This window comes from Adlercreutzia sp. DFI.6.23 (assembly GCF_024462535.1).
Taxonomy (GTDB): Bacteria; Actinomycetota; Coriobacteriia; order Coriobacteriales; family Eggerthellaceae; genus Adlercreutzia; species Adlercreutzia rubneri.
Genome location: NZ_JANGBP010000005.1, coordinates 171,446 through 228,897 on the forward strand (window position 1 = coordinate 171,446; position 57,452 = coordinate 228,897).

50 protein-coding genes and 4 tRNA genes (1 of these 54 cut by a window edge) are annotated in these 57,452 nt (G+C 64.5%); 43 read left to right on the forward strand and 11 right to left on the reverse strand.

Translation table 11 applies throughout. The features are described from left to right. Positions 1-249 precede the first annotated feature (249 nt). Complete coding sequence (locus NE591_RS06660) at positions 250-1,644, forward strand: ATP-binding protein (protein WP_157012254.1); 1,395 nt, start codon at positions 250-252, stop codon at positions 1,642-1,644. Between the two features lie 24 nt (positions 1,645-1,668). On the opposite strand, the gene NE591_RS06665 is transcribed toward NE591_RS06660, so the two are convergent. Next, complete coding sequence (locus tag NE591_RS06665; protein WP_157012252.1) at positions 1,669-2,382, reverse strand: ferric reductase-like transmembrane domain-containing protein; 714 nt, start codon at positions 2,380-2,382, stop codon at positions 1,669-1,671. A gap of 371 nt (positions 2,383-2,753) precedes the next feature. Here NE591_RS06665 and NE591_RS06670 point away from each other — a divergent pair, with 371 nt between their 5' ends. The 6 genes from NE591_RS06670 (at position 2,754) to NE591_RS06695 (ending at position 9,387) form a co-directional block, all read left to right on the forward strand. After that, entirely contained in the window at positions 2,754-5,408 is a 2,655-nt protein-coding gene (locus tag NE591_RS06670; protein ID WP_173112389.1) for a molybdopterin-dependent oxidoreductase, read from the forward strand. A gap of 10 nt (positions 5,409-5,418) precedes the next feature. Further along, positions 5,419-6,045, forward strand: a complete 627-nt coding sequence (locus tag NE591_RS06675; protein WP_157012248.1) for a 4Fe-4S dicluster domain-containing protein — start codon at positions 5,419-5,421, stop codon at positions 6,043-6,045. Positions 6,046-6,279: 234 nt separating this feature from the next. Beyond that, complete coding sequence (locus NE591_RS06680; protein WP_157012246.1) at positions 6,280-7,044, forward strand: molecular chaperone; 765 nt, start codon at positions 6,280-6,282, stop codon at positions 7,042-7,044. 27 nt (positions 7,045-7,071) lie between these two features. After that, positions 7,072-7,950, forward strand: a complete 879-nt coding sequence (gene nrfD / locus NE591_RS06685; protein WP_157012245.1) for an NrfD/PsrC family molybdoenzyme membrane anchor subunit — start codon at positions 7,072-7,074, stop codon at positions 7,948-7,950. 68 nt (positions 7,951-8,018) lie between these two features. Next, complete coding sequence (locus tag NE591_RS06690; RefSeq protein ID WP_157012244.1) at positions 8,019-8,405, forward strand: GntR family transcriptional regulator; 387 nt, start codon at positions 8,019-8,021, stop codon at positions 8,403-8,405. A 22-nt stretch (positions 8,406-8,427) separates the two neighbouring features. Continuing rightward, the gene (locus NE591_RS06695; protein WP_157012243.1) at positions 8,428-9,387 is read left to right on the forward strand and encodes a slipin family protein; all 960 of its coding nucleotides are present in this window, start codon (positions 8,428-8,430) and stop codon (positions 9,385-9,387) included. A gap of 145 nt (positions 9,388-9,532) precedes the next feature. Here NE591_RS06695 and asnB read toward each other — a convergent pair whose 3' ends face one another. From asnB to NE591_RS06720, 5 genes are all read right to left on the reverse strand, one after another. Further along, positions 9,533-11,413, reverse strand: coding sequence for an asparagine synthase (glutamine-hydrolyzing) (gene asnB, locus NE591_RS06700; protein WP_173112392.1), 1,881 nt, complete (start codon positions 11,411-11,413; stop codon positions 9,533-9,535). 93 nt (positions 11,414-11,506) lie between these two features. Continuing rightward, positions 11,507-12,238 carry an aspartate/glutamate racemase family protein gene (locus NE591_RS06705; RefSeq protein ID WP_173112395.1) on the reverse strand — a complete coding sequence of 244 codons (732 nt, stop codon included), beginning with the start codon at positions 12,236-12,238 and terminating at the stop codon, positions 11,507-11,509. Then, entirely contained in the window at positions 12,235-12,666 is a 432-nt protein-coding gene (locus tag NE591_RS06710) for a hypothetical protein (RefSeq protein ID WP_256156508.1), read from the reverse strand. Before NE591_RS06710 ends, NE591_RS06705 begins: the two co-directional genes overlap by 4 nt. A 3-nt stretch (positions 12,667-12,669) precedes the next feature. Next, positions 12,670-13,635, reverse strand: a complete 966-nt coding sequence (locus NE591_RS06715; RefSeq protein ID WP_256156510.1) for a carboxylate--amine ligase — start codon at positions 13,633-13,635, stop codon at positions 12,670-12,672. A gap of 282 nt (positions 13,636-13,917) precedes the next feature. Then, entirely contained in the window at positions 13,918-15,207 is a 1,290-nt protein-coding gene (locus NE591_RS06720) for an aminotransferase class I/II-fold pyridoxal phosphate-dependent enzyme (RefSeq protein WP_114539938.1), read from the reverse strand. 242 nt (positions 15,208-15,449) lie between these two features. Between NE591_RS06720 and putP the strand changes: the two genes are divergently transcribed. Both putP and NE591_RS06730 read left to right on the forward strand, forming a co-directional pair. Next, a complete protein-coding gene (putP, locus tag NE591_RS06725) occupies positions 15,450-17,012 on the forward strand; it encodes a sodium/proline symporter PutP (protein WP_173112401.1) in 1,563 nt (520 codons plus the stop codon). 108 nt (positions 17,013-17,120) lie between these two features. After that, entirely contained in the window at positions 17,121-18,311 is a 1,191-nt protein-coding gene (locus tag NE591_RS06730; RefSeq protein WP_173112404.1) for an FprA family A-type flavoprotein, read from the forward strand. A 67-nt stretch (positions 18,312-18,378) separates the two neighbouring features. Here NE591_RS06730 and NE591_RS06735 read toward each other — a convergent pair whose 3' ends face one another. Then, on the reverse strand, positions 18,379-19,548 hold the full coding sequence (locus tag NE591_RS06735) for a C40 family peptidase (RefSeq protein WP_114539935.1): 1,170 nt from the start codon (positions 19,546-19,548) through the stop codon (positions 18,379-18,381). 433 nt (positions 19,549-19,981) lie between these two features. On the opposite strand from NE591_RS06735, the gene NE591_RS06740 reads away from it, so the two are divergent. The 10 genes from NE591_RS06740 to rplA all read left to right on the forward strand — a co-directional run bounded on the left by NE591_RS06740 (position 19,982) and on the right by rplA (position 24,263). Next, positions 19,982-20,066 (forward strand) — tRNA-Tyr (locus tag NE591_RS06740). Between the two features lie 5 nt (positions 20,067-20,071). Then, a tRNA-Thr gene (locus NE591_RS06745) sits at positions 20,072-20,147 on the forward strand. 3 nt (positions 20,148-20,150) lie between these two features. Then, a tRNA-Met gene (locus NE591_RS06750) sits at positions 20,151-20,227 on the forward strand. An 80-nt stretch (positions 20,228-20,307) separates the two neighbouring features. Next, positions 20,308-21,510: an elongation factor Tu gene (gene tuf, locus NE591_RS06755; protein ID WP_114539934.1), complete on the forward strand. Its 1,203-nt coding sequence runs from the start codon at positions 20,308-20,310 to the stop codon at positions 21,508-21,510. Between the two features lie 115 nt (positions 21,511-21,625). Further along, on the forward strand, positions 21,626-21,775 hold the full coding sequence (rpmG, locus tag NE591_RS06760; protein ID WP_022740305.1) for a 50S ribosomal protein L33: 150 nt from the start codon (positions 21,626-21,628) through the stop codon (positions 21,773-21,775). A 23-nt stretch (positions 21,776-21,798) separates the two neighbouring features. Continuing rightward, a tRNA-Trp gene (locus NE591_RS06765) sits at positions 21,799-21,875 on the forward strand. A gap of 71 nt (positions 21,876-21,946) precedes the next feature. Next, positions 21,947-22,348 carry a preprotein translocase subunit SecE gene (secE, locus tag NE591_RS06770; RefSeq protein ID WP_173112406.1) on the forward strand — a complete coding sequence of 134 codons (402 nt, stop codon included), beginning with the start codon at positions 21,947-21,949 and terminating at the stop codon, positions 22,346-22,348. Between the two features lie 3 nt (positions 22,349-22,351). Next, positions 22,352-22,882, forward strand: coding sequence for a transcription termination/antitermination protein NusG (gene nusG, locus NE591_RS06775; protein ID WP_041714608.1), 531 nt, complete (start codon positions 22,352-22,354; stop codon positions 22,880-22,882). 114 nt (positions 22,883-22,996) lie between these two features. Further along, positions 22,997-23,494, forward strand: a complete 498-nt coding sequence (gene rplK / locus NE591_RS06780; protein WP_022740302.1) for a 50S ribosomal protein L11 — start codon at positions 22,997-22,999, stop codon at positions 23,492-23,494. Between the two features lie 58 nt (positions 23,495-23,552). Further along, complete coding sequence (gene rplA, locus NE591_RS06785) at positions 23,553-24,263, forward strand: 50S ribosomal protein L1 (RefSeq protein ID WP_022740301.1); 711 nt, start codon at positions 23,553-23,555, stop codon at positions 24,261-24,263. Positions 24,264-24,319: 56 nt separating this feature from the next. Here the strand turns inward: rplA and NE591_RS06790 are convergent, their stop codons facing one another. Further along, entirely contained in the window at positions 24,320-25,348 is a 1,029-nt protein-coding gene (locus NE591_RS06790) for an NAD(+)/NADH kinase (RefSeq protein WP_173112409.1), read from the reverse strand. Positions 25,349-25,414: 66 nt separating this feature from the next. Between NE591_RS06790 and murJ the strand changes: the two genes are divergently transcribed. Both murJ and map read left to right on the forward strand, forming a co-directional pair. Continuing rightward, positions 25,415-27,346 carry a murein biosynthesis integral membrane protein MurJ gene (gene murJ, locus NE591_RS06795; protein ID WP_173112412.1) on the forward strand — a complete coding sequence of 644 codons (1,932 nt, stop codon included), beginning with the start codon at positions 25,415-25,417 and terminating at the stop codon, positions 27,344-27,346. Between the two features lie 86 nt (positions 27,347-27,432). Continuing rightward, on the forward strand, positions 27,433-28,206 hold the full coding sequence (gene map, locus NE591_RS06800) for a type I methionyl aminopeptidase (RefSeq protein WP_173112415.1): 774 nt from the start codon (positions 27,433-27,435) through the stop codon (positions 28,204-28,206). Positions 28,207-28,209: 3 nt separating this feature from the next. On the opposite strand, the gene NE591_RS06805 is transcribed toward map, so the two are convergent. Then, positions 28,210-29,823 (reverse strand): CTP synthase, encoded by a 1,614-nt coding sequence (locus NE591_RS06805; RefSeq protein WP_256156512.1) that lies wholly within the window; start codon positions 29,821-29,823, stop codon positions 28,210-28,212. Between the two features lie 345 nt (positions 29,824-30,168). Between NE591_RS06805 and NE591_RS06810 the strand changes: the two genes are divergently transcribed. Then, positions 30,169-30,657: a DUF1269 domain-containing protein gene (locus NE591_RS06810; protein ID WP_022740296.1), complete on the forward strand. Its 489-nt coding sequence runs from the start codon at positions 30,169-30,171 to the stop codon at positions 30,655-30,657. A gap of 176 nt (positions 30,658-30,833) precedes the next feature. Here the strand turns inward: NE591_RS06810 and NE591_RS06815 are convergent, their stop codons facing one another. Further along, the gene (locus NE591_RS06815; RefSeq protein WP_114539990.1) at positions 30,834-32,525 is read right to left on the reverse strand and encodes an FAD-dependent oxidoreductase; all 1,692 of its coding nucleotides are present in this window, start codon (positions 32,523-32,525) and stop codon (positions 30,834-30,836) included. 205 nt (positions 32,526-32,730) lie between these two features. Between NE591_RS06815 and NE591_RS06820 the strand changes: the two genes are divergently transcribed. From NE591_RS06820 to NE591_RS06845, 6 genes are all read left to right on the forward strand, one after another. Next, positions 32,731-34,263: a helix-turn-helix domain-containing protein gene (locus NE591_RS06820; protein WP_173112424.1), complete on the forward strand. Its 1,533-nt coding sequence runs from the start codon at positions 32,731-32,733 to the stop codon at positions 34,261-34,263. A gap of 121 nt (positions 34,264-34,384) precedes the next feature. After that, positions 34,385-34,642 (forward strand): type II toxin-antitoxin system HicA family toxin, encoded by a 258-nt coding sequence (locus tag NE591_RS06825; RefSeq protein WP_114539928.1) that lies wholly within the window; start codon positions 34,385-34,387, stop codon positions 34,640-34,642. After that, positions 34,639-34,968, forward strand: coding sequence for a type II toxin-antitoxin system HicB family antitoxin (locus NE591_RS06830; protein ID WP_114539927.1), 330 nt, complete (start codon positions 34,639-34,641; stop codon positions 34,966-34,968). Before NE591_RS06825 ends, NE591_RS06830 begins: the two co-directional genes overlap by 4 nt. Positions 34,969-35,112: 144 nt before the next feature. Continuing rightward, a complete protein-coding gene (locus NE591_RS06835; RefSeq protein ID WP_114539926.1) occupies positions 35,113-36,594 on the forward strand; it encodes a DUF1846 domain-containing protein in 1,482 nt (493 codons plus the stop codon). A 3-nt stretch (positions 36,595-36,597) separates the two neighbouring features. Further along, on the forward strand, positions 36,598-37,365 hold the full coding sequence (locus NE591_RS06840; protein ID WP_022740292.1) for a trimeric intracellular cation channel family protein: 768 nt from the start codon (positions 36,598-36,600) through the stop codon (positions 37,363-37,365). A gap of 3 nt (positions 37,366-37,368) precedes the next feature. Then, positions 37,369-38,397 (forward strand): asparaginase, encoded by a 1,029-nt coding sequence (locus tag NE591_RS06845; protein ID WP_227070465.1) that lies wholly within the window; start codon positions 37,369-37,371, stop codon positions 38,395-38,397. Here NE591_RS06845 and NE591_RS06850 read toward each other — a convergent pair. Beyond that, positions 38,394-39,317: a site-specific tyrosine recombinase gene (locus tag NE591_RS06850; protein ID WP_227070464.1), complete on the reverse strand. Its 924-nt coding sequence runs from the start codon at positions 39,315-39,317 to the stop codon at positions 38,394-38,396. The genes NE591_RS06845 and NE591_RS06850 overlap by 4 nt on opposite strands. Positions 39,318-39,768: 451 nt before the next feature. Between NE591_RS06850 and NE591_RS06855 the strand changes: the two genes are divergently transcribed. The 15 genes from NE591_RS06855 to NE591_RS06925 form a co-directional block, all read left to right on the forward strand. Then, a complete protein-coding gene (locus NE591_RS06855) occupies positions 39,769-40,245 on the forward strand; it encodes a division/cell wall cluster transcriptional repressor MraZ (RefSeq protein ID WP_022740289.1) in 477 nt (158 codons plus the stop codon). A gap of 18 nt (positions 40,246-40,263) precedes the next feature. Beyond that, on the forward strand, positions 40,264-41,220 hold the full coding sequence (gene rsmH, locus NE591_RS06860) for a 16S rRNA (cytosine(1402)-N(4))-methyltransferase RsmH (RefSeq protein ID WP_114539922.1): 957 nt from the start codon (positions 40,264-40,266) through the stop codon (positions 41,218-41,220). Positions 41,221-41,325: 105 nt separating this feature from the next. Then, positions 41,326-41,886 carry a cell division protein FtsL gene (locus NE591_RS06865; RefSeq protein WP_114539921.1) on the forward strand — a complete coding sequence of 187 codons (561 nt, stop codon included), beginning with the start codon at positions 41,326-41,328 and terminating at the stop codon, positions 41,884-41,886. A gap of 4 nt (positions 41,887-41,890) precedes the next feature. Further along, entirely contained in the window at positions 41,891-43,798 is a 1,908-nt protein-coding gene (locus tag NE591_RS06870; protein WP_227070463.1) for a penicillin-binding protein 2, read from the forward strand. Between the two features lie 15 nt (positions 43,799-43,813). After that, positions 43,814-45,304 (forward strand): UDP-N-acetylmuramoyl-L-alanyl-D-glutamate--2,6-diaminopimelate ligase, encoded by a 1,491-nt coding sequence (locus NE591_RS06875; protein ID WP_114539920.1) that lies wholly within the window; start codon positions 43,814-43,816, stop codon positions 45,302-45,304. Positions 45,305-45,319: 15 nt separating this feature from the next. After that, on the forward strand, positions 45,320-46,822 hold the full coding sequence (murF, locus tag NE591_RS06880) for a UDP-N-acetylmuramoyl-tripeptide--D-alanyl-D-alanine ligase (protein WP_114539919.1): 1,503 nt from the start codon (positions 45,320-45,322) through the stop codon (positions 46,820-46,822). Beyond that, complete coding sequence (mraY, locus tag NE591_RS06885; RefSeq protein ID WP_114549109.1) at positions 46,822-47,868, forward strand: phospho-N-acetylmuramoyl-pentapeptide-transferase; 1,047 nt, start codon at positions 46,822-46,824, stop codon at positions 47,866-47,868. The genes murF and mraY overlap by 1 nt, the downstream gene beginning before the upstream one ends. Positions 47,869-47,888: 20 nt before the next feature. Continuing rightward, positions 47,889-49,355, forward strand: a complete 1,467-nt coding sequence (gene murD, locus NE591_RS06890) for a UDP-N-acetylmuramoyl-L-alanine--D-glutamate ligase (RefSeq protein WP_227070462.1) — start codon at positions 47,889-47,891, stop codon at positions 49,353-49,355. A 4-nt stretch (positions 49,356-49,359) separates the two neighbouring features. Next, a complete protein-coding gene (locus NE591_RS06895; protein ID WP_227070461.1) occupies positions 49,360-50,709 on the forward strand; it encodes an FtsW/RodA/SpoVE family cell cycle protein in 1,350 nt (449 codons plus the stop codon). Between the two features lie 4 nt (positions 50,710-50,713). Next, on the forward strand, positions 50,714-51,814 hold the full coding sequence (murG, locus tag NE591_RS06900) for an undecaprenyldiphospho-muramoylpentapeptide beta-N-acetylglucosaminyltransferase (RefSeq protein ID WP_227070460.1): 1,101 nt from the start codon (positions 50,714-50,716) through the stop codon (positions 51,812-51,814). Between the two features lie 46 nt (positions 51,815-51,860). Beyond that, positions 51,861-53,249: a UDP-N-acetylmuramate--L-alanine ligase gene (gene murC, locus NE591_RS06905; RefSeq protein ID WP_114549111.1), complete on the forward strand. Its 1,389-nt coding sequence runs from the start codon at positions 51,861-51,863 to the stop codon at positions 53,247-53,249. A 9-nt stretch (positions 53,250-53,258) separates the two neighbouring features. Continuing rightward, positions 53,259-54,413, forward strand: a complete 1,155-nt coding sequence (murB, locus tag NE591_RS06910; RefSeq protein WP_227070459.1) for a UDP-N-acetylmuramate dehydrogenase — start codon at positions 53,259-53,261, stop codon at positions 54,411-54,413. Further along, entirely contained in the window at positions 54,406-55,506 is a 1,101-nt protein-coding gene (locus NE591_RS06915; protein WP_227070458.1) for an FtsQ-type POTRA domain-containing protein, read from the forward strand. The genes murB and NE591_RS06915 overlap by 8 nt, the downstream gene beginning before the upstream one ends. Positions 55,507-56,221: 715 nt before the next feature. Continuing rightward, positions 56,222-57,343 (forward strand): cell division protein FtsZ, encoded by a 1,122-nt coding sequence (gene ftsZ, locus NE591_RS06920; RefSeq protein WP_227070457.1) that lies wholly within the window; start codon positions 56,222-56,224, stop codon positions 57,341-57,343. Positions 57,344-57,367: 24 nt separating this feature from the next. Continuing rightward, on the forward strand, positions 57,368-57,452 hold the beginning of the coding sequence (locus tag NE591_RS06925; protein WP_227070456.1) for a polyphenol oxidase family protein. Its footprint extends 743 nt past the window's final position; the window shows 85 of its 828 coding nt (coding positions 1-85); its start codon is at positions 57,368-57,370; its stop codon lies beyond the right edge, outside the window.

A 57,452-nucleotide genomic window follows, 5' to 3' on the forward strand; every position in this document is an offset into this window, starting at 1 on the left:
TTGTTTGGCGCACGGGGCACGGCAGCGCTATAGGAGTCATGAGAAAAACCGTCAAATAGGGGACTGTTGCGCCGCGACCGGCTCTGGCTCGGGCTTGGCGGCAGGGAGGGGTCGTCTCGGCAGCGTGGTTGCGCAGAAATGCCGCACCAGAGACACAGTTTCTCTGCGCTAGACACAATTTCGGCTGAAATCCTTCCGTATTAGCTACATAGAACGTGGTATTCTTTCTGTGTTGGAAACAGTTACCTGATGAAAGCGGTGTTTTCCATGGCTGCAATTCGACGTAAAATGCTTCAGGTACTTGAACGCTGGAACGAAAGCAAGGCAAAGAAGGCCTTTCTGCTCGTGGGAGCGCGACAGACGGGAAAAACTTATATCGTGAGAGAATTTGCTCGCGAACACTTCGCTCATCTTGCCGAAGTGAACTTTCTGGAGGACGAGAAGGCCATTCGGGTTCTTTCGGAAGCACAGGATGCGGAAGACTTCGTCTCGCGTCTCTCTCTGATTTGCGGCATGCCTGTAATTCCTGGAGAGACGCTTGTCTTTCTCGATGAGATACAGGAGGCACCCGATCTTATTACCGCTGTGAAGTTCCTCGTCGAGGATGGCCGTCATCGGGTGGTGATCTCCGGATCGATGCTGGGTACCGAAATGAAGGGCTTTCGCTCTTTCCCGGTAGGCTATGTGCAGATCGAGCGCATGTTCCCTCTCGATTTCGAGGAGTTCTGCTGGTCGCAAAACGTGCCACAGGCGATCATCGACGACATCAGAGAGGCGTTTGATGCTCGAAAGGGGCTGGATGCAGGACTTCACGAGAGGCTTTCCGGCTTGTTCAGGTACTTTGTAGCTATTGGTGGAATGCCTGAGGCGGTGAGTGCGTATCTCGACTCCTCCTACGACATGATGGCGGTGCGCGCTGTTGCTTCGCAGATCGTGGAGCAGTATCGGTTCGATATCGCGAAATATGCCCAAGGTCGCGCACCGCAGATTCGGCGGGTATTCGATGCCGTCCCCTCGCAACTCGATAAGGTGAACAAGCGCTTTCGCATGGACGCTTTGAAAAGCGGGGCCGTGTACGATCGCTACGCCAACGATTTCGCGTGGCTCATCGATGCGGCGGTTGTGCTGCCGACTTATCAAGTGAGCGAACCGAAACGCCCGCTTAGGCGAACGGCCCAAGAGAACAAGTTCAAGCTTTACGAGGCCGACACGGGGCTCTTGCTATCGCAGTACGCGCCCCAGACAATGCTGGATGTCATCGCCGACGCACCCTCGGTGAACTTCGGCTCGGTCTACGAAAATGCCGTCGCCCAGGCGCTCAGTAACGAGAACCCCGATCTGTTCTATTTCTGCAGCAGCCGAAAGGGCGAGGTGGATTTCATCGCGCAGCGCAACGACGGCGCTCTTGTGCCCATTGAGGTCAAGTCGGGGAAGGACTACAAGCTGCATACGGCTCTCAACAATTTGTTGGGCACGCACGACTTCGAGATAGGGGAGGCCTGCGTGCTCTCCTCGGCGAATGTGGAGCGGCGTGAGCGCGAGGGTAAGCCCATATGGTATCTGCCTCTTTACATGGCGTTCTGCATTGCCGAGCAAACAAGTGGCACCTTCGGCTCCATGCATCTGGCTCCTCCGACGTTTTAGAAGGCCCACGACGTTCTGAAGCGTTTACGCCGGGGCGGCTTCCAGGTCGAGGTCGGAGGCTGCGGCGGCTGGTTCGGCCAGACGGTCGGCAGCGGCCTTGCGCAGGCGCAGGACCACATAGGCGCCCATGACAACCGAGTACACGGCGATGGAAAGCACGGCCACCTCGTTGCCGGCCACAGCACTGGGCATGAGCAGCAGCGCCAGATGCACGTAGGTGAGCACGTAGAAGGGATAGGCGAGCCGCTGCACGCGCTTCCAGCTGGCCGCCTTCATGGCGTGCTTCACGCGCTGGGCCGAGGTGACCCACAGCACCACCATGAGCGCGGTGATGAGCGCCGCGAGCCCCAGGGAGAAGGCCAAGTTGCCGGAGAAGGCGCTCGCCAGGCGCGGCAGGTAGGAGGCGCCGTAGAAGGCGATGTGCCCGCAGGCGAAGATGCAGGCGAGGATGGACAGCTGCCGGCGGATGGGCATGAGGTGGGTGCGCAGCGGGTTCCCCTCGCCGAGCACGCCCACGAACATGACCACGGTGAACAACAGGAAGGCCAAAGCGCAGCGCTGCATGAGCGGCTGGAAGTAGGACCAGGCCTCGCCGCGCACGCCGGCGGACACGCCCCAGAAGTACAGGGCCACGAGCGCCACAGCGCAGACATAGAACGGGACGGGGTGCTTCTTCAAGGGTTTCGCACAGGCCCAGACAAGGGCAAAGGACACAACGAGGGCTACGATAAATCGCATGATGACTCCTTCAATTCAGATAGACCGATTGCAACGACTATCTCCCTCTGCTCGATAAGGTACCACAGGAGGAATTATCCGGCAACGAGAATTGTTTGAGCGGTCTTAGTCTTGAGAAATACGCTTGGAAATCTAGAATACACCAATAGGACACTATTACAGCAGAGAGAAGATGCGAAAGAGAGAGTAATTACTTGCAATATTGGGCATCAATAGTAGTTGACTGTCCTAGATTTGCATGATAGTATGGGCGCTGTAACCGTCATACAAGTTTAGGACGGTTGCACCTATGCATGGGTCGTACTGGAGAAAAGAGGGGAAACGACCTTGCCGAGGGAGCTTTCCCTGCGATCGGAAGAGGAGGGTCATGTATGAGTAATGAACTGACTCGACGCAGCTTCGTCAAGTGGGGCACTGCCACTGCGGGCGCCACGGCGCTGGCAGGGCTTACCTCCTGCGCTCCCGCAAAGGAAGAGGAGCTTTCGGAGACGGGCGGCACAACCCAGGATTTCGGTTATCCCGGCGAGAAGGGCAACGGGCAGTGGCTCACGGGGGCCTGCATGAACAACTGCAGCTGCGAGCACTCGCGCTGCCTTCTGCGGGTGTACGTGGAGGACGGCGTTCCACTGCGTATCCGTACCGACGAGGAGGAAGACTCCATTGAGGTTCCCCAGCGCCGAGCCTGCCCGCGCGGCCGCGCCCAGATCAGCAACATGACCTCCCCGGCGCGCATCAAGTATCCCATGAAGCGCAAGGGTTGGAGCCCCGACGCCCCCAATGGCGAGATGCGCGGTCGTGATGAGTGGGAGCGCATCAGTTGGGACGAAGCGCTCGACTATATTGCCGCGGAGATGCAGAAGGCCTACGATAATTGGGGCCCGAAATCGATCCTCGCTGCCGCCTATAGTGATATCGGCGAGGAATACTTCGATCCCATTGTGTGCCTGCTGAACGCCAAGGGTGGCGCGGTACATCATGACTTGGGCACGGTGTCGCTGGGCTCGTGGCCCTGTGTGGAGCTGTTCATGACTGGCAGCATCTTCGAGGCTCCTGATGCCTTGAGCCTCGCCGAAAGCCAGCTGCACTTCCATTTCGGCAACAACTGGGCGGCGAACAAGGCCGGCAACACATCGCTTCAACTGAATTACGCCAAGGAACAGGGCGGCAGGCTTGTCATCATCGACCCGTGGCTCAACCAGACGGCTGCCGCCATCGCCGATGAGTGGGTGCCCATTCTGCCCGGTACCGATACGGCGTTCTGCCTCGGTATGATGTACCACCAGGTGGAGAACAACCTGCAAAACCAGGAGTTTCTGGACACCTACTGCGTGGGGTTCGATGCCGAGCATATGCCCGAGGGGGCGGACCCCAAGGAGAACTTCAAGGACTACCTGCTGGGCACCTACGACGGTGAGCCGAAGACGCCGGAATGGGCCGAGGCTATCTGCGGTGTACCTGCGGCCACTACGCGCCGTCTCGCCGAGGAGATCGCTAAAACCGAGAAGGTCGATTTCTTCGCTGGTCAGTCCACCACCAAGATTCCCGCTGGCGAGATGTTCGGTCAGGCTTTCTACACCTTGGCCTTCATGCACGGCGTGGGAACCCCGGGCAACTATGTGGGATGGCTCGGTATGCACGAGCACGGCTATTCCACTACACCCTACTGCTTCGCGGGGGATGCCTCCAACGGTGCCGGCAAGAACCCTGTCAACCCGCTGGCTCCCCCGGTCATCGTGCTTGTGCCCAATTGGGCTGAAATTACCGACAAAGACTCCTGGGAAAAGGTGGACTACACCGAGTGCTGGCAGTCCATTCTCGACGGGGCCTACGGACGCGACACCTGGCCCGGCGGCAAGAAGCCCCTTGACATCCACGTCATCTACACGGGCGGCTACGAGAACAGTCTGAACTCGCTGCCCAACGCGAATGCCGGCATCAAGGTCTTCCGCAAAGTCGATTTCGTGTGGGGCGCCGCGCCCTTCTTCGATGCCTCGCGCCAATACTGCGACATTGTGCTGCCCGTGGCAACGTGGTGGGAGAAGGGCAACATAGCCTGGAGCGTGAATGCCGAGACGGTGTACTGGGCCGACCGCATTATGGAGCCGCTGTACGAGGCGCGCCCTGAGACCGAGATCGCCGAAGAGCTGGCGAGCCGCCTCGGCCTCGATCCGAAGGCCGTAAACACCATGACCGACGCCGAGCGCACCTACTATTCCTTCGCCGGCGCCATCAAGATGACCGACCAGGCAACGGCAGCATACGAGCCGCTGTTCACCATCACCCAGGAAGACATTAACGCCCTGGGCGTGGAGGGCGAACCGCAACAAGGCAGCATCACCATCGCCGAGTTCAAGGAAAAGGGCTGCTATAAGACCCAGCGATCCAAGGGGGACGCGCTCACCTATCGGCCGTTCGAGGCATTCATCGCTGATCCGGTAGCCAATCCCGCTGCCACGGCATCGGGCAAGTTCGAGATTTACAGCGCGACGCTCTCGGCAGTTGTAAGTTCGCTGGGCTATTCCGCCATTCCGCCCGTCGCGAAGTGGCAGATCGGCGACCCCGAGCAGGGTGCTGGTACTCAGACCGACGCCTATCCGCTGCTGCTGTGGACGCCGCACTCCCTGCGTCGCTCCCATACGGTGAACGACAACGTTGTCTCGCTGCGCGAGGCATTCCCCCAAGAGTGCTTCATGAGTACCGTGGATGCCGAGGCCCGGGGCATCAAGAGTGGGGACACAGTGTTGATGACGAGCCCCTACGGCAAAGTGCTGCGCCCGGCCAAGGTGCTGCCCACCATTGTGCCCGGTGCCGTGGCGCTGCAGGACGGCGCCTGGATTCGCATCGACGAGGAGACGGGCATCGATTTGGGTGGCGATCCGAATATTCTTCAGGCGCCGAAGGCGTCGGGGCAAGCCTCCCAGTCGTGGACGGGCACGCTCGTGCAGGTGGAGAAATACGATGGGCCGCTGACACTTAAGCCCGACAAGGACATGCCTATAGTTATGCCTGTAGGCATTGAGGAATAGGGGGCGCATCATGACTCAATACGCATTTCATTTGGATGGTGGCAAGTGCACTGGTTGTAAGACGTGCCAGGTTGCATGCAAGGAAACGTATAAGTTGCCAGTGAGCAACCTCTACCGCAAGGTGTACAACTACCAAGGTGGCTCATGGAAACCCACTGAAGCTGGCCACTATGTACCCGACGGTGTGTTCGGTTATTTTGTGTCTCTGGCCTGCAACCACTGCTCGAGCCCGGCCTGCGTGGCGAACTGCCCCACCGGTGCCATGCAGAAGGACGAGGAGACCGGCATCGTTTGGACCGATCACGACGTGTGCATCGGCTGCAAGACCTGCGAGACCGCTTGCCCCTATGGCGCGCCGACCTACGGCGAGGAAGAGGGCTACATGTTGAAATGCGACATGTGCCGCGGCGAAGTGGCCGCGGGCGGCAAGCCTATCTGCGTAACCGGCTGTCCCATGCGCGCGCTGGACTTCGGCACTCGCGAGGAGATGATCGAGAAGTACGGCGAGGGAGATGTTGAGGTGGAGCCGCTGCCTGCCGACACCACGGGCCCCAACCTGATCCTGACGCCTCATCGCGACGCTCAGAAGTCGGGATCGGGCACTGGCTCAGTGGTCAATCTCGAGGAAGAGCTGTAGCGGTTTCCGGGAAGATACTCGCTCGGTGCGAGAGGACTGCGAGGGGCGCAGATCGCTGCGCGAAGCAGTAACCGTTGCGGCAGGATCTGTGCCCCTTTCATGAACCTTTCCAATACCGAGAAGAATGCTTTCCAACCCTGTATAATCCCACGTTAAGGCGGGCACCGGACAGATTCACCCCCCTCCCTCCCGATTTGCCCGGTGCCCCGCCCTTTCTTTTTTCCGAGGTGCCCCATGAACACTCCTTTTGATTCCGATACGCTGGCTGCGGCCGAGGTCTGCTTTGCTGTCGCCTCGCAGTTGCTGTACCTTGAGCCGGAGATCGCGCCGGTGGCCGAGCAGGTCGCAAGCCGTCAGTTCGCGAGCGCTCCCTTTGGCGAAGGTAACGACGATGAGCGGCAGGGCCTGCATCTTCTTGACGGGTGGTGTGCAGTCGCCCTGAACGCATCCGAGGTGCCCGAGGAGGCAAGCGCCGACGAAGCGGCCGCGCGTCTCGTGGAAAGCCCCGCATTCGCCGAAGCCGTGGCTGAATTGCGCCGCGAATGGCTGCGCCTGTTTGTCGGCCTGGGCACGCCCGAGGCGTCGTGCTTAGAGTCGTTCTACGTGGAGCCCAACAGCCATATGTTCGGTAAGAACGTCATCGCCGTGCGCGAGGCCTATCGCCGCCATGGCCTTGAGATTGAGCGACTGCACCGCGAGCCTGATGACCATCTAGGCCTCATGCTGGGCTTTCTCTCGCGCCTGATGGCCGAGGAGCGCGAGGCCGTCGAGGCCGGCGATATGCAGCAGGGCGCTGCACTCGCTGACGAGCAGGACGCGTTCCTGACCGAGCATGTCCTTCCCTGGCTGGCTCCGTGGCGCTATGCTGTCGAGAAATACGCGCGCACCGATTACTACCGTGGTGTCGGAGCGTTCGTTTTCGGCCTGATTGCCTGTTATGCCGAGCGTTTCGGCATTCGCTTCGACGGAAAGGCCAGCGCGTTCAAGCGGAGGAAGTAGCGTCGGTGCCTTTGAGGGGAGGCGCGTATGTTGGGGACGTTCGTGGTGCTGTACCTGTTTCTAGGCGGATGCGGGGCTGCCGCGCTGTTCGTGACGGCTGTATGGTCGCTGCTGTTCCATCGCACGGAAACGCGCACCTTCCAGCAGAGCCGCGCCTTCTGGGATCTGGCGGGGAAGCTTTACCTCGCTAGTTTCGGGCTTCTGGCTCTTTCGGCATTCTGCCTGCTTCTTGATCTTGGTAGCCCCCACCGCTTCTTCCTGTTGTTCCTGCGCCCGACGGCATCGCTGCTGTCGGCGGGCTCGTTCGTGCTGTTGGCGGCACTGCTCGCCTCAGGCTGCTTGGCAGCGGTTCATGCTCTCGGCTGGCCTGCGCCCTCATGGGCGCGCAAGGGGTTGGAAGCGCTTTGTGCGGTGCTGGCGACGGTGCTGATGGTATATACCGGCCTGTACCTGGCGTGGATGGAAGCCGTGCCCCTTTGGAGCAATGGGGCGCTCCCGGCTTTGTTCGCGCTCTCGTCGCTCTCTTCGGGAATGGCTGCAGTGCTTCTCGCGGCGCCTTTTGTGCGCGATTGGGCACTTTTGTCCGGCTGGATAGGCGGCTTGCACCGGGCGCATCTGGTGGTCCTGGGACTCGAGTTTCTGGCGCTTGTCGTCTTTCTCGCCCTGGCCGCGATAAACCCATTCGCCGGTCCGGGCCTCGCGCAGCTTGTTTCGCCCGATGGCCAAGCCCCCTGGTTCTTCGCGGGGTTCGTACTGGGCGGCATCATCGTTCCCTTCGCCGCTGAAACGCTGCGCCCCTTCACGGGCCGTGTCGCGCCCGTGGCCGCATCCGAGGTGCTCTGCCTCTTCGGAGGACTGATTCTACGGTTCTGCCTGGTGCTGGCCGGAAGTCACTGGCTCGGGTGATACAATGCGAGCCGATGTGAAACCGACGCGCCCGATGGGCGCGCAAGCAGGAAGGCACAGGAGAGCCCATGGCCCTGTTCGAGATAGACGAATCAAGCGGACTACCCGTTTGGGTGCAGCTGCGCAACCGGTTCGTGTATCTCATCAAGACGGGCCACTACCAGCCGGGCGACCAGCTGCCCAGCGTGCGCACCCTGGCCGCCGAGGCCGCCATCAACTACAACACCGTGAGCAAGGTGTACGTCAATTTGGAAAGCGACGGCTACGTCGAGTCCGTGCGCGGCCGGGGCGTGTTCGTGCGCGACATCGGCGGGAAGGCCGATGACGTGCGTTCCATCGCCGACACCGAGATCGAGGGCTGCATCCGGCGCTGTCTGGCCCTGGGAATGACCATAGACGAGGTCACCCTGCGCATGATGGACGTGGCCCACCGTTTGAAGGACGAAAAGTCCTGATCCTCGAAGAGGGGAGAGTTCCATGCTAAACCGCACTGCGAAGACCGAGCGCGAGGGCCGCACCCGTCGCGCCGCCGGCATCGAGAAATACAATTCTAACGTCGACCGTCGCACCTCCCAAAACGGGCCGCTTATTTTCTCGGCCTTCATCGCTGTGGTGGTGTTCTCCTGCGTGTTCGTGGGCGGGTTCGCGCTGATGGGGGAATTCAACGTCTGGTGGCTTTTGGGCGCGCTGGTAGTGGCCTGGGCTGCCACCATGTGCGTGCACATCGCCATGCAGTGGGAGAAGGTGGTCATCTTCCGCTTCGGCAAGTTCGACCGCATGGCGGGGCCTGGGTTGTATTTCACCATTCCCTTCATTGAACAGACGGCGCTCAAGGCCGATCAGCGCATCATGGTCACCGGCTTCGGCGCCGAGGAGACCTTGACGAGCGATCTTGTGCCCATCAATGTGGACGCCGTGCTGTTCTGGATGGTGTGGGACGCGAAGAAGGCGTGCCTGGAGGTGGAGAACTACTACAACTCCGTGTCGCTGGCGGCCCAGACGGCCCTGCGCGATGCCATCGGACGAGCGAGCGTGTCGGAGGTGGCTATCCGCCGCAACCAGCTCGACCAGGAGCTGCAGGAGGTCATCGAAGAGCGCACGAGCGTGTGGGGCATCACCGTCATGTCCGTGGAGATTCGCGACATCGTTATCCCGCAGGAGCTGCAGGAGGCCATGTCCGCCGAGGCCCAGGCCGAGCGCGAGAAGAACGCCCGCATGGTGTTGGCCGAGGTTGAGAAGGACATCTCCTCGATGCTGGTGGACGCCGCCAATGTGTACGACGAGAACGAGTTGGCGGTGCGGCTGCGTACCATGCACCTGCTGTACGAGTCGGTGAAGAACTCCGGCGGCACGGTGGTCATTCCGAGCGCCTATTCCGAGGGCTTCGCCGACGCCGGCCTCGACCGCGCTCCGGACAGTCTGAAGAGCGGAAAATAGAACGTTCGAAACCGGCTGTCTCCCGCGGTCGGGAGGGCAGACCAAGGTCTGCCCCTACGGGGTGTTGTGATAGGTTGTTCTGCGTTGCGCGAGCCTTCTATCCGTAGGGGCGGACCTTGGTCCGCCCTTGAAGCGTGGGAGGCATTCAGCCGAAGTACTGCTCGTGCCAGATGAGGAAGCAGTAGGCTGACCAGATCTTCTTCATGTGGGAGCAAGCGCTGCGCTGGTGCTCGTCGAGCAGGGCATTCAAACGTTCGGTGTGGAAGAGGCGACGGGCGCGCTCGCTGCTCAGCACCTCGCGGACCTGGGCGTTCCACGGCTCTTCCCTCAGCCACTGGGCGAGCGGGGTGATGAAGCCCTGCTTGGGCATGGCGGCCGTGGCTTGCGGCAGCATGCGGGCCGCGGCGGCGCGCAGGGCGATCTTCGTCTCGTGGCGGCCGACGCGCTGGGCGGCGGGAAGCGTGCTCGCCAGGGCGAACACCTCGCGGTCGAGGAAGGGAACGCGCAGCTCCAGCGACGACGCCATGGACATCTTGTCCGCCTTCAGGAGGATGTCCTGCTGAAGCCAGGTGAGAATGTCGGCGGTCTGCATGGCCGTGACCTCGTCGGGCGCATCCCCACACGCTTTCCCGCTGCCTACGATTTCCGCGAACAGGGGCGCTGTGAGCTCCCAGGGTGCCGGGGCCGCCGCGCATCGGGCGCCCACCTCCGGCGCCAAGAGCCCCAGCGCTTCGGCCCAGGCGAAATTGTACTCCAATCGGATATAGCGCTCGGGTAGCCCATGGGCCCCGCGCAAAAGGAAGCGCCGCCCGTGGGTGCCCTCGGGCAGATGCCGCGCGGCGGCGCTCGCGGCCCGGCGCACGGGTACGGGCACGGCCATGTAGGGCGCAAAGGCGAGGCACTCCTGGTAGTAGGGATAGCCGCCGAACAGCTCGTCGGCCCCTTCGCCCGACAGCACCACCTTCACCGACTCGGCGGCCATGGCGCACAGGTGGTACAGCGGCACCGCCGAGGGGTTCGGCAGAGGCTCGTCCATGGCGTACTGCACGGCGGGCACCGAGGCGAAGAACTGCTCGGCGCCGAGAATGCACCCCTCGTTCGGCAACCCGGTGGCCCGGGCGAAGGTTGCAGCGGCCTCCAATTCCGAAAAGCGCCCCTCGCCCCAGCCGATGGTGAACGTGCGCGCCTCCATGATGCGGGCGGCCTCCCGGGCCACGAGGCTGGAATCCACCCCGGCCGAGAGGAAACAGCCCACATCTACGTCGGCGATGGCATGGGCCGCCACCGACTCCCGCAAGGTAGCCTCGATGGCCTCGGCGCTCTCCTCCAGACTGCGGCTCGCATCGGGGACGAAGCGCGGGGCGAACCATCGGCCGCATTCGGCGCGGCCGTCGCGCCATCGCAGCCAATGGCCGGCGGGCAACTTGCGGACGCCTTCGAACAGGGTCTCCTCGTCGGGCAGGTACTCCATGCACAGCCAATGGGCGAGTCGCCGCTCGTTCAGGCTCCGGTGCGCGCGCGGATGCGTGATCAGCCCCTTGATCTCGGAGCCGAACAGGATGCGCTCGCCTTCCACGGCATAGTAGAGGGGCTTGATGCCGAAGGCGTCGCGCGCGCAGAAAAGCTCTCCTGTGGCTGGGCGATACAGAGCGAACGCGAACATGCCGCGCAAACGGTCGAGCACCCCTTCGCCCCACTGCTCGAACCCGTGGAGCATCACTTCCGCATCGCCCTGGGTGGAGAAGGTGTGACCTGCGGCGATCAGCTGCCGGCGTAGTTCCTGGTAGTTGTAGATTTCGCCGTTGAAGACGAGCACGAGCGAGCGATTCTCGTTATAGAGGGGCTGGTTCGCACCGGCCAGATCGATGATGGCCAGGCGCCGGAAGCCCAAGGCGGCGCGGCCGTCGCTGAAATACCCTTCCGAATCGGGCCCGCGATGGGCGATGGCATTGGCCATAGCGACGATGGTGGCGCGGTGGTCGTAAGTCTGGTCGTTCTCGTCGATAAAGCCGACAAAGCCGCACATAAGGGATCCTTCCTGAAAGCTCGTGCCGAAAAACGTGGAAAACTTGCCAAGCTTCTGATCTGGTGATATCGAAGGAAATCTCAGGTCAAAAGGCTAGTTTCGAAGTGACAAGTTTTTCGAGGCTTTCGGCGGCCGCCCGGCACGCATGATGACGCAGTCGGCTAGTACGTCCAGGGCGTCTACCACGGGAAGTCCTGCCGCCCGCGTCACGCCGCCGAAAGCCAAGGACAGCTCGGTGCAGCCGAGCACGACGCCGTCGCAGCCCGCTGCGCGCAGCGGGGCCGCCAGCGCCTCGAGAGCCGCTGGCTCTACGAATCGCCCCGCCTTCACTTCGTCAAAGATGATGCGGTTCGCCCGCGCTTGCGTGGCGCTATCCGGGTAAAGACAGTCCACGCCGAGTCGTGCGGCCTCGTGCCCGTACAGATCGGCGGCCACGGTGCCGCTTGTGGCCAGCACGCCGATGCGCGCCAAGCCCACAGCGGATGCGGCGGCGGCAGTCTCGCGCACCATGTGGACGACGGGGATGCCCAAGGCGCCCTGCAGTTCGTCGAAGAAGCCGTGGGCCGTGTTGCAGGGCAGTGCCAGAAGATCGCAGCCGCAGGCTTCCAGAAGCTGACCGTCCTCGATAAGCGCCGCGAGGGGAGAGCGGTCGCTTCGCCCCAGCAGGAATGCCGTGCGATCGGGGATGGCCGTGTCGTTGAAGGCAAGGGTGCGCACGTGGTCCTGGTCGCAGCGGGCCTCGGTGCGCTCGACGAGCCGCTGCAGGAAGTAGGCCGTGGCCGCAGGTCCGGTGCCTCCGAGCACGCCTACCAAGCGCCCGCTCATGATGCTGCTTTCGCGCGGGCCGTCAAGCCGTCTGACAGCGAAGGCTCGGAGGAGGCGGAGGCGACGCGCTCGCTGTCCCCGCAGGGGACGGTTCCCTTCTTGCCGCGACCGCTGAAAGGCTCGGCACCTTCCAAATCTTCCACTGCTTTCTCCCGGGCCCGCTTATCTGCCATGGCGGCCCGGCAGGTCTTCCATTGGCGGAACGCGAAAACGAGCGGATACAGGCGCCGACGCAGGCTCTTCTCGGCCGGGTAGTCCAGCGGGTCGGCATCGCGGCCCAGCGCGTACAGCCCCCGCACCTCCCGACGTAGGGCGTCGTCGCGGATGTAGTCGAGCAGGATGGCCTTGGGCGCCACGGTGTAGAGCGACTCGCCCCGGGCTATCGTGAGCCCTTCGGGCAGGGGTCGGCCCAACACGAGGTCGTCCATAAGTCATCGGGCCACGTTGTCGCCGGCGGCGGTCACGTAATAGTTGCTGCGGCCCAGGCGCGTGTTTATCTCGAAGAAGCGATGGCTGCCGTCGCGCGGATCCACTTTGATGTCGAAGTTCGCGAACCCGGTGTAGCCGACAGCTTCCAGAAGGCGCGCGGCCTCGGCCACGATCGTCTCGTCGGTGCGGCTCACGATGGCGAGCGGGTTGCCCACGCCCATGGGCCGCATATCTTCCAAAAGCGTCTGTCCGAAAGAGGTGAAGCGCACCTTTCCGTTCTGGTCGGAGTAGGTAGTGAGGATGCGCATGCTCGTGTCGTCGCCGGGGATCATCTCCTGGATGAGGAACTTCCCCTCGTAGCGGCTGCTCTGCACGGCCGCAAGCGTCGCCCGAAGCTCCGCCGCGTCGCGCAAGAAGAAGACCTTCTGCTTGCCGGGGAAGTCGGCATAGTGGTAGGCGGCCGAGGATGCGGGTTTTGCCACCACGGGGAAGGGGAAGGGAAGTATCACGGCGGCCGGGTCGTCGCCGTCTGCGCTGGCGTCGAACACCACGGTGCGCGGCGCGGGCACGCCGACTTCCGCGCACAGTTCGTAGAAGCGATCCTTCTCGGTGAGCCGGTTCAGCAGATCTTCGCCAATGTAGGGGATGATGAAGGACTTCTCCAGCACGGCGCGGTTCTCAACGATGAGCCGCACGTACCAATCGCCGCAGCCGAGCAGAAGCAGCGGGCGGTCGCTGAAGCACTCGGCAGTGTTGGCCAAGGTGGAGAGGAGCACCGCCGGCCGCTCCAGGTGCGGCACCACGCGGTTCACGAGGATGGAGGAGTCGCCGCACATATGGCACGCGGCCTGCGAGAGCACCAAGGGCACGATGCCGTAGGCCTCGTGGAAGGCCCGGGCGAGACTGTAGGCGCCGATGTCTCCGCCGAGGATCACCGGCAGCACGTCGGGGGCATCGATATTCTCCATTGAACTCATCTCCTGAACTCGGCTCGTCTCCGTTCAGGAGAAATGATAGGAAAGCCCTCCATTACGCTTCCCATAGCAAATGCTGACGAAAGCGTAAGGAGGGCGTAACTTTTCCTTACGGCGGGACGATGCAGCTCTCTGGCGGGGGCACACCCCGTGCTCAAGCAATGGCTCGCTCGGCGGAACAGGACATTTAGTCCTGTTCCGTTCGCTGCGCAACCTGCGCGCGGGGCGCGCCCCCGCCAGAGAGCCGCATCGCGAGCCCGTTCGGGGCCGAAAGCCTTATTCCTCGACGAGCTGCTCCAGGGCGGCCAGTTTCACGCAGCAGGTGAAGACATCCATGGCGGCGTCAAGCTCTTCCAAGGGCGGCAGCGAGGGTGCGATACGGATGTTGGAATCGGCCGGATCGTCGCCGTAGGGCCAGGTGGCGCCGGCACCCGTCATGGTAACACCAGCGTTCTTCGCCAGCTCCACGATGCGGCGCGCCGTGCCAGCGGGCCCCTCGAAGCTCACGAAGTAGCCGCCGCGCGGGTTGGTCCATGTGGCGATGCCGGCCTCGGCAAGCTCCTCGGCCAGTTTCTTTTCGACGAGCTCGAACTTCGGGCCCATGAGCGCGCCGTGAGCGGCCATATGCTCGGGCAGGCGCGCGCCCTCTTCCAGGAAGCGGGCGTGACGCAACTGGTTGAGCTTGTCGTGGCCGATGGCCTGAACGCCCAAGTGCCGCTTGATCTCGGCTATGTTGGCGGGGCTTGCGGCCAAAGCGGCCACGCCCGCGCCGGGGAAGGTGATCTTCGACGTGGAGCCGAACTTCAGATAGCGATCGGGGTTGCCCGCCTCGCGGCAGGCTTCGGCGATATCGAGCACGATGTCCTGCTCGGCCGGATCGCCGGAGAAATGGTGCACGGCGTAGGCGTTGTCCCAGAAGATGCGGAAATCGTCGGCGGCGCACTCCATGGCGGCGAGGCGGCGCACCGTCTCATCGGAGTAGGTGATGCCGGAGGGGTTCGAGTACTTCGGCACGCACCAGATGCCCTTGATGGCGTCGTCGGCGACGACGAGGCGCTCCACTTCTTCCATATCGGGGCCGTCCTCGCAAAGGGGGACGGGAATCATCTCGATGCCGAGATCTTCGCAAATAGAGAAGTGACGGTCGTAGCCGGGGACGGGGCAGAGCCATTTCACCTCGGGCAAGCGCCCCCAGGGCGTACTTCCCAGGGCCCCGAACACCAGGTAGCGCACCATGGCGTCGTACATGGCCGTGAGGCTCGCATTGCCGAGCACGATGACGTTCTCTGGCTCATCGTCCAGAAGCGCCGCCATGAGCCGCTTCGCCTCGGGGATGCCGTCGAGCACGCCGTAGTTGCGGCAGTCGGTGCCGTCCTCGGCGGCAAGGTCGGCTTCGGAGTCCAGCACGTCCAGCATAGGCAGGGACAGCTCCAGCTGTGCGGCCGAGGGCTTGCCGCGGGCCATGTTCAGCTTGAGGCCCCGGGCCGCCATCTCGCCGTAGCGGGCGCGCACCTCGGCGAGCTCGGCCTCCAATTCCGCCTTGGACATCTCTGCATAGCGCGGCATATTCCGTCCTTTCGCCGTAAAACTGCTCGTCTGCATAAGATACGGAGTGTCACTCCATCGCGGTAAAGTATAATCCCAAAGGTCAATGAAACGACACGGAATATGGCGCTTCGCAAGAATGGCTGGCCATACGGTGTCGGTTTCGGCAGGGCGGCGTTGGGGGCTGGCCCGCTGGCGCCTCTTGCCGAAACCGACCCTGGGAGTTCCAAACGTGTTGCAAGGATTCTCGCGGAAGGGGAAACATGATCGAAAGCGATATGCAAGTCGTACTCGCCATGCTGCTCTACTTCGTCGTAGTAGTGGTCATCGGCTTTGTGTACGCCAAGCGCTCCAACTCGTCGTCCGAGGAGTACTTCCTCGGCGGCCGCGGCCTGGGACCGTGGCTCACGGCTCTGTCGGCCGAAGCGTCGGATATGTCGGGGTGGCTTCTCATGGGCCTGCCCGGCGTGGCCTACTTCACCGGCGCGTCGGATGCCATGTGGACGGCCATCGGCCTGGCCATCGGCACCTATCTCAACTGGAAGTTCGTGGCCAAGCGCCTGCGCAAGTACTCCGAGAAGGCCGGCAACGCCATCACGGTGCCCGACTTCTTCTCCAACCGCTTCCATGACACGAAGCACATCCTCATGACCATCGCCGCGGTCATCATCCTTCTGTTCTTCACCATCTACACCGCGTCCTGCTTCGTCACCGTGGGCAAGCTGTTCGCCACGCTGTTTGGCTGGGACTACGGCGTCATGATGGTCATCGGCGCCATCATCGTGTTCCTCTATACCTTCATGGGCGGCTACCTCTCGGTGTGCACCACCGACCTCATTCAGGGCATGCTCATGTTCTTCGCGCTGGCCACCGTGTTCATCGGCTCTGTCACGGCGGCCGGCGGCGTGGAAAACACCGTCGTCTTCCTGCAGAACATCCCCGGCTTCCTCTCGGGCACCGAGATCGCCACGCCTTTGCTCGATGAGGCGGGCAACCAGCTCATCGAGGGCAACGAGCCTATGTTCGGCCCGGCCGGCACCTACGGCATCATCACCATCGTGAGCGGCCTGGCCTGGGGCCTCGGCTACTTCGGCATGCCCCAGGTGCTCATCCGCTTCATGTCCATCCGCCACTCCGACGAGATCAAGAAATCGCGCATCATCGCCATGATCTGGCTCGTGGTTTCCCTGTCCTCGGCGGTGTGCATCGGCCTTATCGGCCGCGCGGTCATTCCCACCGAGTTCCTCACCCAGTCGGCCGCCGAGTCCGTGTTCATCGTACTGTCGAAGATGCTACTGCCGAGCTTCTTCTGCGGCCTTGTGGTCTCGGGCATCTTCGCCGCGGCCATGAGCTCCTCTTCCAGCTACCTGCTCATCTCCGGCTCCGCTGTGGCCACCAACATCTTCAAGGGTCTCATCAAGCGCGATGCCACCGACAACCAGGTCATGATCGTGGCCCGCATCACGCTGACGGTCATTCTGCTTCTGGGCATTTTCCTGGCCATGGACCAGAACTCCTCCATCTTCGACATCGTGTCCTACGCCTGGGCCGGCTTCGGCGCGTCCTTCGGCCCGCTCATGCTGTGCTCGCTGTACTGGCGCCGCACCACGCTGCCTGGCGCCATCGCCGGCATGCTGACCGGCGCCGTCACCGTGGTGGTGTGGAAGAACCTCATTGCCCCGCTCGGCGGCTGGTTCGCTGTCTACGAGCTGCTTCCCGGCTTTTTGCTGGCGCTACTCGTGATCGTGGTGGTCTCCAAGCTCACCAAGGAGCCGAGCAAGGAAGTCACCGATGACTTCGACACCTACATGGAGCTTGACGTGTAGCGCTGCGCGGCAACGATACGTTTTCTCAACGGAGCACTCCGAAGCGGGGTGCTCCGTTGCTGTTTCGGGCTACGATGCGAATGTCAACCGTGAGACAAGGAGAGCGATATGTTGAAGGCCATCGAGATCAAGCCGGACGTGTTCTGGGTGGGCGGCATCGATTGGAACGAGCGCAACTTCCACGGCTACACCACCGAGCGCGGAAGCACCTACAACGCCTACCTCATCCTCGACGAGAAGATCACGCTCATCGACACCTGCAAGAAGCCCTTCACCGGCGAGCTCATCGAACGCATCGGCACCATCGTGGATCCGGCCTCCATCGACTATATTGTGTCCAACCATGTGGAGATGGATCATTCCGGAGGCCTTCCGGCTTTGGCTGAAATCGCTCCAAAAGCCACTATCGTCACCGGTGCGCCCAAGGGCATCCAGGGACTTCGCGCTCATTACGGGGACGGTCTTAACCTCGTGGGCATGAAGACCGGCGACACCCTCGAGATCGGAAAGCGTACGCTCGCTTTCGTGCAGACGCCCATGGTGCACTGGCCCGATTCCATGGTCACCTACGACGAGTACGACCAGATCCTGTTCTCCAACGACGCCTTCGGCCAGCACTACGCCTCCTCGAAGCGCTTCGACGACGAGGTGGGCCTGCCCGAGGTGCTCGTCCAGGCCCAGAAGTACTACGCCAACATCGTCATGCCCTACGGTAAGAATGTGGAAGCGGCCCTGAAGGCGCTCTCCGGCCTTTCCTTCGATATGATCGCCCCGGCCCACGGCATCATCTGGCGCAGCCATGTGCCGGAGATTCTGGAGATGTACAAGAAGTGGAGCAGCGGCATTCCCGAGGAGTACGCGCTCGTGGTCTACGACTCCATGTGGCATACCACCGAGGCCATGGCCACGGAGATCACCGAGGCCTTCATCGAGATGGGCATCCCCGCGCGCCTGCTCGATTTGAAGGTGAACCACATTTCCGACATCATGGCCGAAGTGCTGAACGCGCGCTACATCGCTGTAGGCTCGCCGACGCTCAACAAGACCATGATGCCCACGGTGGCGTCGTTTCTCTGCTACATGCGGGGCTTGGCGCCGGCCGGGCGCGTGGGCATTCCCTTCGGCAGCTACGGTTGGGCGCCCATGGGCCCCAACGAGGTGTACCAGGCTCTGGAGAGCTGCAAGTTCACGCTGCCGGAAGCCCCGCTTACCCACCAATGGGTGGAAGACGAGGAGGGTCTGAATGCCCTGCATGACGCTATCGTCGACTACGTGAGTCTCTTTCACGAGAGGGCCTAAAGAGCAGGAACGCGAGCGAAAAAAGGGGCTCCCAACGGGAGCCCCTTCGCTAGCTGGCAGATACGCTCTAATAGCGGGTATAAATCATGCCGGAATGCACGGCGGAGATCTTCACGACGTCGCCGGTGCGCGGCGCGTGGATCATCTGGCCGTCGCCGATGTAGATGCCGCAATGGTGGTCGTTGCAGCAGATGTCGCCCGGCTTGGGGTTGGAGACGCGCGTGTAGCCCATGAAGCTGGCGGCGGTGCCCAGGCGGCTGTGACGGCCGAGCAGGCAGTAGCTCACCAGACCGGAGCAATCGTAGGAATCCGGTCCCACGGCGCCCCAGGAATAGGGCTTGCCCAGCTCGCCGTAAGCGCGGTCGACGGCCGTGCCGCCGACGGTCTGGGGCTTCGAGTTGTTCGACGAGCCACCGCCGGAACTGGAGCCGCCGCTCGAGCTGCCGCCGGAATTGCCGCCGGAGCCGGAGCCGCCGCCCGAGTTTCCACCGGAGTTGCCGCCGGAATTGCTCTGCTGACGGCGCTCTTCCTCCTCGGCCTGGCGACGGGCCTCTTCCTCGGCCGCCTGGGCGGCAGCCAAAGCCGCAGCCTCGCGGGCGGCCTCTTCCTCGGCGAGAAGCTGAGCCGCTTCCTCGGATAGGGAGTTGTAGGTTTCCTCCATCTGGGAGACGAGGCTCTCGGCCTCCTTCTTGACGGCCTCGGCCTCCTCGGCCTTCTGGGCGGCGACGTTGCGCTGCTCCTCGTAGACGGCCTTCTCAGATTCCACCTCGGAGCGCAGGGTCTTGGTTTCCTCCACCATGTCGGCGTCGTTCTGGTTCATATCGTTCAGGAGATCCCAGTTCGAGGCGAAGGCCTGGAACGTGGTGGCTCCCAGAAGAAGATCGAGGAACGTAGACGAGCCGGAACGGTACATGGAGCGGGCGCGGTTGCCGAGCTTGTCCTGCAGCTCGCTGATGCGCGAGGAAGCGGAATCGATGCGACCCTGAGCCTCGTCCATGCGGGCCTGGGCATCGTCGCGCTCGGTTTCAGCCGCATAGAGGGAGACCTCGGCGCGGTCGAGCTTCTCCTGCATGGCGTTGAGCTTCTCAAGTGCCGCGTTGGCCTCGGCCTGCTTCTCGGCGGCCGTGACGGCGTGAGCCTTGGCGGGCATGAGCGGGGGCAGGCACAGCGAGATGCCGAAAGCGGCCGCCGTGCCGACGAAGGCGCGTCTGCTGAAGGGACGTGTATGCTCACTCATATAAAAGTATCCTCCTGGTTGAGCATCTGGTGCGTTGGGGCAAACTAGCTTCGTATCATAGCACGGATGGCGCCTCTTCACGACCCCCACAGAAGGGATTCACAAGCCGACCTCAGCCCATCCGCGCGGGAATTCGCGCCGTTCGCGGCCGAAAAAAATCATGAGTGAAGGAGGGTTTCCATACCTTGGGGGAGAGGTGCGCTTTCTCATCCAACATATGGTGTCCAAGTGTCTCTTTATATAGTAAGAAGAAAAGACGGTCGCCGGGTTCCTCGTTCGAGGTTGGGGAGGAATCGTGGAGACACGCCCGGGGGCGTGTAAATGGTTGACACGCTTGTTGCCGTAGCGTATTATTCCGTTCGCTCGCTTTTCGCGGAACAACGCGAAAGACGGGTGGCAGCTTGAAAAGTACACATGAATTAAGCGCCGAAATGGGCGTGTGCCCGAGTGGTTAAAGGGGACGGGCTGTAAACCCGTTGGTTATGCCTACCTAGGTTCGAATCCTAGCGCGCCCACCATTTCTGCCTGTGTAGCTCAGTCGGTAGAGCACTTCGTTGGTAACGAAGAGGTCACCGGTTCAAGTCCGGTCGCAGGCTCCACTTGGCGGTGTAGCTCAGTTGGTCAGAGCACACGGTTCATACCCGTGGCGTCACTGGTTCAAATCCAGTCACCGCTACCATTTAGATTTACCGCGTCCTTTCTGGGCGCGTTTATTTTGTTGCAATTCGTTTCGCAATCACCCTTGAAGGAGGATGAAACATGGCTAAGGAGAAGTTCGAGCGCTCGAAGCCGCATGTTAACATCGGCACCATCGGTCACGTCGACCACGGTAAGACGACGCTGACGGCCGCCATCTCCAAGACTCTGTCCGAGAACGACGGCTCCCACGGCACGGCGCACGCTGACTTCACTGCCTTCGACATGATCGACAAGGCCCCCGAGGAGCGCGAGCGCGGCATCACCATCTCCATCGCTCACATCGAGTACGAGACCGATACCCGTCACTACGCTCACGTCGACTGCCCCGGTCACGCCGACTACGTGAAGAACATGATCACCGGTGCGGCCCAGATGGACGGCGCCATCCTGGTTATCGCTGCTACCGACGGCCCCATGGCCCAGACCCGCGAGCACATCCTGCTCGCCCGTCAGGTGGGCGTGCCCTACATCGTGGTCTTCCTGAACAAGTGCGACATGGTCGACGACGAGGAGCTCATCGAGCTCGTCGAGATGGAAGTTCGCGAGCTGCTCGACAGCTACGAGTTCCCGGGCGACGACACCCCGATCATCCGCGGCTCCGCTCTGAAGGCCCTGGAGGGCGACAAGGAGTGGCAGGAGAAGGTTTGGGAGCTCATGGACGCTGTGGACTCCTATATCCCGACTCCCGACCGCGACGTCGACAAGCCGTTCCTGATGGCCGTCGAGGACACCATGACCATCACCGGCCGCGGCACCGTTGCCACCGGCCGTGTGGAGCGCGGCGTGCTCCATGTGAACGACCCGCTGGAGATCGTGGGTATCCGCGAGACCCAGAACACCGTTTGCACCGGCATCGAGATGTTCCGCAAGCTGCTCGATGAGGCTCAGGCCGGCGACAACATCGGCTGCCTGCTGCGCGGCATCAAGCGCGAGGAGATCGTCCGTGGCCAGGTTCTCTGCAAGCCCGGTTCCGTGACTCCGCACACCGAGTTCGAGGGCCAGGTCTACATCCTGACCAAGGAAGAGGGCGGCCGTCACACCCCGTTCTTCGATGGCTATCGTCCGCAGTTCTACTTCCGTACCACCGACATCACCGGTGTGGCGCACCTCCCCGAGGGCACCGAGATGGTTATGCCTGGCGACAACGTGACGATCAAGGGCGAGCTCATTCACCCCATCGCCATGGAAGAGGGCCTGAAGTTCGCTATCCGCGAGGGTGGCCGTACCGTGGGCTCTGGTCGCGTGACCAAGATCTTCAAGTAAGTCCTTCTTACTGAGTGATTTCGCGGGGCCTGTCTTTTGCGAGGCAGGCCCCGCCCCCTGCGCTTCATGTGTATGATCAACCCTGCGTTTCGCTTTATAGGTAAAAGGAGAATTCATGCGTACTCTGGTCACTCTGGCCTGCACCGAGTGCAAGCGCCGCAACTACACGACCAAGAAGAACAAGCAGAACAATCCTGACCGCATCGAGCTCAAGAAGTACTGCAAGTGGTGCAACGCCCACACGGTGCACAAAGAGACCCGATAAGAGGTTAAGGAAGAAACAGGCATAGGCCAGTAGCTCCAATTGGTAGAGCGGCGGTCTCCAAAACCGCATGTTGGGGGTTCGAGTCCCTCCTGGCCTGCCAGCTTGTTTTCGTGAGCAGCCTAGAGGCTGCTTTTTTGGCGATTAGACAAGAGACTTTCCATAAGGAATTCCATGGCAAAGAAATCCAAGACACAGAAGGCCAAGGCCTCCGCCGCCCGTCAGCAGCGCAAGGCCAACCGCGAGCTGGAAGAGCAGAGCCCGACCCCCGTTGCCGAGGCGACGGAGGAGAAGAAGGGCGGCCTGTTCAAGAAGGGCTCCGAGGACAAGTCTGCGTCTTCCAACGATACCGCGAAGTCCTCCAAGAAGGAGGACAAGCCGAAGAAGAAGCGCTTCCAGTTCTTCCGCGACGTGAAGTCCGAGATGAAGCGCGTGACGTGGCCGACCCGCACCGATGTGCTCCGCTGGAGCGGCGTCGTGGTGGTGGCCCTGCTGTTTTTCGGTATCTTCGTGGCGTTGCTGGATAACGTGATTATCACGCCGCTGCTCGTGTTCATCTCTGGGATTGGGGCGTAATCGATGGCTAAGAAATGGTACGTGCTGCACACCTACTCGGGCTACGAGAACAAGGTGAAGTCGAATCTCGAGCAGCGCATCGAGGCCATGGGTCTCGAGAACAACGTCTTCGGCATCGAGATCCCCACGGAGATGGTCACCGAGATCAAGGAGGGTGGCCGTCGCGTGGAGAGCGAGAAGAAGGTGTTCCCGGGCTACGTGCTCGTCCGCATGGAGCTGGACGACCGCAGCTGGGCCGCTGTTCGCAACACGCCGGGCGTCACCGGTTTCGTGGGCAGCCAGGGCAACCCCCAGGCGCTGACCCGCGACGAATACAACAAGATCATGAAGCGCACGAGCCGCGAGGCTCCGAAGAAGACCTCCACGAACCTCGAGGTCGGCCAGTCGGTGAAGGTGACCCACGGTCCTCTCGCCGAGTTCGACGGCACGATTTCCGAGGTCATGCCCGACGCGGGCAAGGTCAAGGTCATGGTCTCCATCTTCGGCCGCGAGACCCCCGTCGAGCTTTCCTTCGACCAGGTGGCCAAGATCTAATTTTGCAAGCACTTTGACTCGATCGTCGCGCCCGCGTGGACCGGGGCTTCTCGCGGCCTTCGAGTTTTGAGTGATAGAGAAGTAAACGTCGATTCATCTGAAAGGTAGTCACAGATGGCTGACAAGAAAGTCACTGGATTTGTAAAGCTGCAAATCCCCGCCGGCGCTGCCAATCCGGCCCCGCCGGTAGGCCCGGCCCTCGGCGCCCAGGGCGTCAACATCATGCAGTTCTGCCAGGCGTTCAACGCCCAGACGCAGGACCAGGCCGGCACCATCATCCCGGTCGAGATCACGGTGTACGAGGACAAGTCCTTCACCTTCGTGTGCAAGACCCCTCCCGCGGCCGTGCTCATCAAGGAGAAGCTCGGCATCAAGAGCGGCGCCGCCATTCCGCAGATTCAGGTGGCCGGCACGCTGACCGAGGATCAGCTCCGCGAGATCGCTGAGATCAAGATGCCCGACCTGAACGCCAACGACATCGAGGCGGCCATGGAGATCGTGGCCGGCACCGCCCGCTCCATGGGCGTGCGCATCGAGGGTCGCGAGATGAAGAAGAAGTACGTGCCCAGCCGCAAGGTTGCCGCGATGCTTCAGGGCAAGGCCGTCGACTAAGTTTGATTCAACAGTGGAAGGGTGAGAAGCGCCCGCCATTACCACGAAAGGAAATGCAATGACTAAGCACGGAAAGAAGTACGTTGAGGCCGAGAAGCAGATTCCGGCCGAGCCGGTGAGCCCGCTCGCCGCTATGAAGCTGCTGAAGGAGATCTCCGTGGCCAACTTCGACGAGACGGTGACCGGCGACTTCCGCCTGGGCATCGATACCCGTCAGGCCGACCAGCAGCTGCGCGGCACCGTGAGCCTGCCCAACGGCTCCGGCAAGACCGTCCGCGTGGCCGTCTTCGCCGAGGGCGCCGCTGCCCAGGCCGCCGAGGAGGCCGGTGCCGACATCGTGGGCACCGACGAGCTCATGCAGCAGATTCAGGCCGGCGAGTTCAACTTCGACGCCGCTGTGGCCACGCCCGATCAGATGGGCAAGGTCGGCCGTCTCGGCAAGATCCTCGGCCCCCGCGGTCTCATGCCCAACCCGAAGCTCGGCACCGTCACCAACGATGTGGCGAAGGCCATCAAGGAGCTCAAGGGCGGCCGCGTGGAGTACCGCGCCGACCGTTACGGCATCGCGCACGTCGTCCTCGGCAAGGTGAGCTTCACCCCCGAGCAGCTCGCCGAGAACTACGGCGCTGTCTACGACGAGATCCTGCGCATGAAGCCCGCCGCGGCCAAGGGCAAGTACGTCAAGTCCATCACCGTGTCCGGCACCATGACTCCCGGTGTTTCCGTGGACTCCTCTGTGACCCGCGCCTACACCGAGTCCGCCGAGTAAATCGACGATTCTCTATCGAAGAGCAAGGGCCCCGCTTCGGCGGGGCCCTTTTGCGTTTACTCCCCGAAGAAGTCCTTGCTGATGCGGTCGTAGAAGGAGGCGCCGTCGGCGCGCAGGAGCGTGACGTCGAAGGGCGCGCACTGCACGTAGATCTTCCGCAGGGGCGCATCGAAGGGGACGATGTCGCCGTCGACGAACAGCGTCGCCTCGCGGAACTCGTCGGTGTCGTCGAAACCTACCTCGATAACGTCGCTGGCATCGGTGACCACGGCGCGGGAACGCAGGGTATGGGGAGCGAGCGGCACGGCGATCATGCCCTTGAAGCCGGGGGAGACCAAAGGGCCGCCGGCTGAGAGTGCGTAGGCCGTCGAGCCGGTGGCCGTGGAGACGACGAGGCCGTCGCCGCGCATGCGGGCCACGTCCACCCCCGAGACGTTCAGGGTCAGCTCGATGATGCGTCCCATGGCGCCGCGGGTGATGGCCGCCTCGTTCAGGGCGAAGAACTGCCGTGCGCCGGAGAGCCCCCGACCGTTGACGCCGAAGCGACCCGGGATGGGCGTCCAGGGGGCGCTGTCGGTCTTCCCGGGCTTGCGAACCGAAGGAGGGGTGGCGGCGTTCGGCTCCGCGTTCACGTCGGGCATGTCCCAGGCGGCGCCTTCTCCGGCCCTGTTCGCCTCCCCGTAGGGATCGTGCTCGCCTTCGCAAACCACCTCGATGGAGAGAATGCTGCGGCGCTCGGCGCGCAAGTCGCCGGCCAGAGCCTCGGCCACGAGCGGCACCACGCCATCGGTGTCGGCATTGGCGAGAAACCCCAGTCGTCCGAAGTTGATGGGCAGGATGGGAACCTGGCGGTCATGGAGCAGGTGCACGGTATGCAGCACGGTGCCGTCGCCGCCGAGCACGACGACCAGCGCCAGCTGCCCCGGCAGTTGCGCGCGCACCTCACGGCGCCCTTGGTCGGTGCCAAGCGACGAGGAATCGACGAGCAGCGCCTCGATTCCCTGGCTCGTAAGATAGGCGGTGAGCAGCAGCGAGGCGTCGACAGCTTGCGGGTTGGAGTTATTGCGTACGACAAGTATGTGCATGGGGCTCTGCTTTCCGAGTTTGCTATGATGGATGAATTATACCGCTCATCATCGAAGAGTTCGCCCATGTCCGACAAGCTCCAACGAGCCCGTCATATACGCTCGAATCCGCCCGACCCGACGGATAGGAATGCTGCGCCTCGCAACAACCCGCGGGCGAACGCCGAGGCGCGCATTCCCGCCCGCGGTCGCCATCGCGGCGTGGACAAGACGCTTCTGCGTCCTCCGACCGACCCGGGCGCCACGGGGCTCATCCCCGTCGTCGGCTCCCATGCGGGCCTCGACCGCACCATCCCCGGCGCCACGTCCGAGGCGTCCATCCGCCAGCAGAAGGTGATCGTCGCCGAGGCCGCCGAGGCCGAGGCTGCGGGCCGTGGTGGCGCGAGCGCCGGCAAGCTGTCGGCCGAATCGGTGGGGGCGAGCGCGGCCCTCATCTCCATCTGTGTCATCATCTCCCGCATCACTGGCTTCGCCCGCACCTGGGCCATGGCCTTCGCGTTGGGCTCCACCTTCGTCTCCAGCTCCTACCAGGTGGCCAACAACCTGCCGAACATGCTCTACGAGCTGGTCATGGGCGGCATGCTCATCACGGCGTTTCTACCGGTGTACCTCTCGGTGAAAAAGCAGCTCGGCGACAGGCGGGGCAACGAGTACGCATCGAATCTGCTCACCATCGTCGTGGTGCTGCTCGCTATCGTCTCGGTGCTCTGCATGGTGTTCGCCGGGCAGATCATCTACACCCAGAGCTTCTACTCGAACCAGGACGAGATGGCGCTGGCGGTGTTCTTCTTCCAGTTCTTCTCCATCCAGATTGTCTTCTACGGCGCCTCCTCCATTGTGTCGGGCCTTCTGAACGCGAACCGCGAATATTTTTGGTCCTCCTTCGCACCGGTGTTCAACAACCTCATCGTCATCGCCTCGTTCATCCTATACGCCGTCATCGCCCAGACCGATCAGAACCTGGCCTTTCTCGCCATCGCCATCGGCAACCCCCTCGGCGTCTTCATGCAGATGGCCTTCCAGATTCCCGCGCTCAAGAAGGTGGGCATCCGCCTGCGCCCCCGCATCGACTGGCGCGATCCGGCGCTGGTCGACACGCTGCGCCTCGGCGCGCCCGCGGTGTTCGTCACGGTGTGCTCGTTCGCCACGGTGTCGGCCCAGAACGCCGCCTCCTACGTGTTCGCGGACAACGGCCCTTCGGTCATCGCCTACGCACGGCTGTGGTTCACGTTCCCGTACTCGTTCCTCGCAGTGCCCGTGACCACCACGCTGTTCACGGAGCTGTCGGACATGCAGGCCGATGGGAACACCCGCGGTGTCATCGCGGGCATCATCGACGGCACGCGGCAGATTCTCTTCCTCATGATCCCCATGGCGCTCTACCTCATGGTGTTCGCGACACCGCTCGTGACGCTGTACCATATCGGCGCGTTCACCGCCGATGCCATAGGCGAGATCGCGAGCTATCTGGCCGTCATGGCCGTGGCGCTGCCGTTCTACGGGGTGAACGCCTACTTGAACAAGATATTCAGCTCCATTCGGCGCATGGGAGTCTTCTCGGTCATCAACTTTGCGGCGGTGGCGGCCCAGGTGGCGGTCACGCTGGGGGCGGCCTGGGCTTACCAGCAGGGACTGGACGTCACGTTGGAGTCCATTGCGGCCTCGACCATCGTCTCCTACGTTATCGGCGACGTAATCGCCTTCGCGTACCTGCGGCGGCATTTCGGGCCCATGGGGCTCGGCGCGGTGATGCGCTCGTTTATCGTGGCGCTCGCCCTGGGCGGCGCCGGAGCCGTGGTGGGCTACGGGGTGCTCGTGGGGCTCACGCTCGGCTTCGGGCCCATGGACGGCAGCGTCGTCCGCGCCTTCGCCTACGTGGTTGCCGGCGGGTGCGCGGCTCTCGTCGTGACGTTCGGCCCCGCCGTGCGCGGCGACTGGCCCGAGGCGTCCTTCATTTCGGGCGCCGTCCGCAAAGTCGCCCGGAAGCTGAGGCGATAACGCGACGCGTCCGCGCGCACGGTGCGCGCCGTGCGAGGTCGCAGGGCCTCGGGCAGATAAGATCAGCAAGCAGAAAGCGTGATTCCATGGCAGTGAAGTTGAAGTCCCCGACTCAGATCGAGGCCATGAAGGAGGCGGGCCGCGTGTCGGCGCTGGCGCTGCGGCGCGTGGGCGAGGCGGTCGAGCCCGGCATCACCACGGCCGAGCTGGACGCCATCGCCGAGAAGGTCATCCGCGCCGAGGGCGGCGTTCCGGCCTTCAAGGGCTACGGCGGCTTTCCCGGCTCCATCTGCGCCTCGGTGAACGATGCCGTGGTGCACGGCATTCCCTCGAGGAAGCTCGTCCTGCGCGAGGGCGACCTCATCTCCATCGACACCGGGGCCATCGTGGACGGCTGGGTGGGCGACAACGCCTGGACGTATCCGGTGGGCACGGTGGCACCCGAGGTGCAGCGCCTGCTGGAGGTGGGGGAGCGCTGCATGTGGGAGGGGCTCGACAACGCGCGTCCCACCAAGCGCCTCGGCGACATCGGGCACGCGGTGCAGTCGCTGGCCGAGGCGGCCGGCTACTCGGTGGTGCGCGACTACGTGGGCCACGGCATCGGACGCGAGATGCACGAGGATCCGAACGTCCCGAACTTCGGGCGTCGCCGCACGGGGCTGAAGCTTCTGCCGGGCATGGTGCTCGCTATCGAGCCTATGGTGAACATGGGTACTCGCAAGGTGAAGCAATGCTCTGACGGCTGGCTCGTGCGCACCCGCGACGGGAAGCCCTCGGTGCACTTCGAGAAAACCGTCGCCATCACCGAAGACGGCCCGGTCGTCCTCACCACCGAGGAAGGCCATCCGCGCCCCGTGTAGGCTCTACGCTCCCTTGCGTTCGTTGGCGGCTTCCACGAAGGCGGCGAAGAGGGGATGGGGTTTGCCGGGACGGCTCTTGAACTCGGGGTGGCCCTGGCTGGCGACGAAGAAGGGATGGTCGGGCAGCTCGATCATCTCCACGAGGCGCTCGTCGGGGGAGAGGCCCGAAATCACGAGGCCGCCTTCCACAAGCGCGTCGCGGTAGGCGTTGTTCACCTCGAAGCGATGGCGATGGCGCTCGTAAATGACGGGCTCGCCGTAGGCCCGTGCCGCGCGGGTGCCGGGCACCACCTTGCAGGGGTAGGCGCCCAGGCGCATGGTGCCGCCCTTGTCTTCCACATCCTCCTGCTCGGGCATCAGATCGATGACGAAGGGTGTCCCCTCCGGCGCCGCGTCGGCGAACTCCGCGGAAGTGGCGCCGTCCAAGCCGCACACGTCGCGGGCAAAGGAGCAGACCGCCGCCTGCAGTCCCAGGCAGATGCCCAGAAACGGCACGTTGTTCTCGCGGGCGTAGCGGGCCGCGGCGATCTTGCCCTCGAAGGCGCGGGCGCCGAAGCCGCCGGGCACGAGGATGCCGTCCATGCCGCCGAGCACCGCATCAGCGTTCTTGTCGGTGAGCTCCTCGCCGTCGATGAGGTGCACGTTCACATGGCGCCCCGTCGCGATGCCGGCGGCCACGAGCGCCTCGTTGATGGAGAGGTAGGCGTCGGGCAGGCTCACGTACTTGCCCACCACGGCGATGTCCAGCTCGCCTGCGCAGGCGTCCTTCGCCTTCAGGAAGGCCCGCCACGGGGCGAGCTTGATCTTGCGGGGCGCCAGGCCCATCTTCGCCAGGGCCGAGATGTCGAATCCCTGCTCGTAGAGGCTGATGGGCACCTCGTAGATGGAGGGGGCATCGGGGCAGGCGAGCACGTCGTCGGTGTCCACGTCGCAGAACAGCGCGATTTTCTCGCGCACCCCATCGGTGATCTCGTGGTCGGATCGGCACACGATGAAGTCCGGCTGCACGCCCAAGCTGCGCAGCTCCTTTACCGAGTGCTGGGTGGGCTTCGTCTTCACCTCGTGGGCTGCGGCGATGTACGGCACGAGCGTCACGTGGACGAACAGCACGTTGCCCGGCCCCATCTCCTTCTTGAACTGGCGCGCCGCCTCGATGAAGGGCAGGCCCTCGATGTCGCCGATGGTGCCGCCGATTTCCGAGATGACGATGTCGGCGCCGGACTGCTCGGCCGCGCGGCGGATCCGCTCCTTGATGGCCTCGGTCACGTGCGGGATGACCTGCACGGTGCCGCCGAGGAAGTCGCCGCGCCGCTCGCGGGCGATGAGCGTCTGGTAGATGGAGCCCTGGGTGAAGTTGCTCTCGCGGGAGAGGTTCTCGTCGATGAAGCGCTCGTAGTGGCCGAGGTCTAAGTCTCCCTCGTGACCGTCCTCGGTGACGAACACCTCGCCGTGCTGGAAGGGGCTCATGGTGCCGGGGTCCACGTTCAGATACGGATCCATCTTCTGCATGGTCACTTTATAGCCCCGGGCCTTCAGAAGCTGGCCGAGGGACGCGGCGGTGATGCCCTTGCCGAGCGATGAGACGACGCCGCCGGTAACGAAGATGTGCTTGGCCATGCCGGCCTCCTTCCGCCGCAGGCTCGCGCCCGGGCATGAAACATGCGCCTCGAAGCCGTGCGCCCGCGCGACTTCCCAACGCTTAACCAGCCTACGCCCCCAATGTTTCCGACATGAAACGCGCCGACGTTGTAACGCGTTCGAAACACGAGTCGGGAGCACCGGGGCAACGGGCGGCCAGTGAGGGAGGCGCAGATGGGCGCGCGCCATCCGGTCGCGCATCCTATAACGGGCCGACAACGGCGTGCCTTCCGCGCAGTGACGGTTCGCGGGCGCGTTGCGCTTTGCTGCGGGGTCATCTTTAGACTGGGCGTCAACGCAGTTTCCAAGAGAAAGGACGCGCTTATGTCTACGCTGCTCGTTTTGGGCTATCCCACCGAGGAGAAGGCCAAGGAGGCCTATCAGGAGGTGCTGAGCCTCGGCGACGATTTCATCGTGAACCTCCAGTCGGTGGCCGTGGTCGCCCGCCGCGACAACGACAAGTTCGACGTGGTCACGCCGGGCCAGCCCATCGGCAACTCCACCGTGTGGGGTCTGTTCTGGGGCATGCTGTTCGGGCTCATCTTCCTCATCCCCTTCTGGGGCGCCGCAATCGGCGCGGGCCTGGGCGCGCTCACGGGCTTCTTCGTGAAGCGCGGCGTGGACGAGGACTTCCAGGACCGTGTGCGCAACCTGCTGACCCAGAAGGACGAGGCGGCCGTGTTCATGGTGGTCAGCTCCATGACCGAGGACAAGTTCGCCGAGGCCATGCGCCCCTTCGGCGGCGACATCCTGCAGACCTCGCTGTCCATCAAGGACGAGGAAGAGCTCAAGTGCGAGCTCGGCAAGTGCTAGCTTAGCTTCCAAAACGCATGTGCAACCTCAAGCGCCGGCCCTCAGGTCGGCGCTTTTTACGTGCAATGGTTTGACCGGCGAATACTTATCGATTGGAGCAGCTTGTCGTGGTTGCCAGAGAGATGCTCCGTCAAGCCGTCGTCGCTTTGATAAGAATGCCGATCAAGACCAACATGCTATTTCGCCAAGTGCTGCCCGAGCAGCCAGCCGAAAGTGACGCAGCGGCCCAGCGAGATGCCCGGGATGGTCACTTCGTTGTAGTCGATGCCGAACAGGCCGCCGGCGTTGTTGCCCACGGCATACAGCCCGGGGATGACTGCGCCCGCTTCGGTGAGGCACTCGGAGTCGGCGTTTGTGATGAGGCCGCTGACGCTCACTCCCAGTTCCACGTTCATGCGCAGGCCGTAGAAGGGAGGCTGCTCGATCTTCGCCATAAGCTCGGGTCGTTTGCCGAAATCGGTGTCGCCCGCATCGACGAGTTCGTTGTAGCGCTTCACGGTGGCGAGGAAGGTCTCGATGGCCTCGGGAGCCAGCCCCATGACGTTTGCCAGCTCCTCTAGGCTGTTGGCCTGCACAAGCAGTCCATCCTCGATTTCCCAGGAGAACGCGAGCTCTTCCTCGCCTTCCGGCGTCCACGGGTCTTGAATGCGTCGGCCGTCTTGATCCCAGCTCATGCCGCCGGCATAGGGCATCTGATTCGGGAGCTCTTCGCGCCACTTGTCATCCCAGATGGCCCATGAAGCGGCCGCCGGCTGGATCAGCTGCGCATTGCCGCCGCCAGTATAGCCTGCGTCCTCATTGACGTAGCGCTGACCCAGGTTGTTTACGCGCAGATAGGAATAGGCGTAGGCCATGAAGGTCATGAGGGGATGCGGTCCCGGTTGCATTGCGGCGCCTGCCCACAGACCCATCTTGTGTCCATCGCCAGTGCCCGTGCTCTCGTTGATGAAGAAATCAGGGTCGAAGCTGTCGAAATCCCAGGCGGTATAGTAGTCCAGCATCTCTGGGTCTGCTGCGTAGTCGCCGCAAGCCAACACGACGCCCTTGGCCGCGTTCACCTGCAGATAGCCGTTCTCGCCCTTGCAGATGGCGCCGGTCACGCGGCCGCCATCGACGAGGAGTTGCACGGCCTCAGTGAGGTTGCGGTACTCACCGCCGCCGCTCACCACCTCCTGCTGGAGGTTCGCGATCATGGCCTTCGTTGCCGCATACCAGTCGCCGTCGTCGGCGACGGCGCCCTCGTCGGGCCATAACTCCACAACGTGCACGTAGTTCTTGAAGTGGTCGCTGTTGCTCTTCATGGCGATGACTTCGGGAACGAATCCGTAGCCGCGGGCCTTCTCGAGGTACCAGTCGCCGGCGGCTCCGGATTCGCTCATGAAGCGATAGACTTTGTCGCCACGGCAGCGATGGCAGGACTTCTCCATGTGGTCGCGCACCACTTCATACACATCCACGGGCTCGATGTTCTTTTCGGCCATGATACCGGGATTGACAAAGCCGTAGTCCAGGCCGATGTTGCGGGGAGCCTCGGCCTTCTCCACGAGGAACACCTTCAGGCCCTGCTCGGTGCAGCTGCTCGCGGTGATGGCGCCGGCGATACCCGAGCCGATAACGAGCACATCGGTGTCGACGGTTTCGGCTATCTCGTCAGCATCGATGGATGCGGGGGCAGTGAGGAACGAGGGCTCTCCCGTGGCGGCGAGGTCGTCGCCACTTGTCGCGCTGCTATTCGAAGAGGACGTTGCGGGGGCGCAGCCGCCCAGCATGGTCGCACCGGCCAGTCCTGCTCCGCTCAAGGCGGCTGCTTTGAGGAATCCACGTCGTGAAAGTGCCGTATTGCTTGGGGTGTCGTGCATCGTGCTCATCCTCCCGTATCCTTTCTCTGGTTTTAAAGGCCCGTGCTGTTTTTGGCCCAGGCACGTCCGCCATCCTACGGCGGCTACCTCGGATCGCCCAGACCGCGAAACTGATGAAAATGCTGTCTCCCGGGCCGTTCGATCATCCCCACTTTTGGGTGAAATTGGGGAGGGGAGGGATGTTATCTGGCATAATGCCCTCGAAAGGAGGGCTATGGCACACAACGCTTTGCAGACGGTGCGCGCGACGCTTTCAATGCCCCTCGTATGGGCTATGGCGCTGCTGTTCGCAGCTATGGAGGCATCCTCGGCCTTTCCCGTGGGAGCGCTGCGGGCACTTTCGGGAACGTCGGCCTCGGCGCTCGCGTCCTTCGGGACTCCGGAACTGCTCTCGGTGGTCGCCTACGGCCTGCTGCTCGTGACGGCGCGATCTGTCGGCAGCGCGGTCGCGCAGCCTTGGCTCTTCGCGGTGGCACCCGCTTCCAACGTGCTCGGTATGTTGCTGTGTGCGGGCGCATCGAACACCGCCTATGGCATCATCTCCGCATGGATCGGCATCGCGTGCGTGCAGGGAGCCTCGGCGCTGCTCACCGTGATGGTGCTCGAGTTGCTGTGCTCCTGCTCGTCGCTGTGGGTTCTCCGCGCGGTGGTGGGCAGCGCGCTTGTCAACGCGCCGCTTGCTGTCATCGGAGACGGGGCGCCCTTCGAGGGGACCATTGCTCTTCTTATCGCCGGTTCGGTGGCTTTGGGACTATCTTACCGAGCGTGGAGACGCGGCGTGTGGGCGCCCTGCGCGGATCCGGTGTTCAAGCGAACCGGCTCCTTTCCGCCTTCCCTCATGGTGGGTTTGGCGATGGTATCCGCGGGCTTCGGCTTCCTTCAGCAGCTGCTCTACCAGCAGGACGCAAATGTGGTCGTCGGCGTCATCGTGGGCACCAAATTCGCTGCCGTACTGCTGTTCGTGGCTGTGGCGGGGCTGCTTGGGTCGGCTTTCGTCGCCACGCTGGCCAAGACGCTTATCACCTTCGCCACTGCGGCCTTCCTCGTGTTCCTCGCCCAAGGTGGTTACTCGCCGCTGTCGAGCGCCCTCATGTCCACGGGTTATTCCCTCTTCGAGATGACGACCTATTTGGTACTAGCCGAGTTGGCTCTTTCCCTGCGCGTGCGACCGCTTTCGCTGCTGTCGGGCTTCTATTTGATTGAGACCGTAGGCTATCTGCTGGGATGCTCGTTGGAGGCGGCTACCGGCCCCGGCGGACTCGATAGGCGCATGGTGGCGGCGGTACTGGCCCTTGCGCTGCTCATATGCGCCGTGTGGGTATTCACCGAGAAACACGTGAATGATCTGCTGTGGGGCCGCGGCGATGGATCGGCTGGCGGGGATGCCGTACGAAGGCAAGAGATTGATATAGACGCGGGGGTTTTGGGGTCTCTGACGGGAGGGCACCGCGGGGGCGGTGAGGCGCTGCATGGGGAAGGCTGCCGCCTGGAAGATGCCTCCGGGGAAAGCGCTTCGAGCCCCTACGGTCGCGGCGTGGCGCGCGTATCCGAACGGTTCCGGTTGTCGCCGCGGGAGACCGAGGTGCTGCGCCTGTTCGCCGCAGGCCGCTCTGCTGCCTTCATCGCCGAGCTGCAGTTCGTCACCACCAACACCGTGCGCTCTCATATCAAGCACATCTATGGAAAATGCGATGTTCATTCCCGCCAAGAACTCATCACTCTCATAGAGCGCGTCGCTGATCAGTAGCGCTCTGGGTCTCTTATTAGATCTTGTATAATAAGAACAAATGTACTATATTATGAGACGAAAAAGAGGTTGAAGAGGAGAAAGAAAGCAACTATAATTTAGTTGCAGAAAGAAGGCAACGATGACTCAGGTGGAGAAGTTGCTGGCGATGCTCATGGAGATGCCCCGCACGTTTCGGTTTCGCGATTTCACTCGCATCATGGAGCATCTGGGCTACGAGCTCGATCAAAAGGGCTCCACCTCGGGCTCTCGCGTGCGGTTCTATCGGGCACGGGATGGGCGCATGCTCATCATGCACGCGCCGCATCCGTCCGACGAGATGTCCCGCGGCGCGGTTCGGGCGGCAGTGAGATTTCTCCACGGAGAGGATGAGCTATGAGCAACGTGTTGTCCTACCGGGGCTATTACGCAACGGTGGAATTCGATAGCGAGGAAGGGCTGCTCTGCGGGTCGGTGGTCGGCATGAGCGACGGTGTGTACTTCGAGGTGGAGACTGCCGCGGGGGTGGAAAGCGCTTTCCATGAGGCCGTCGACGATTACCTTTCCTTTTGCAAGGAAAAAGGGAAGCAGCCGGAGAAATCCTATAAGGGATCGTTCAACGTGCGCATCAATCCTGATTTGCATCGCGCTGCCGCCCTGGCCGCGGCCGTGCGGAAGGAATCGCTGAACCAGTTCGTTGCCGACGCCATCGCCGCCGCTCTGTAGGGCGTCTCGTGCCGTCTGTGCAAATGACGCGAACGGGCGGGAAGTCGCTGGGGGATGGCAGGCTGCTGCGTTATACTGAATCGGTTGCCTGCGCCTGCCCGGGCGCGGCGGATTCGTGCCCCCGTCTTCGAAGGAGTGTCGCCCATGCGCGAGGGATTCGACAACGACAAGTACATCGAGCTGCAGGCCGAACGTATCCGCGAGCGGGTCGATCAGTTCGGCGGCAAGCTCTACCTCGAGTTCGGCGGCAAGCTCTTCGACGACTACCATGCCTCGCGCGTGCTGCCCGGCTTCAAGCCGGACACGAAGATCTCCATGCTGCAATCGATGAAGGATGACGTGGAGATCGTCATCGCCATCAACGCCAACGACATCGAGCGCTCGAAGGTGCGCGGCGACCTCGGCATCACCTACGACGAGGACGTGCTGCGCCTCATGGACATCTTCCGCTCCATGGGCTTCAAAGTGGGAAGCGTGGTCATCACCCGCTACGCCAACCAGCCCGACGCCGACCTGTTCCGCAAGCGGCTCACGGCCATGGGCATCACGAGCTACCTGCATTACCCGATTCCGGGCTATCCCAACGACATCGACTACATCGTCTCCGACGAGGGCTTCGGCAAAAACGAGTACATCGAAACCGAGCGCCCCATCGTCGTGGTGACCGCCCCGGGCCCCGGCTCGGGCAAGATGGCCACCTGCCTCTCCCAGCTCTATCATGAGCACAAGCGTGGCATCACCGCCGGCTACGCCAAGTACGAGACCTTCCCCATTTGGAATCTGCCGCTGTCCCATCCGGTGAACATCGCCTATGAGGCGGCCACGGCCGATTTGGACGACGACAACATCATCGATCCGTTTCATTTGGAGGCCTACGGCGAGACCACGGTGAACTACAACCGCGACGTGGAGATCTTCCCTGTGCTGCGCGCCACCATGGAGCGCATCTCCGGTGAGTGTCCCTACCAGTCGCCCACGGACATGGGCGTGAACATGGCGGGGCTGGCCATTTCCGACGACGAGGCGTGCCGCGAGGCGGGCAACAACGAGATCGTGCGCCGTTACTTCCAGACCGCCGAGGAGATCAAGCGCACGGGCGTGGGCGAGGAGGCCCTGAAGAAGATCGAGCTGCTCATGAACCAGGCGAACATCACCCAGAATCTCTCGCCGGCCCGCTCGGCGGCACTTCTGAAGGAGGAAATGACGGGCGGCCCCGCCGGCGCCATGGTACTGCCCGACGGGCGCGTGGTCACGGGCAAGACGGGCAATTTGCTCGGCGCGGCGTCGGCTCTGCTCATGAATGCGCTCAAGGGCGTCTCGGGGGTCGACGACGAGCTGTACGTCATCTCCGACGACGTGCTGGAGCCCATCTGCCACCTGAAGACCGAGCACCTGAAGAGCCACAACCCGCGCCTGCACTCCGACGAGACGCTGCTGGCGCTGTCCATCTCCTCGGTGCACAACCCGCTGGCCGCCGAGCTCATCGACAACGCCGACAAGCTGCGCGGTTGCGACGCCTACTTCTCGGTCATCATCTCCGCGGCCGACGAGAAGCTGTACAAGACACTCGGCATCAACGTGTGCTGCGAGCCGAAGTACGAGCAGCACCGCTTCTACCACAAGTAAGCCATGGAGCAGCTCTTCGCCGGGGGAGGCGCCCTGCAGGTGCCCTTCGGGGCCGACTTCTTCAGCGTCGCCGTGGGCGTTCTCACCGGGGCCATCTTCGCCTGCGACCGCAAGCTGGACATCGTGGGCACCATTGTGCTGGGGCTCGTGACAGCCTACGGCGGCGGCATCATCCGCGATCTGCTGCTGCAGGATCACGGGGTCTACTTCATGGAATATCCCGAGGTCATCCTCATATGCATCTGCCTGGCGGTGTTCGTGTTCTACTTCCGGGGGCTGTTTCGCCACACGGGCCAGGTGCTGTTCTTCGCCGACGCGCTCTCGGTGGCCCTGTTCGCACTGGCCGGGGCCAACAAGGCCTTCGCTTGCGGGGAGGGCTTCGTGATGGTGGTCATTTTGGGCGCGCTTACCAGCGTGGGCGGCGGCGCTCTGCGCGATATCTCGGTGGGGGAGACGCCGGGCGTGTTCCAGCGCTCGAACTTCTACGCGGTGGCCGGATTCGGCGGCGCGTTCGTGTTCGCGGCCATGGCTTTCGCGAAGGCGCCGCTCGTGCTGGCGGCCGCGGCCTGCGTGTTCACCGTGGTGTTCCTGCGCTACCTGTCGGTGTACTACGATTGGAAGACCTCCGACGAGGCCGACCTCACGCCGAAGGTGGCCCGTGGCGCGCGAACGGCCAAGCACTTCTGCGCCGAGCTGTTTCGCCGCGCCACCCTGCATCGCAAGAAGGAGCCCGCCACCCGCGCCTCGTGGTTTCGCCATCGAAAGGATTAGCTTATGCAACCCCGCATTCTCATCGTGTACACCGGGGGCACCATCGGCATGACCGAGGATCTCTCCACCGGCGCGCTCGTGCCCTTCAGCTTCGATCATCTGATGAAGAACGTGCCGAAGATCGGGCGTCTCGGCTTTAACCTCGATCACGTGGAGATGGATCCGCCCATCGATTCCTCGAACATGAACCCGGCCTGCTGGGCCCGGATAGCGTCCGTGATCGCCGACCGCTACGAGGACTTCGACGGTTTCGTCGTGCTGCACGGCACCGATACCATGGCCTACACCGCCTCGGCGCTCTCGTTCATGCTGCCCGGTCTGGCCAAACCGGTGGTGCTCACGGGAAGCCAGCTGCCCATCGGCGAGATCCGCGAGGACGGTACTGAGAACCTCATCACGGCGCTGCAGATCGCCGCGGCCCGCACCGAGGCCGGCGAGCCCATGGTGCAGGAGGTGGCCATCTCGTTCGGGCGCCATCTGTGGCGCGGCAACCGCGCGACGAAGGTCAGCTCCACAAATTTCGGCGCCTTCCAATCGTTCAATTACCCGCCCTTGGCCGACATGGACCTGCACATCGTTTTCCGCGAGCGCCTGCTCGCTCGGCCCGCTACGGGAGGGACGCTGGCGGCGGCGCTCGCCATGGACGATGCGGTGTCGGTGGTGTTTCTGTATCCCGGTATCACCGAGGCGGTGCTGCGGCCCCAGCTGGAATCGAAGGCCGTGAAGGCCCTCGTGCTGCGCACGTTCGGCGCCGGCAACGCGCCCACCGAGTCATGGTTCACCGAGCTTATGGCCGATACGGTGCGCGCGGGAAAGGTGGTCGTGAACGTGACCCAGTGCCCTGCGGGCGGTGTGGAGGAGAAGCGCTACGCCACCGGTGACGCTCTGGCGCGCTCCGGCGTCGTGTCCGGTTACGACATGACCTGCGAGGCGGCCCTCACCAAGCTCATGCACTTGTTCGGCCAGGGCCTCACGGCGACCGAGGTGGCCGCCGCCGTGGCGCGCCCCCTCGCCGGGGAGATGACGGTCTAGATATTCATTTTGTCGCGGGGATGGGCGTGGGCGTACTCCTCGTGGAGGTGGGTGCGGTCGAGGTGCGTGTACACCTGCAGGGTGGACATGTCGGCGTGGCCCAAGATCTCCTGCAGCACGCGCAGATCGGCGCCGCCCTTCAGCATGTGGGTGGCAAACGAGTGGCGCAAGGTGTGGGGGTGCAGATCGTAGCGGCCGATGACGCGGCCGGCCTTGCGCGCCAGGTTGAAGACGCTCTGGCGCCCGAGGCGGCCGCCCCGCTGGTTCAGGAACACCGCAGCCGTGGCATCGGCGGTCGGGTTGGCGGCCGCGCGCGCGAGGGCCGGGCGCCCTTCGGCTAAATACCGGCGCAGCGCGCGCTCGGCCGCGCCGGCAATGGGCACGATGCGCTCCTTGGACCCCTTGCCGAACACGCGCAGGAAGCCGTCGTCGAAGTTGACGGCCTCCATATCGAGCCCCACGGCCTCGCTGGCGCGCAGCCCGCAACCGTAGAGCACTTCCAAAAGCGCCCGGTCGCGCAAGTCGCTCGGCCGGGTGCCCACGAAGGCGTCCAGCATCTCGCCCACTTCCTCGATGGAAAGCACGTCCGGCAGCCGGTCGGCGGCCTTGGGAATGTCCACGGCGTCGGCCGGGTTCGCATCGGTGAGCCCCTCGCGCACAAGGAACCGGTGGTAGCCGCGCACGGCGGAGATGCGCCGGCGCACGGTGGTGACGGCGAGGTTCTGCTCCATGAGGCTGCGCTCGAAGGCGGCCACCTTCTCGCGGTCGATGTCGCCGAAGCCCTCCACGCCCTCGCCGTCGAGGAAGGCGAGGTAGTCCTCCAGATCGCGTCGGTAGGCCTCGGCCGTGCGCGGCGATGCCCCGCGCTCGATGCGCAGATGGGACAAGTACTCGTCCAGGGCGTTCTCTAATTCGAACACGGGGCTCCTTCTTTCGGGAGATCTTCCGACTTTTCGCTGCGTCTCCGATCGGGACGGCGCAGGACTCGGCGCAGGATGCGCGGACCTCATTGTAGCCGCTCGGCGGCCGTCTTGGCGCACCTCTTCAAATCTCGTTCACAGGTGGCACGTGCGCGGTCGCGCGCCCCACCGCGCCCCACCATCCGCATGAGTCGGGCATATCTAGTGGCCATTGTGCGCAATACCTCAATACGAATACAAGATATGGGAAATGCTCGCATTTTCCTTCGGTTACCCTTCCATATCTTGAGGATGACAAGTGGGGTGAAAATAGGGCAAAAGTGGGAGAAAATGTTGCGAAGTGGGGCATTGTGGGGTAATATGCGTGCTGTGGAAAACGACCGAGCGGGATTTCGAAACGCACTCCAAACGAAATCAAATCTCCCTCAAAACGCAGCACGGAAAGGAACACGTGGCCGCCACCGCCGACACCGAAGGGACAAGCGAGCTGCCCCAACATGGGGTAGATCTCAACGGCGAGTTCCATTTCAAGGTCGACGGCAAAGGTCGCATGGCCCTTCCCGCGAAGTTCCGCAAGGTTCTTTCCAAAGATCTCGTGGTGACGCCGGAGCTGACCAACGAGTGCGTGTACGTGTTCGAGACGCCCGATTTCAACGAATGGGTCGAGAAGCTGTTCATCGATCGGTTCGGCGAGTACAAGGAGTCCGACCGCGAGCACGTCAAGCTTCGCCGCGTGCTGAAGAGCCGCGCCCGCGATGTCGAGGTGGACGCCTCGGGGCGCATCATGCTGTCCCCGGAAGTGCGCGCCGCCGTCGGCATCGACAAGGAAGTCGTGGTCGTGGGCAACACGGGCCGCTTCGAGATCTGGGACGCCGACCGCTTCAAGGCCATGAGCGACGAAGTCGATCTGGGGCTGTTCTACAGCTAGGCGGAAAGCGAGCGAACCGTGACAAGCGAATACCGGCACATACCCGTTCTTCTCACCGAATGCATCGACGCCCTCGACCTTCCGGATCATCCGGTGTTCGTGGACGCCACGCTCGGCTTCGCGGGGCACTCCTTCGAGGCGGCCAAGCAATTGGGCGCCGGCGGCCTGCTCATCGGCATCGACCAGGACGAGGTGGCGCTCACCGAGGCCGCCGCGAAGCTGGAGTCGATACCTGCGGGCGATCGTCCCGAGCTCGCGCTTCTGCGCGGCAACTTCGGCGACCTCGATGAGCTGCTCGCGAGTTGCGAGATCCCCGGCATCGACGCGATACTGTTCGACCTGGGCGTCTCATCGGTGCAGATAGACACGCAATCACGTGGCTTCTCCTTCAAGGAGAACGGCCCCCTCGACATGCGGATGGATCCGGGGAAACAAACTCTAACCGCAGAAGAGATCGTCAACACCTACAACGCAGCAGATCTCACTCGGATCATTCGCAGTTACTCGGACGAGAAGTGGGCGAGCCGCATCGCGGACTTCATCGTGAAGGCGCGGGCGGACGCTCCGATAACCGAGAGTGGTCAGCTGGTCGATGTGATCAAGGCGGCTATACCCGCCTCGGCGAGGCGCGCGGGGGGACATCCCGCCAAGCGCACCTTCCAAGCCCTTCGGATTGAAGTCAACTCGGAGCTGACCGTTCTGCGTCGCGGCCTTGACGCGGCGGTACGCTGGCTCAATCCGGGCGGCATCATCGCGGTGATCAGCTACCACTCTTTGGAAGACCGCATCGTGAAGGACATGTTCGCGGATTTCGCGAACCGATGCACCTGCCCGCCGGACATCCCGGTGTGCGTGTGCGGAAAGCAGCCGGTACTCGACCTTATCACCCGCAAGCCTCTGCTGCCCAGCGCGGAGGAAATCGAGCGGAACCCCCGCTCGCGCAGTGCCAAGCTGCGCGTGGCGCGCAAGCGCTAGGGGAGTCGCCCGACAAGAGAACAAAAGCAAGCCCGAGGACGCTGTCATCGGGCTTGTTAAGCCTTAATGGACGCTTGAGCCGCAGAATGAGTGAGGAGGGCCAAGATGAGCGCCGCATCATACTCGCGCACGTCGCGCCCCCGCACCGACCGCGTCTCTTATGGGCGCTCCTCCGCCGGACGCGCCGGCGCTGCCTCCGGCTACCGCGGCGCCCGCTACGTCTCCTCGTCTCTGGCCGAGGAGCTCTCCTTCGAGGAGGCGCCCTCCATCTCGGTGGTGCCCGGTGCCGGTCGCCGCGCCCAGAGCGAGGGCATCTCGGCGGCGGCGCTTTCCCTGGCGAAGGCCTGCGCCGTCATCTGCATCGTCATAGCGCTCATCGCCATGGCCCGCGTGGCCATCACCTCGGCCGCCGCTTCCTGCGCGCTGGAGACGCGCTCGCTGCAGACGAGCATCGAGACCGCCCGGGCCGAGGGCAACGAGCTGGAGGTGTCCCAGAGCGTGCTGGCGAACCCCTCGCGCATCAAGGCCCAGGCCACGGCCCTCGGCATGGCGGCCCCGGCCCCCGAGTGCAGCGAGCAGATCACGCTGTCTCCCGATATCGTCGCCACCGATGGCGCCGGCAGCCTGTCGCTGTCGGAGTCGGTGGCGCGCATGAAGGGGCTCTAATCCCATGGAACGCTACCGCTACCCCGACAAAAGCGGCCGCGGCGGCCGCGCCGATGCCTCGCGCACCGGGCGCGTCCGCGGACGCTCCTTCGACGAGCCCCGGCGCGCCTCCTCGCGCACGGGTCGGGCCTCGGCCTCCTCGCGGGGTCGCGGCTTTGCAGGCGGCAACCGGTCCAGCCGCCCCTCGGGGCGCGCGGGCGCCCCTCGCCCGGCCCGCGCCGGCGTGGGCGCCGCCATCGACGCGGCCATGCCGACGGTCTCCGGGCGCGCCAAGGTGCTGCTGCTGGTTTTCGCGGCCATAGCGGCCGTGTTCTTCCTGCGCTTGGTGTTTCTGCAGGTCATCGTATCGGATCAGTACTCGGCCATGGCCGAGGAGTCCCGCACGGTCAGTTTCGAGACGACGCCGCGCCGCGGCACCATCTACGACCGCAACGGCATCGTGCTGGCCACCTCGGTGGAGGCCACCACCATCTACGCGAACCCCGTGGAGGTGACCGATGCGGCGGCCGAGGCGGCGTCTCTGGCCTCGGTGCTCGGGGGAGATGCGGCCGACTACCGCGAGCTTCTGTCCACCCCTTCCACCACCTTCGTCTACATCAAGCGCCAGGCCGACGTGGAAGTGGCCGATAAGGTCAAAGAACTCAAGCTCGACGGCGTCTACTTCATCGCCGACACCCGCCGCGAGTACCCCAACGGCGCCATCGGCGGCCAGGTCATCGGCTACTGCAACGTCGACGGCGAGGGCATCACCGGCCTCGAGCTGCAATACAACGACATCCTCTCCGGCACGCCGGGCACCTACACCGCCGAGCGCGGCGAGCAGGGATTCCCCATTCCCGGCGGCGTGAAGGAGGAGACGCCGGCCGTCAACGGCCAGGACATCATGGTCTCCCTCGACATCAAGCTGCAGGACACCGTGGAACAGGCGCTCGCCGAGGGCGTGAAGGATCTGGAGACCGAGGAGGGCTCGTCCATCGTCATGGACGCCGCCACCGGCGAGATTTACGCCGCGTGCTCGTTGCCCTACATGAACCCGGCCGACATGTCCTCGTCGCAGGTGGGCAGCGAATCGGTGAAGGCCATCACCCAGGCCTACGAGCCCGGTTCCACCTTCAAGTCCGTCTCGGCGCTCACCATCCTGGAGCAGGGGACGATGGGCCCCGAGGACACCATGTTCTGCCCGAGCTCCATCTCCGCCGACGACTACGACGTGTCCGACTCCCACGAGCGCGACGGCGAGACCTACTCGCTGCGCGAGATCCTGAATCACTCGTCGAACGTGGGCATCTCGCTGGCCACGGAACAGGCGGGTTTCGACAAGCTCTACGACAACATCAAGCGCTTCCACTTCACCGAATCCACCGGCGTGGACTATCCCGGCGAGGCGGCCGGCAACGTGCTCGACTTCGACAACTGGGCCAAGATCACGGGCTACAACGTGAGCTTCGGCCAGGGCATCGCGGTGACGCCGCTGCAGATGGCGCGCTTCTACAGCGCCATCGCCAACGACGGGACGCTCGTGACCCCGCACTTCCTCATCTCGAAGCCCCAGAGCGGGGACGTGGCCGAATGGGAAAGCGAGGAGACGGGCGTCGACGAAACGGTGCTCGCCGATATGCGCTCGATGCTGCGCTCGGTAGTCACCGACGGCACGGGAGCCGCCGCCGACATCGAGGGCTACGAGGTCTGCGGCAAGACGTCCACAGCGGAAATCGCCTCGGAAGAGGGCGGATACAAGAAGGAAGTCTACAACATCGGCTTCTGCGGCTTCATTGACAACTCGTCAAGCAATTTAGTTTGTTTTGTAGGAGCCAACGAGGTTTACGCCATGCGCCAGACCACGCAGATCTTCAACGATATAATGGAGAACGCTGTCAAGCAGTACAACATTACTTCGATGCCGTCGAATTAGAGGAACGATACCGTTATGACCAAGACCTGCTCAGAGCTCTTCCAAGGGATGGATTGCACCATCATCGGCAACGGGAACGAGGAGGTGGCAGGGCTGGCGTTCCGCAGCGACGAGGTTCGCCCGAACGATATGTTCTTTTGCATCGTCGGCACCGTCGTCGACGGCCACTCCTTCGCCCAGGACGCCATCGACCGTGGGGCCACCTCGCTGGTGGCCGAGCGCAAGGTGTACCTGGCCGACGCCACCGATGTCACCGAGGTCGTCGTCTCCGACTCGCGCAAGGCCATGGCCTACGCCTCGGCGAACTACTACGACAACCCCTCCCGCGCCTTCTCGCTCGTGGGCATCACGGGCACCAACGGCAAGACCACCACGACCTACCTGGTGGAGCACATCGCGAGTGTGGCCGGCAACCGCTGCGGCGTCATCGGCACCGTGGGCAACAAGATCGCCGGCGCCATGGAGCACGCCGAGCGCACCACGCCGGAGTCGCCCGACCTGCAGAAGCTGTTCGCGCGGATGCGCGACGCGGGCTGCACGGTGGTGGCCATGGAGGTGAGCTCGCACGCGCTCGATCTGCGCCGTACCTGGGACACCGACTTCGCCGTGACGGCGTTCACGAACCTCACCCAGGACCACCTGGACTACCACCACACCTTCGACGACTACTTCGAGGCCAAGGCGCTTCTGTTCTCGAAGGACTACCCGGCCCGCCGCGTCATCTCCATCGACGGCTCCTGGGGGCGCGAGCTTCTGCGCCGCTGCACCGCCGCCGGCGACGAGGTCATCACCACGGGCTTCGACGTCTCCGCCCAGATCCATCCGGTGGAGGTCACCTACGAGGCCGCCCGCACCAAGGCGGTGCTCGAGGTGCGCGGGACGCGCATCGCGGTGGAGTACCCGCTCGTGGGGCGCTTCAACGTGGAGAACGTCATGACGGCCTTCGGCTGCGCGCTGGCCTTAGGGATTCCCGCCCAGATCATCGCCGAGGCCCTGGCCACCATGCCGGCGGTTCCCGGCCGCCTGGAGCGCGTGCGCCCTGCGGTGGACGCGCCGGTGTCGGTGTACGTGGATTACGCCCACACCCCCGACGCGCTCACCAAGGCCATCGCCTCTATCAAGGAGCTCTCACACGGACGCACCATCGTCGTCTTCGGCTGCGGCGGCAACCGCGATGCCACCAAGCGCCCCATCATGGGAGCTGCGGCGCTGGCCGCCGACTACGCCGTGGTGACGAGCGACAACCCGCGCCACGAGGAGCCCGATGCCATCATCGCCGATATCGTGGCGGGTATGGAAGACGCCGAGCGCTTCACCGTGGAGCCCGACCGCCGTAGTGCCATCGCGGCCGCCATCGCGCTCGCACGCCCGGGCGATGCCATCCTCGTGGCCGGCAAGGGCCATGAGGACTACCAGCTCGTGGGCGATGAAGTGCTCTCCTTCGACGACCGCGTCGTGGCGGCCGAGGAGTTGGAGCGCGCCTTCGGCGGTGCGTGTTCGGACTAGGCGAAAGGACTCGGCGTGCGCCTCAACGCAAAACAAATCGCAGCATACACCGGCGGCCAGTTCCTTGTAGACCCCATCGACGCCAGCGCCCTCATGACGGGCATCACCTGGGATTCGCGGGAAGTGCGCCCGGGCTGGCTCTACGTGGCCCTGCCCGGCGAGCGCGTCGACGGCCACGCGTTCGTGGAGGCCGCCCTGCGCGCCGGCGCCGCGGGCGCGCTGGTCACCGATGGCCCCTCGCAATCCTGCGCCCTTCTGGCCCGGGAGCTGGGGGCCGCCATCATCGAGGTGCCCAACACCGCCTCGGCCATCACCGACCTGGCCCGGGCCTGGCGCTCCCATTTGCGGGGCCGCGTCATCGGGCTGACCGGCTCGGTGGGCAAAACCACCACCAAGAACCTCACCCGGGACGTGTGCGCCGCCTACGGCAGCGTGGTGGCCACCAAGGCCAATCAGAACAACGAGCTGGGCGTTCCCCGCACATTGCTCAACGCCGATCCGGAGACGGCCGTGGTCGTCGTTGAGATGGGCATGCGCGGCCGCGGGCAAATTGCCGAGCTGTGCGATTTCGTGCGGCCGGTGTGGGGCCTTATCACCAACGTGGGCGAGAGCCACATCGAGCTTCTGGGCAGTCGGGAGAACATCGCCCGGGCCAAGTCCGAGCTCTTCGAGGCCCTGCCCGCCGGCGTGGGCCGCGCCTTCGCCAACCTGGACGACGACTTCGCCGCCTTTATGGCCGAGCGCGGACGCCTGTCCGAGCGCTCCGTGGCCCTCTCAGGCTTCGCCGGGCATCCCGATGCGGCCCTCCGCGGGGCGCTCGAGCGCGAGAGCGCCGCTTGCGATCAGGCGGTCTGGGCCGAGGACGTGTCGCTGGACGCCGAGGGCCGCCCCCGCTTCACCCTGTGCGCCCGCGATGCCGCCGACCACGACGACGGCGCCCTGTTCGCCACCGTGGAACGCGTGCCCTGCGCGCTCTCCCTCACCGGCGCCCACAACGTGGACAACGCCTGCGCCGCCGCCTCGGTGGGCTTCGCCTTGGGGCTCGATTTGGCCACCATCGCCGCCGCGCTGGGAGCGTCGGTGCCCGAGCCGGGCCGCCAGGAGGTCATCGCCGCCCGCGGCGGCTTCACGGTCATCAACGACGCCTACAACGCGAGCCCCGATTCCATGCGCGCCTCGCTCGCGACCTTCGCCGCCACGGACGTGGCCGGCCGGCGCATCGCCGTGCTCGGCGACATGGGCGAGCTCGGCAGCTTCGCCCCCGCCTGCCACGAGGGCGTCGGCGCCGCCGCTGCCTCGCACCATCTCGATAAGCTCATCTGCATCGGCGAGCTGGCGCGGCATATCGCCGCAGGCGCCGAGGCCGCCGGCATGGACGCGGCGCGCATCAGCCGCGCCGACACCGTCGCCGACGTGCTGGAGGAGCTGGACGCGCTGCTCGAGCCGGGCGACGCCGTGCTCGTGAAGGCCTCGCACTTCATGGGCCTTACCCGTATCGTCGAAGGATTGGTCAACTGATGTTCTCTCTGTTCTCCGCCTACCCCACGTTCATGATCTTCCTCGGCGTGGCCATCGCCATGGTGATCACCATGGTGCTCATGCCCGCCTGGATCCGCTTTCTGAAGACGAGCCACATCGGCCAGCAGGTGCGCGCCGACGGCCCCCAGAGCCATCTGGTGAAGCAGGGAACCCCCACTATGGGCGGCGTCATCATGCTCATCGCCGTCATCGTCTTCACCTTGCTCGCCTCGGTGGGCGCCCCTACCGCGGAGCTGTGGCTTCTGCTCGGCGCCACGGTGGCCACCGGCATCCTCGGGCTCATCGATGATGCTTCGAAGGTGGCCCACGAGCGATCGCTCGGGCTCACGCCCAAGGCGAAGCTGATCGGCCAGTTTCTCATCGCCGCCGTTTTCGTGCTGGTGGCGGTGAACCTGCTCGGCATCAAGCCCACCGTGGAGATCCCGTTTGTGGCCACCCTCGATTTGGGCGTGCTCACCACGGTGGTGCCCGTGGGCGACGGCATCGCCATTCCCTGGCTCTACCTTATCTACTGCCTTATCCTGCTCGTGGGGCTCTGCAACGCCGTGAACCTCACCGACGGGCTTGACGGTTTGGCCGCGGGCACGGTCATGGTGGTCATGCTCGTCATGGCCGCCATCGCCTTCCGCGCGGGCGTGCTTGAGCCGGCCCTGTTCGCCGGGGCGCTCGCCGGCGCCTGCATCGGCTTCCTCTGGTTCAACTCGCATCCCGCCGACATCTTCATGGGCGACACCGGCTCGCTCGCCCTCGGCATGGCGCTCGGGTGCCTCGCCGTGGTGACCAAGACGGAGTTCGTCGTCATCATCATCGGCGGCCTGTTCGTGGCCGAGGCGCTCTCGGTCATGATCCAGGTGTTCTACTACAAAAAGACCAAAAAGCGCATCTTCCTCATGGCGCCTCTGCACCATCATTTCGAGAAGAAGGGCTGGTCGGAGACGAAGGTGGTCGTGCGCTTCTGGATCGTTTCGGGCATGCTGGCCGCCTGCGGCTTTGTGCTGTACTTCGCGACGACGCTGGGGGCGTAGAGGCAATGGCTAGGGAAGGCATGGAAAACGTGGAGATGATCGCCGGCAAGAAACACGCCCCGAAGAACCTCGGGCGCGTGCTTATCTTAGGGCTGGGAAAGTCGGGCACAGCGGCGGCGGAGTACTGCTTGGATGCGCTGGGCAGCCGCGTGGAGACGCTGGCCGTGGCCGCCGGCGCGCCGGGCGAGGCGGCGCTGGTCTGGGCCGAGGGCGCCCGCGAGCGCGGGGCCGTGGTGCTCTTCGACCACGAGACCATCGAAGGCGCCTACGATCTGTGTATTGCGAGCCCCGGCATTTCCGAGAATTCTCCGTTCTATCGGAGCGCCGCTGCGGCCTCCGCCGAGGTGATCAGCGAGGTGGAATTCGCCTGGCGCGAGAGCGACGCTTCCTCGAAGTGGGTCGCCATCACCGGCACCAACGGCAAGACCACTACGACCGCGCTCACCTGCCATTTGCTGCGGGAGGCGGGCATGAACGCGGCCGCCGTGGGCAACATCGGCGAGACTTGCATCGATGCGGTGGCCGCCGGGAACACCGACGTGTACGTGGCGGAGACCTCCAGCTACCAGCTGGCCTCGACGCGCCTGTTCGCGCCGGATGTGGCCGTGGTGCTCAACATCACGCCGGACCATCTTTCCTGGCACGGCAGCCTTGAGGCCTACGCCGCGGCCAAGTGGAAGGTGCTCGCCAATCTGGGCGTCAGCGGCGGTGTGGCCGTGCTCGATGCCTGCGACGACGCCGTGCGCGCGAAGATCCGCGAGCTGCGGGCCCGAGGCGGCGTTCCCTTCCGCTACATCCCCATCGGGGGCGCTGCCGGCCTCGGCGCCGACATGCGCGCCACCTGCGGCACTGGCGCCGCCGCCTTCCGCGGCGACGGCGGTCAGCTCGTCGTGGCGTGGGACGGCCGCGTCTCCGACCTCGTCTTCGTGGACGATCTCCAGATCAAGGGCGGCCATAACCAACAGAACGCCCTGGCCGCCGCCGCATGCGCGCTCGTACTGGGCGCCACGGACACGGCGGTGGGCGAGGGCCTGCTCACCTTCCGCCCCCTGGAGCACCGCATCGAGCCGGCAGGGCTCGTGGACGGCGTGGCCTGCTACAACGACTCGAAGGCCACCAACGTGGACGCCACGCTGGTGGCGCTCACCGCCTTTCTGCCGACGCGCCCCATCGTGCTGCTCGGCGGCCGCGACAAGGGCACCGATTTGGCCCCGCTCGTGGCGGCCTGCGAAGAGAACGCCCGGGCCGTGGTCTGCTTCGGCGAGGCCCGCGAGCGGTTCCTGGCGGCTTTCGCGGGCTCGGGGGTCTCCCCAGTGCTCTCCGCCGGCACGATGGAGGAGGCGCTGGACGCGGCCCTCTCCATCGCCGAGGACGGGGACGTGGTCGTGCTCTCGCCGGCCTGCGCCTCCTTCGACGAGTTTAGCTGCTTCGAGGAGCGGGGCGACGTGTTCAAGCGCCTCGTGGCCGACCGGGCCGGGAAGGCCTAGGCCTTTGAGCCGCTCCTCCCGACATAGCGAGACGTCCGCGGGCCCCTCCAGTCAGGGGCCTCGCGTTCTGCTGCTTCTGTGCGTGCTGGCGCTCGTGCTGGTGGGGCTCGTCATGGTGTACTCCGCCTCCATGGTCAAGGCGCTGGATGCCGGCAAGCCGGCGACGGACTTCTTCACCGACCAGCTCCTGTATGTGGTTTTTGGCGCGGCTTGCGCCCTTTTCTTGTGGAAGGTCGTGCCCTACCGCTTCTGGGTGGGGCCGATTGTGTGGGCCGTGTGGGCCGTGGCCGTGGCGCTCATCTTCGCCGTGTGGCTCGCCGGCACCGACCATTACGGCGCCCAGCGCTGGCTCTATATCGGGCCCATTGGGCTGCAGCCCTCGGAGTTCTGCAAGATCGCCTTTATTCTGGTGGCGGTGCGTCTCGTCGTCGATTGGCGGGCGGGGCTCGTGGAGAGCCGCGCCACCATGGTGCGCGCGCTCATCTTCATCATCGCCCCCATCGCGCTCATGTACCGCACCCAGTCCGATTTGGGCACCACGGCCATCTGCTTCGTGGGCATTCTCGCCGTCATGTGGATGGGCGGGGTGTCGCGCCGGGTCATCTTCGCCTGTTTGGGCGTGGCCGTGCTCGGCGGACTCGTGGCCATTTTCGGCACCGGCTACCGTTCCGACCGCCTCGTGTTCATGGATCCGTGGAACGACGGGGAGGGCGGCTACGGCACCGGCTACAACATCATCCGCTCCTACTACGCGCTGGCCGAGGGAGGCATCTTCGGCGTGGGACTCGGCAACTCCCACGAGAAGTTCCAGTACCTGTTCGCCTCGGAGAGCGACTTCATCTTCGCCGTCATCGGCGAGGAGCTGGGGCTCGTGGGGGCGCTCTTCGTCATCGGGCTGTTCTTCTGCGTGCTGTACGCGGGGCTCGCCATCGCCGAGCGGGCCTCCGACGACATCGGTGCCATGATCGCCGGCGGTGCCACGGTGATGCTCGTGTTCCAGGCGTTTCTGAACATCGCCTGCGTCATCGGCGTGTTTCCCACGACGGGAAAGCCGCTGCCCTTCATCTCGTCGGGCGGCACGTCCATGATCGCCTCGTTCATCTTGGTGGGGCTCGTGCTCTCCGTGTCCGCGGCGCCGGCCGCCCCGTCCGTTTACGAGCAGCGCCGGGCCGACCTGCGGCTCGTGCGCCGGGAGCCGGCGCCTCCCGCGCCGTCGGGCCGGGCGCGGTCGGGGGGGGGGTCTTCGCGCTCGCACTCCGCGGCCGCCTCGGGCCGCAGCGGATCCGGCCGCATCGATGCTTCGGCCCGATCCCGCTCCGCGCGCCCATCTAACCGTTCCAATTACAGGAGGTAAGCCCATGTTGGCCGTTCTTTCCGGCGGAGGCACCGCCGGGCATATCAACCCCGCCCTCGCCCTGGCCGACGAGCTGGTAAGCCGCGGCTGGGACGTGCGCTTCGCCGGCACCCCCGGCGGGGTGGAGTCGCGCCTCGTGCCCGCCGCCGGCATCCCGTTCACGGCCTTCGAGGCCTCAGGGTTCGACCGATCGCATCCGGCCTCCCTCGCGAAGGGCGTGGCGAAGATCGCCGCCTCCACGGGCAAGGCGAAAAAGTGGTTCGCCGACATCAAGCCCGACGTCGTCGTGGGCTTCGGCGGGTACGTGTGCATTCCCGTGGCCCGAGCGGCCGAGAAGACCGGCGTGCCCGTGGTGCTGCACGAGCAGAATTCCGTGGCGGGTATGGCAAACAAGTATCTGGCCCGGCGGGCCGACGCCGTCTGCGTGACCTACGAGTGCTCGGCGGAGAGCCTGGGCGCCACCGCGCCGGTCACCGTGACGGGCAATCCCGTGCGCCGTTCGGTCATCGAGGCCGATCGCGCCGCGGGCCGGGCGATGTTCGACCTTGCCGAGGATGATTTCATGCTGCTCGTCTTCGGCGGCTCGTTGGGCGCGCGCCACATCAACGAGGCCGTTGTCGCCCTGAAAGACGAGCTGCTCGCGCGCCCGAACCTGCACATCGTGCACATCACGGGCCCCAAGGAGCTGGATGCGGTGACCGAGGCGCTGGCGCTCACGGATGACGAGGCGCGCCGCTGGCACCTTCTGGGCTACCAGGATCGCATGGGGGAGACTTTGGCCGCGGCCGATGCCATCGTGTCGCGCGCCGGGGCCACCTCGCTCGCGGAGATTTCCGCGCTGGCCATTCCGGCGCTGCTCGTGCCCTACCCCTTCGCCACGGCCGACCACCAGACCACCAACGCCCGCGCGTGGGTGGAATCGGGCGCCGCGTTCATGATGCCCGACGACGAGCTGGAAAGCGACGAGTTCAAAGCCAAGCTCTTCGCGCTCATCGACGACGCGTCGGTGCGCGAGGGCATGGTCGCGGCGGCCCGGGCTCAGAAGACCGGCGAGGCGGCGGCCGCCTTGGCAGATGTTGTGGTCGGCGTCGCCACGGCGCGCTGATGCTTTACAATAGCGGGATTGCAACGAGGACGAAAGGCGAGGCGACGTGAATAGCGAACAAGAGCAGCTTCACTTTATCGGGGTCGGCGGCGTCGGCATGAGCGGCATCGCCCGGGTCGCCCACGACCAGGGCATGGCCGTGTCGGGCTCGGACATCAAGGAGAGCCGCTACACCAAGCAGCTGCGCGATGCGGGGGTCACGGTGTTCATCGGCCAGGACGGCGCGAACATCCCCGACGGCGATGTGACGGTGGTCGTTTCCACGGCCATCCTGGAGAACAACCCCGAGCTCATCGAGGCTCGCCGGCGCAACCTTCCCATCGTGCACCGCGCCCAGATGCTCGCTCGCCTCGGGCGCGATCTGGACACGCTGGCCGTGGCGGGCACCCATGGAAAGACGACGACCTCTTCCATGCTCGCCAGCACGCTGGATGCCATGGGCTACGATCCCACTTTCCTCATCGGCGGCATTGTGCGGGCCTATGGCACCAACGCCCATTCCGGTCGGGGGCGCTCTTATGTGGTGGAGGCCGACGAGTCCGACAAGTCCTTCACCTACCTCTCCCCGGCGGCGGCCATCGTCACGAACATCGAGGCGGATCACCTGGACCACTATGAGGGGCTCGACGAGATTTACGCCCAGTTCGCGGCCTTCCTTTCCGGAGTGCGCGAAGACGGCCCCATCGTCGTGTGCGGCGATGATCCGAAGTTGGCGGAGGTGGCCCGCGGCACCGGGCGTGCGGTGACCACCTACGGCTTTTCCGAGGATTGCGACGCTCGTATCCTGGCCACGGAGGCTCAGGGCGTGGGCACCCGCTTCACCCTGCGGTTGCCCGACGGGCGCGTGGTGGCCAGCCGCATCAAGCAGAACCCGGGGCTGCACAACGTCTCCAACGGCGCCGCGGTGCTGACGCTCATCTCGCTTCTGGGCCTCGATGTCGATCTGGCGGCCGAGAAGCTGCAGGAGTTCGCCGGCGTTCGCCGCCGCTTCGACCTTATCGGCGAGGCCGGGGGAGTGACCGTGGTGGACGACTACGCCCATCATCCCACGGAGATCGCCGCCACCATCAAGGCCGCCAAGGCTCTGGATTTCAACCGTGTGCACGTGCTGTTCCAGCCGCACCGCTATTCCCGCGTTGCCCTGTTCACCGACATTATGCGCGACGAGTTCGGCAGCGCCTTCGACGAGGCGGACACCGTCACCTTCATGGACGTGTACTCCGCCGGTGAGGCACCGGTGCCGGGCGTTACCGGCAAGACCTTCTTGAACGTCGTCACCGATCACGGCCATCCCCATGCCGTCTTCGTGCCCCGGCGCATCGACGTGGTGCCCCATATGCTGGAAGTGGCCGAGCCCGGCGACCTTGTCATTACTATGGGCGCCGGAGATGTGACCGCCATCGCGCCGCAGCTCGTGGACGAGCTGGGCCGCTAAGGGAGTCCCATGGCCCGCCACGCCTCGCCCGTGCAATCGCTGCTCGTGGACGACCGCTTCGACGGCGACGTCTACGCCCACGAGCCCTTAAGTCGCCACACCACCTATCGCATCGGAGGCCCGGCGCGCTTTTTCGTGCGCGCGAATTCCGTGGGGGCGCTCACGGGGCTGGTCGATGTGTGCGCGGCCGAGGGCACGCCTTGGGTCGTGCTCGGCCGCGGCTCAAACGTGCTCGTGGCCGACGGGGGCTTCCCTGGCGTGGCCATCGCCCTCGGACGCGATTTCCGCACCCTGCGCTTCGATGGGGATCGCTTCGTCGTGGGCGCCGGCGCCTCGCTCTCCTCGGTGGTGCAGGAGGCCTTCAAGCGCGCCATCGGCGGCTTCGAGTTCGCCGTGGGCACCCCGGGCACCATAGGCGGCGCCCTGCGCATGAACGCCGGCACAGCCGACGAGTGGATAGGGCAGCGCGTCATCTCCGTCACCACTTACCGGCCCGGGCGCGGTCTGGCCCGGCGCCGTGGCGACGAGATCGCCTGGGGCTATCGCGCGAGCTCTTTTGCGGCGGACGAGGTGGTCTTGGAATGCGAGCTGGCCGCCGAGGCTGCCGACCCCTACCGGGTGCGCGACAAGATGGAGGGCAACCTCGCCCGGCGCAAGGGATGTCAGCCGCTCTCCGAACGCACCTGCGGCAGTGTGTTCAAGAACCCCGAGGGTGCCTCGGCCGGCCGCCTCATCGAGGCGGCGGGATGCAAGGGCGCCGAGGTGGGCGGCGCCCGCGTGTCCGATGTGCACGGCAACTTCATCGTGAACCGCGGCGGTGCTTCGGCCGCCGACGTGCGCGCGCTCATGGAGCGGGTGCGCGCGGCGGTGCTCGCGAGTGCCGGTATCGAGCTGGCGCCCGAGGTGCGCCTGCTGGGGTTTGAGGAAGATTTTCCGGCTGCTGCACGTGGTGCTGGCGACGTGTCTGCCGATGCAAGCGCCGATGCGGACGTAGACGGCGTGCGCATCGGCGAACGCGGGCGCGCCGTTCCGTCCGAGGCGAATGCTGTCTTTGCGGGCGGCGTCGATGGCACGCTTGCTGGCGAACGCGGGCGCGTCAGCGACGGCGAGGACCGGGTAGCCTTTGCGGGCGAGGAGCACGGCGAGGATGGTCGCCGTGGTTAGAAGATCCGGCAATCGTAATGTTTCGGTGCCCCGGGGGACCACCTCGCGCGGGAGCGCGCGCGGCGGCGTCTCGCCATCGCGGCGCCCTGCGGCGGCGCCGGTGCGCCCGGCCTCCTCCCGCCAGGCCCCATCGTCGCGCCCGGCCTCGCGCTCGGGCCTCGGCGCGGCAAGCCCCGCGACGGTCGGCCGCGCTGCCGGCGGCCGCGCCTCGGGCGCCCGCCCCGCGCCCCGCACGGTGACCACGTCGGTGCGCCTGGGGGATTTGCCCGCAGCGCGCAGCGACCGACGTGCACCAGCGGCTCGGGCCATCGCCCGCCCGAAGCGCTCCGGAGCCTTCAAGGCCGCAATCGTGGCGCTCGTGCTCGCCTGTGTGCTGGGCATCGCCTACGCGGCCCTCTATTTCGGCGGGGCCTTCGCCATCACGTCGGTGAAGGTGAACGGTGCCGACCACCTCACCAACGACGAGATGGCCATTCTCGCTGCCGTGCCCCAGGGCACGACGCTTCTGAATGTGGACACCTCCTCGGTGGCCAACAGCGTCGACCGCGACGCCTGGGTCGCCGACGTGTCCGTGAACCGCATTTTCCCCGATACGCTGGAGATCAACGTCACCGAGCGCCAGATCGCCGCCATCGTGGAGGTAGCGGCCGACAACGCGAAGGTCACCCAGATGTGGGCCATCGCCTCCGACGGCATGTGGCTCATGGAGATCCCGGCCCGCGATTCGGAGCTGGGCGCCACCATCTCCCCGCAGATCTACGAGGACGCCGATCGGGTGCTGCACATCACCGGCGTGCCCTTCGGCCTCACCCCCGAGGTGGGCACCTACTGCGCCGACGGCAACGTGAACAACGCCCTGGCCATCCTGGACGGACTTTCCACGGAGCTTGCCGACCAGGTGAAGACCGTGACGGCCACCGATGCCGCCTCCACGTGCCTGACCTTGGACAACGGCATCGAGATCGCCTTCGGAACGGCGGAGGATATCCGCGACAAGGAGCGTATCGTCCTGCAGATCATGGCCGACAACCCCGGCAAAGTCTCCTACATCAACGTCCGCGTCCCCGACCGCCCCACCTGGCGCGCCGTGTAGGGTTCCCTTTCGCGGGCACCGAGGATGCTTCGCCCAGCTGAAGCTTTTTCTTCGACGGGTGCCTCCGCTCGCCATGCGGGGGACAAGCCCCACCGACACTGCGGATCCGACAGGCGCCTGTCGGCCCTTCGCTGACTCCCTTGGGCGAACCCGCGAGCGATCTTTCCCGTAGGGGGCGACCTTGGTCGCCCCTCTCGGCCGCGCCTACTGTACAGGTGTCGCGGCTCTCGGTCGGCGAACACCCCCGTTTTTGCGGCAAATCGCGAGTTATAAGCGTCTAGGGGGTACGGAGCTCTTTGAAACCCCCGCAGCGAATGTTCGTGACCTGGGGTTTTGCAAATATGGAAACTTCTGCGGGCCTTCTCTCCCGCATCGAGACGCTCATAACTCGCGATTTGCTGCAGAAAATGACCCCTTCGTCGACCGAGGAGCCCGAATGACTTGGAGCGGGGGCTCACGTCCTTCCGATTTCGAGAAGAATCCATAGCCCGAGGCTCCGCTTTGCCGTTTCGCGAAGCGCGATGCGGTGGGTTTCTTGTCGTATTCGTGTATCTGCAGGCTCCTTTGGCGGTGATTTGCGTTGCAAACGAATGGGCATCGTGTACAATGTCCTGCATAAATGCCGCCTTTGGGCGGATCGCAGGGCGCGCCCGAGCAACGGCGCGCGGAAACGAGACAAACGCAGCAGTAAAACGCAACAGGTGTGGAGGACGAAATGCCGAACATTCCAGGCTCTGAACATTTGGCCGTCATCAAGGTCGTCGGTGTCGGCGGCGGCGGCACGAACGCCGTGAACCGCATGGTGGAAGCCGGCGTGCGCGGCGTGGAGTTCATCGCCGTGAACACTGACCGCCAGGCCCTTCTCATGTCCGATGCCGACAAGACCATCCACATCGGCGAGGAGCTGACCCGTGGCCTCGGCGCCGGCGCCAACCCCCAGGTGGGCTGCCAGGCCGCCGAGGAGAGCCGTGCGGAGATTCGCGAGGCGCTGGCCGAGGCCGACATGGTCTTCGTCACCGCTGGCGAGGGCGGCGGCACGGGCACCGGCGCGGCCCCCATCGTGGCCGAGATCGCCCGCGAGGAGATCGGCGCCCTCACCGTGGGCGTCGTCACCAAGCCCTTCTCCTTCGAGGGCCGCTTGCGCCGCAACCAGGCCGACCAGGGCATCGATCTGCTCTCCCAGAAGGTCGACACTCTCATTGTCATCCCCAACGACCGTCTGCTCGAGATCGTCGACAAGAAGACGTCCATGATCGACGCCTTCCGCATCTGCGACGACACCCTGCGCCAGGGCATCCAGGGCGTTACCGACCTCATCACCATCCCCGGCCTCATCAACCTCGACTTCGCGGACATCCGCACAGTCATGAAGGACGCCGGCACGGCCATGATGGGCATCGGCATTTCCACGGGCGAGAACCGCGCGCTGGACGCGGCCCAGCAGGCCACCTCTTCCAGCTTGCTGGAGTCCTCCATCGCCGGTGCCTCGCGCGTGCTGTTCTCCATCGCCGGCGGCCCGGATCTCACGCTGACCGAGGTCTCCGAGGCGGCCCGCACGGTGGAGGCCTGCGCCGACGAGAACGCCAACATCATCTACGGCCAGATCATCGACGAGGAGCTGAAGGACGCCGTGCGCATCACGGTTATCGCCACGGGCTTCAAGGTGGGCGCCTCCCAGTCCTCCATGGACTTCGCGCCGCGCAAGGACCTGTTCGCCTCCACTGAGCCCGCGCCCCAGTCGGTTCAGCAGGCGCCGGTCACCTTCTCGGCTCCCGCGCCCACGAGCCGCTTCACGGACGAGGACTACATCCCCGACTTCCTGAAGCGCGCCCGCTAGGGGAGAGGCCGACGTTCGAATCCCATGGCACTTCCCAAGCCGACATTGCAGGCCCGCCCGTCAGCGGGCCTGTCCTTTTTAACCGACGAACCTCTGTTTGCAGCCACAG

Bases quoted from the DNA above. Each gene is read 5' to 3' on its own strand.
- NE591_RS06660 (WP_157012254.1), top strand. From the start codon at position 250: ATGAAAGCGGTGTTTTCCATGGCTGCAATTCGACGTAAAATGCTTCAG.
- NE591_RS06665 (WP_157012252.1), bottom strand. From the start codon at position 2,382: ATGCGATTTATCGTAGCCCTCGTTGTGTCCTTTGCCCTTGTCTGGGCC.
- NE591_RS06670 (WP_173112389.1), top strand. From the start codon at position 2,754: ATGAGTAATGAACTGACTCGACGCAGCTTCGTCAAGTGGGGCACTGCC.
- NE591_RS06675 (WP_157012248.1), top strand. From the start codon at position 5,419: ATGACTCAATACGCATTTCATTTGGATGGTGGCAAGTGCACTGGTTGT.
- NE591_RS06680 (WP_157012246.1), top strand. From the start codon at position 6,280: ATGAACACTCCTTTTGATTCCGATACGCTGGCTGCGGCCGAGGTCTGC.
- nrfD (WP_157012245.1), top strand. From the start codon at position 7,072: ATGTTGGGGACGTTCGTGGTGCTGTACCTGTTTCTAGGCGGATGCGGG.
- NE591_RS06690 (WP_157012244.1), top strand. From the start codon at position 8,019: ATGGCCCTGTTCGAGATAGACGAATCAAGCGGACTACCCGTTTGGGTG.
- NE591_RS06695 (WP_157012243.1), top strand. From the start codon at position 8,428: ATGCTAAACCGCACTGCGAAGACCGAGCGCGAGGGCCGCACCCGTCGC.
- asnB (WP_173112392.1), bottom strand. From the start codon at position 11,413: ATGTGCGGCTTTGTCGGCTTTATCGACGAGAACGACCAGACTTACGAC.
- NE591_RS06705 (WP_173112395.1), bottom strand. From the start codon at position 12,238: ATGAGCGGGCGCTTGGTAGGCGTGCTCGGAGGCACCGGACCTGCGGCC.
- NE591_RS06710 (WP_256156508.1), bottom strand. From the start codon at position 12,666: ATGGACGACCTCGTGTTGGGCCGACCCCTGCCCGAAGGGCTCACGATA.
- NE591_RS06715 (WP_256156510.1), bottom strand. From the start codon at position 13,635: ATGGAGAATATCGATGCCCCCGACGTGCTGCCGGTGATCCTCGGCGGA.
- NE591_RS06720 (WP_114539938.1), bottom strand. From the start codon at position 15,207: ATGCCGCGCTATGCAGAGATGTCCAAGGCGGAATTGGAGGCCGAGCTC.
- putP (WP_173112401.1), top strand. From the start codon at position 15,450: ATGATCGAAAGCGATATGCAAGTCGTACTCGCCATGCTGCTCTACTTC.
- NE591_RS06730 (WP_173112404.1), top strand. From the start codon at position 17,121: ATGTTGAAGGCCATCGAGATCAAGCCGGACGTGTTCTGGGTGGGCGGC.
- NE591_RS06735 (WP_114539935.1), bottom strand. From the start codon at position 19,548: ATGAGTGAGCATACACGTCCCTTCAGCAGACGCGCCTTCGTCGGCACG.
- tuf (WP_114539934.1), top strand. From the start codon at position 20,308: ATGGCTAAGGAGAAGTTCGAGCGCTCGAAGCCGCATGTTAACATCGGC.
- rpmG (WP_022740305.1), top strand. From the start codon at position 21,626: ATGCGTACTCTGGTCACTCTGGCCTGCACCGAGTGCAAGCGCCGCAAC.
- secE (WP_173112406.1), top strand. From the start codon at position 21,947: ATGGCAAAGAAATCCAAGACACAGAAGGCCAAGGCCTCCGCCGCCCGT.
- nusG (WP_041714608.1), top strand. From the start codon at position 22,352: ATGGCTAAGAAATGGTACGTGCTGCACACCTACTCGGGCTACGAGAAC.
- rplK (WP_022740302.1), top strand. From the start codon at position 22,997: ATGGCTGACAAGAAAGTCACTGGATTTGTAAAGCTGCAAATCCCCGCC.
- rplA (WP_022740301.1), top strand. From the start codon at position 23,553: ATGACTAAGCACGGAAAGAAGTACGTTGAGGCCGAGAAGCAGATTCCG.
- NE591_RS06790 (WP_173112409.1), bottom strand. From the start codon at position 25,348: ATGCACATACTTGTCGTACGCAATAACTCCAACCCGCAAGCTGTCGAC.
- murJ (WP_173112412.1), top strand. From the start codon at position 25,415: ATGTCCGACAAGCTCCAACGAGCCCGTCATATACGCTCGAATCCGCCC.
- map (WP_173112415.1), top strand. From the start codon at position 27,433: ATGGCAGTGAAGTTGAAGTCCCCGACTCAGATCGAGGCCATGAAGGAG.
- NE591_RS06805 (WP_256156512.1), bottom strand. From the start codon at position 29,823: ATGGCCAAGCACATCTTCGTTACCGGCGGCGTCGTCTCATCGCTCGGC.
- NE591_RS06810 (WP_022740296.1), top strand. From the start codon at position 30,169: ATGTCTACGCTGCTCGTTTTGGGCTATCCCACCGAGGAGAAGGCCAAG.
- NE591_RS06815 (WP_114539990.1), bottom strand. From the start codon at position 32,525: ATGAGCACGATGCACGACACCCCAAGCAATACGGCACTTTCACGACGT.
- NE591_RS06820 (WP_173112424.1), top strand. From the start codon at position 32,731: ATGGCACACAACGCTTTGCAGACGGTGCGCGCGACGCTTTCAATGCCC.
- NE591_RS06825 (WP_114539928.1), top strand. From the start codon at position 34,385: ATGACTCAGGTGGAGAAGTTGCTGGCGATGCTCATGGAGATGCCCCGC.
- NE591_RS06830 (WP_114539927.1), top strand. From the start codon at position 34,639: ATGAGCAACGTGTTGTCCTACCGGGGCTATTACGCAACGGTGGAATTC.
- NE591_RS06835 (WP_114539926.1), top strand. From the start codon at position 35,113: ATGCGCGAGGGATTCGACAACGACAAGTACATCGAGCTGCAGGCCGAA.
- NE591_RS06840 (WP_022740292.1), top strand. From the start codon at position 36,598: ATGGAGCAGCTCTTCGCCGGGGGAGGCGCCCTGCAGGTGCCCTTCGGG.
- NE591_RS06845 (WP_227070465.1), top strand. From the start codon at position 37,369: ATGCAACCCCGCATTCTCATCGTGTACACCGGGGGCACCATCGGCATG.
- NE591_RS06865 (WP_114539921.1), top strand. From the start codon at position 41,326: ATGAGCGCCGCATCATACTCGCGCACGTCGCGCCCCCGCACCGACCGC.
- NE591_RS06870 (WP_227070463.1), top strand. From the start codon at position 41,891: ATGGAACGCTACCGCTACCCCGACAAAAGCGGCCGCGGCGGCCGCGCC.
- NE591_RS06875 (WP_114539920.1), top strand. From the start codon at position 43,814: ATGACCAAGACCTGCTCAGAGCTCTTCCAAGGGATGGATTGCACCATC.
- mraY (WP_114549109.1), top strand. From the start codon at position 46,822: ATGTTCTCTCTGTTCTCCGCCTACCCCACGTTCATGATCTTCCTCGGC.
- murD (WP_227070462.1), top strand. From the start codon at position 47,889: ATGGAAAACGTGGAGATGATCGCCGGCAAGAAACACGCCCCGAAGAAC.
- murG (WP_227070460.1), top strand. From the start codon at position 50,714: ATGTTGGCCGTTCTTTCCGGCGGAGGCACCGCCGGGCATATCAACCCC.
- murB (WP_227070459.1), top strand. From the start codon at position 53,259: ATGGCCCGCCACGCCTCGCCCGTGCAATCGCTGCTCGTGGACGACCGC.
- ftsZ (WP_227070457.1), top strand. From the start codon at position 56,222: ATGCCGAACATTCCAGGCTCTGAACATTTGGCCGTCATCAAGGTCGTC.